Below are 57,242 nucleotides of genomic sequence, written 5' to 3'. Positions count from 1 at the left end.
CATTATTGCGTTCTTTATCTTCGGCCCGTTCCTGCGCAGTGGGCCTTCCTATCTGATCATAGACTATCTCATCGCAATGTGGATTTTAGCCGAAATCCTCGCCCGGGCTTTCGCAACTGGCTCTGTCGTAGCGTCTTTCAAGCGACCGATGACATGGATTGACTTCGTCATACTGGCCACGCTTCTATTCCCCGATGCCCTTTTCAACTTCGCATTTTTGCGCGCAATGCGGTTGTGGGCAGTTGGAGAGAGCCCTCTATTTGCATTCATTCTAAAACGACTGGGTTGCCATCATTACAGGGACGTCGTGCGTGCTTCGCTGAACTTCCTCGTTTTCCTGTTTATGGTGACGGGGTTTGTTTACACGACGTTTTTCTACCACGAGAGTGGTATCGTTGGTTTTGTCGATGCGCTTTACTTTACTGTCGCAACCATGACCACGACTGGGTTCGGCGACATCACCTTGCCCGGACCGTTGGGGAAGTTAACGTCTGTGGTCACAATGATTGTTGGCATCTCGCTGTTTGTCAGGCTGGCGCAATCGATCGTTCGGCCCTACAAAGTCACCTACCCTTGTGAGACATGTGGCCTCCAACGGCACGAAGTGGATGCGGTACACTGCAAGGCTTGCGGTCATTTGCTCAACATTCCAAACGACAATGACTGATCGTACACTCATCGTTGGGCTGGACGAATGCAAGATCACGCGACTGATAGTGGAATTGTTTTGCTATTTGATTGATGAGTGAACGTGAGTGCGGGTTGCTCGCATTGCCGATCAGGAAAGCATCGTGTTAATCGACACCCTGCGCGTTCTTTATTGAAGATGGAATTCTGATGACATCACGCTGGGGCTGGTTTTTTGCAAAAGTCGCGCGCCGCATCTGGTTCCGCGCGACATTGTTTTCCATTCTGGCCGTCGCCACCGCGTTGGTTGCCATCTTTGTCAGTCCCTATATTCCGAGTGACCTACCGACCCAAATCGGCGCTGACGCCGTTGACAATATCCTTGGCATCATTGCTTCGAGCATGCTGACGGTCACGACATTCTCTCTCAGCACAATGGTGTCCGCCTATTCGGCAGCCACCACCAATGTGACGCCGCGTGCGACAAAGCTGGTGATGGAAGACAGCACGACGCAAAATGTGCTGGCGACCTTTGTCGGTTCGTTCCTGTTCAGCCTTGTCGGCATCATTGCGCTGAGCACCGGTGCCTATGGCGATCGTGGTCGGGTCGTGCTGTTTATCGTCACGATCGCTGTTATCGTGCTGATCGTCGGGACGCTCTTGCGCTGGATCGACCATCTCTCACGTCTTGGTCGCGTCACGGAGACCACGGAGCGGGTCGAAAAGGTGACAATCGAAGCTATGCGCTCGCGACGCCAGCGCCCCTATCTTGGGGGCCATAAATTGGCCGATACCAAGGACATTCCAACCTCTGCAATCAATGTATTTATCGACAGAATCGGTTATATCCAGCACCTCGATATCGCCGCGCTGTCGCGCATTGGCAAAGATGCTAAGGCACGGATTTTCGTGCGGATGATCTCAGGACAACTGATCGATCCGACCAGCCCGATAGCATCAGTCGAGGGTATCGAAAGTGATGACCTCGAACAGACCCTTGGTGCCATCAGGACATGCTTTTCGGTCGATGATACCCGCTCTTATGACCAGGATCCGCGGTTCGGCGCGTCGGTTCTATCAGAAATCGCGTCTCGAGCCTTGTCTCCGGCGGTGAACGATCCAGGCACTGCCATTGATGTCATCAACCGCTCGCTGCGCGTTTTGGCGGTCTGGAATGAGCCGGTAGACCCTTCATCGCACGATGAAATCGAGTTTGACAACGTTTACGTTCCGCCAATCCTTCTTGACGACATTTTCGATGACCTGTTCACGCCGATTGCACGCGACGGTGCAGCCCTCGTTGAAGTCTGTCTTCGTCTTCAAAAAGCCCTTGGCATTCTTGCACGCTTTGATCAGCCCCGCTTTCGGGACAATGCCGTTCGACACTCCAAGGAAGCCCTTGCGCGTGCCGAACTGGCATTGACCCTCGAGAGCGACAGGCAGCGGGTAAGGGACGTTGCCCACAGCATCAAAATCGCGCAATAACCCCGTATCGAGCGCCCTGACGCGACGCAAAAATCGTCTGCATGGCCAGCCGGGATGCCGAAATGCCTATGGCTTCGCTCTACGCCGTCCGGATATCAAAAGCACAGTAGCCCCCAGCACACCCGACAGAATCGAGCCTAAGAGAATGCCGATCTTCACACGATCCTGAACGCCCGGATCGTCAAATGCCAAAAGGCCGATAAACAGGCTCATCGTAAAGCCGATGCCGCACAGCAGCGCCGTGCCCGCCACTTGTCCCCAGCTTGCCTGGGCGGGAAGATCTGCAGCACCAAGCTTCACCAGAAGAGCCACCGTGCCGAGGACGCCGACCAGTTTGCCAAGCAACAGGCCGGCGGCGATACCCATCGTCAGGTGCTCGGAAAAGACCGACATGGAAATACCTGAAAACGATACGCCGGCATTGGCAAAACCGAATATTGGTACGACCACGAAAGCAGCGGGCTTGTGGAGCAGGTGCTCGAGCCTGTGCAGAGGAGATTCGTCATGGGCGGCCTCCGGCGTGCCGGGTGTCAGCTTCAGTGGGATTGTCAGTGCCAGAATAACACCGGCCAATGTCGCGTGAACGCCAGAAGCAAACACGAGAACCCAAAGCACCGCACCCAGCACAAGGTAAGGCCAGAGCGCCTTGACGCCCATCCGGTTGAAGATGATCAGATTGCCGACCACGATGCCCGCGCCCGCAAGGGCCAAGATATTAAGGTCGGCTGTGTAGAAGATTGCGATGACGATGACTGCGCCAAGATCGTCGATGATCGCAAGGGCTGCCAGAAATATCTTGAGCGAGGCCGGAACCCGGCTGCCCAGAAGCGATAGAACACCAAGTGCAAAAGCGATATCAGTCGCGGTTGGAATGGCCCATCCGCGTAACGCCGCCGGATCATTCCAGTTGAAACAGACATAGAACAGCGCAGGAAACAGCATTCCACCCGCGGCGGCTGCGCCTGGAAGGATACGTCGGCTCCAGGTCGAAAGCTGGCCGTCCAGCATTTCTCGTTTGATTTCCAGCCCGACGAGCAGGAAGAAGACGGCCATCAGCGCGTCGTTGATCCAGTGTTGCAGGCTGAGTGGCCCGATGTAGATGTGAAGGAGGTCAAAGTAGGTTTTCGCCAGCGGTGAGTTGGCGGTGATGATCGCCAAAACTGCGACGACCATGAGGACGATGCCACCAGATGCCTCTTTGTCGAGGAAATGGCGCAGAGTGGATTGGATGCGACCGGGTCTTGTTTCTGAAGACATGGGGTCTCGCTCCCTTGTGAGAGGTTGATCGAAGTCTCCGTCAATTTCGGGAAGGAACCCGTAGCGCACGCAGCACGCGCCAAGACCTTTAACTTAGGGGAGGCGGCCTGTCTTTTCTATAAAAATCGGTCTTTCGTGATCATGAATTTTACCGACGAATGCGCAAATTTCTGTGTTTTAGGCACTGCTGACTTACCGTAAGACCTTAGAAGGCTGTGCATGACCTTGACACCTCGACCCTGCCATTTAGACCTCGCGACAATTCTGGAATTAGGGAGTGAGGATATGAAAACATTGGCAACCATCTCGACGTTTGTCGGCAAGACATTCGCCGCCTGGGTCATTCTTTTTGCGGTCCTCGGTTTCTTTTTCCCTGACACCTTCAAGCAGATCGCGCCCTGGATCGTAACGCTCTTGTCGATCATCATGTTCGGAATGGGTCTCACCCTGTCCGTGGATGATTTCCGCGAAGTTGTGAAGCGTCCCGTCGACGTCACCATCGGCGTGCTAGGCCAATTCCTCATCATGCCGTTGCTGGCGGTGCTGTTGACACTAATTATTCCGATGCCTCCGGAAGTCGCGGCTGGCGTTATTCTGGTGGGCTGCTGCCCGGGCGGTACCTCTTCCAATGTCATGACATATCTGTCGAAAGGCGATGTCGCCCTGTCGGTCGCCTGCACCTCGGTGACGACACTTGCAGCACCGCTGGTGACGCCGTTCCTGGTATGGATATTTGCCAGCCAGTTCCTGCCGGTCGATGGCTGGGCGATGTTCCTGAGCATCGTTAAGGTGGTGCTGGTGCCGTTAGCTCTGGGTGCTGCGCTGCAGAAGCTGCTCCCTGGCGTCGTCAAGGCCGCAGTCCCAGCACTACCGCTGGTCAGCGTCATCGGCATCGTGCTCATCGTTTCGGCAGTCGTTGGTGCATCGAAAGGCGCGATCGCCCAGTCCGGCCTGATGATCTTTGCAGTCGTCGTTTTGCACAATGGCCTTGGTTATCTGCTCGGCTATTTCGCGGCTAAGGCGACAGGCCTTTCGCTTGCAAAGCGTAAGGCGATCGCCATCGAAGTCGGGATGCAGAATTCCGGTCTGGGTGCGGCGCTCGCAACTGCTTATTTCTCGCCTCTTGCGGCGGTTCCAAGCGCCATATTCAGCGTGTGGCACAACATTTCTGGCGCGCTTTTGGCAAATTGGTTTTCGGGACGTGTTGATGGCGATGCAAAAACACTGCCGGAACAGCGGGCTTGAAATCGTCGCATGACAGCATTCGGCGTTGAAACCGATACGGCACTTTAACCAGTCGCGCCACACGCCAGACGGCGTTCACCCCGTCTGGCGTTATCTCAACTAGTGATCGGTGATGAAAGTCTTTTGTATTTGGGAAGGCCTCAGCCGTCAGGGGTAGGGGTCAGAACAGAACAAGAGCAGTTCGAAATCGTACGCTAAGCCCGAACGAAGCGTGAACAATGCCATAGCTCGGGTTTTAGGCATTCGATCTCTGTGGATTGCCATCGACATGCGCCAGTTTTGATTTCGCTGTCCGGCCCGACTCGACGACGCTCAGCGCAGATTGGTCATGGATGGAGTGAGGCAATGGCAAAGCGCAAGCTTCTCAAAGATCAAGATCGACGGAAGCTTATCGACATACCAGTCGACGAGGACAGGCTGATCCGACACTTTTCGTTGTCATTGGCGGGTCGCCTGGAGATCGAACTGCGGAGACGTAATCACAACCGCCTAGGCTTTGCCATTCAGCTATGTCTGATGCCGCTGAGTGCTCAGGCGGCCTGACCTGCGGCCTTCACCGGATGCTTACCAAGTGAGTTCCCGGAGTTGAAATTTAATTACTGGTTGTGCAGTCGGGTCCTCGCTTCTGCGCCCCACTTTCTCGTCTGTGGCCCAAGACCTATTTATTCGCCGTAGGGGCGTGATGACTCCAGGAACCCTGGTCCAGGCGCATGTTGACGGCCCAGTCATAGACATCCCAGTTTATACGACGAGTTAAACGCACTGACTCAAATCGATCGTCGCCCGTAGCTAGGGTCACCACAAGTCTCTGAATGAAGTATCCTCAGATCGCCGCCTAACGCCGTAATGCCTCCAACGGGATCTCGAGTGTAACAACCAAGCCGTCGGGTATGAACAATCTCTCGATCGTTCCCATCAACTGCGCCTCTACGGTTCTTGCAACCATCCTTGTCCCAAAGCCCTTTCTGGTCGGCGTTTCTGGCACTGGAGGTCCGCCGACCTCGCGCCACACGATTCTGAATGTGTTGCCATCACAACTGCACTGCAGATCGATGTGACCATCAACGGTCGAGAGCGCACCGTATTTCGCCGAGTTTGTGGCAAGCTCATGGACGACTAGGGAAAGCGCCGCCGCTGTTTTTTCGCCCACTGACAATGACGGACAGGAAAAAATAACCTGCTTGGCATCCCGTTTGAAGGGGGCGAGTACTGCGTCAATCAAATTGGCAACGCCGCTTGTTAACCCATCGTCGCTCGGCCTGACGTTGACTATAAAATCGCTTGCCTTGCTGAGCGCCGATATCCGTCCCGTGACGCTTCGAACATAGCCGTCGAGATCTGTTTCAGTTCTTGCCGATACGAGAAGCAGGCTTGAAATCACCGAGAAGATATTTTTGATCCGATGGGCGAGCTCGCCCTGGATGAGCGATCGTTGTTCGTCAAATCTTGCCAGTTCCTCGACCCGTTCCCGCAACGCTATCTGTTCTTCGACGAGTTTGCCGAAGTCCGCCAAAATAGCCTGATCCCTATCTGTCCAGCGGTGCGGTTGAGAATCGATTGCGCAGAGCGAGCCTAGTATGTGACCGGTGCCACTCAACAAGGGAATACCGAGATAAGCGCGGACATTCAGATCAGGAATGGCAAGATTGTCACAAACGAGGGGATCAAGCGTTGCGTCCTCGATGACGAGAGGCGAAGCGTTCGCAACAACGTGCTGGCAAAACGAGTGCGTCAATGGCGTTTCGCGCTCTGTTTTCCACGGCTCTGGAAGACCGAAGGTACTTTTGAAGAACTGTCGCTTCGTGTCGACAAGTGATACGAGCGCAACAGGCACCGACAGTGTCACGGCGACCAACCGCGTCAACCGGTCAAAACGTTCCTCCGGGCCGCTATCCATCAGTTCGGTTTGGTAGAGAGCGTCCACACGTTCTCCGGCGAGATCTGCCGGTTCTGCCGCTTTTCCTGTCGAAGGTGATGATATTTCCGGTGGGTAGGTCAAATAAGATCCTTGGACAATGCTCAAGATTTGCGCGAGCCGTTAAGACGGTATTGTGCCTACGATCTGCAAGATATAATTACGTATCTGAACCTGCGAAAACAAGTGAAGATGCCGTGTGCTCTGTATTCACCGTCGCGTGACGATACTTGCGACGCGGTCGGACTATGGATTGCTTTGACCCACACTCCGACCGCACCCTTACTCTTCCCATGAAGCTGCAAATGCCGGCGAGGCCGTGAAGCTGTTCGGCTGCTGGACGGTCGGCGGCGGATCGCAGACGCCCTCTTGCAGGTATTTCATGGCTGAGAGAAAGCCGTTCCGCGACAGCGGTTTGGGCATGACACCGTGAGCGCCGGCAAAATCGGCAGGAATGATCTTCGGATTTGCAGTAACGAACACGATGATGGTGTTAGGCCACCGTTTCCGTATGAGTTTCGAAACATCAAGGCCGCTGGTGTTTTGCGCCAATTGAATATCAACAAAAGCCAGGTGCGGTAGCAGGTCTGCCGCCAATGCCTCCGCGTCGTAAAGTGACGTCGCTTCCGCAATGACGGAATGCCCAGCGTCTTCCACCATCATTTCCAGATCCATTGCGATCAGCGGCTCATCCTCGACGATCAGGATGTTGAGGGGCGGCTTAGGTCTCTGCATGATTATTGCTCACTGGAATACGGATCGTCGCGCTCATGTCGTCAAGCGAACAATCCCAGGTCACATGTGCCTTCAGCTGCGATGCTAATCTGGTAATAAGTTTGCCACTTGTAGGAGACAATTCGTGTTGCGGGGTTTTGCTCGACAGCCGATTGCCAACGGTGATTGTGATGGTCGTCCCGTCCGAATGGCAACTGACTTTCACAGCCGATAGCGGCAGATAGCTGTCGAAGAGGTGAAGGAGTACCTCGTTTATCAAGAGCCCGGCGGAGGTTGCTTGCTCGGACGGCAAGACTGTCCGCTGAATGCTGGATTCGATAGTCAACGTGTCATAGGCACTGGCGCTCACTGCATCCTGAATTAGATTTGAAACAAATGACGATAACTCGAAATATCGAACATCATCTGCCTGATATAGGCGCCGATGAATCGCGGCCATCGCGTCAACTCGTTCCATTGTTGATCGCAAAGCTCGCCTGACAATTGGCTCTTCCGTCTCGCGGATTTGCATCCGTAGCAATGAACCGATTACAGACAGGTTGTTTTTAACCCGGTGGTCGACCTCATGGAGAAGCAGCGATTGTGCTTCCATCGATGCCTCAAGATCAGCAGTCCGAACCCTAACCTCGTGATCAACATGCTCCTTCTGGTTAGCAATTCGCCTTTGTGCTTCCACCCGTTCCGTCACGTCTAACTGGGAGGCGAAGAAGAACTGCACTGTTCCGTCTTCGCCGCGCGCTGGGCTAAGGTAAAGAGCGTTCCAAAAGGTGGTGCCATCTTTTTTATAGTTGAGCAAATCGATGGCGATATCCTCGCCTCTCCCAATTGCCTCACCCACTTTTGCGACAGCTATAGGGTCAGTGTTTGGACCTTGAAGAAACCGGCAATTTCTCCCGATGCACTCTTCGCGGCTGTAACCAGTGAGAAGCTGAAATGCTTCGTTAACGAAGACAATCGGGTTGTCTGGCTGGGCAGGATCGGTGATCGCCATCGGCATTCGGGTGGACCGAACGGCAGCAGCAAAGGGATCAGCTTTACCCCGTTCGGCATGAAGTAAATCAGTCAGATGCCAGTTATCGCGTTGGTCCATGCCTACCGCCAAAATAGTAACAACGCTGAGTAATGCACGGGCCTCCACTTTGTTCCCTCACCTCAGCGACTGTGCCGATCAGAACACTCAGAGGTCCGCCGACGCTGACGCATAACGTCAATGAAGAGGCTGGCCTCTGAGGCATCCGTAAGAAACTCGTTTTCTCCCCAGAAAAGAGCGGGAGAGCAACGATGCACCAAAAACCAAGAATTCACTGTTTTTATTGGATTCCGCTATTCTTGTCGAAGGTCCGATTCCTATCAAGGCGGTGAAGGTTGTTTTACGTGGCCTTGCGAAACTTCGGCGGTTGGCGGCACTGATAATTGATAGGCTCTGATAGTACGATCTCTACGGCTAGCCGGGGATGGGCGCGCCCTCCATAGCGAACGAGCGGCTGGAACTTTCGGTCACCCAATGTATTCTGACGGCATGAAACTAAATATCGCAATCATAACGATGTTTGGCGCCGTGTTGGCTGCGTGCAGCCCAGTAGGGCCATCAGGCAATCCGTCGGTGCCTCAGCCAGTCAAACCGGTCGAAATCGACCGATACCTAGGTCACTGGTTCGAGCTGGCGCGCTATGAGAACCAGTTTGAGCGCGATTGCGAGGCCGTGACTGCTGACTACTCACTTCGAAAAGATGGCATGGTCCGCGTGCTCAACACCTGCCTGGAAGGCGGAGTACACGGTAGGCGTAAAGAATCCGAAGGCAGGGCAAAAACTGTGCCGGATAGCGGCAACGCCAAGCTAAAAGTATCGTTCTTCGGCCCAATTTACGGGAATTACTGGATCCTGGATCGCGCCGCGGACTATTCTTGGTCGATAGTCGGCGAACCTTCGGGTCGTTATTTATGGATTCTGACGCGGGTACCAAAACCCACACAAAAGGCCCGTAACATGCTCGTCGAGAGGGCCAAGGCGCTCGGATACGATGTCGACATGCTGCGGTGGACGCAGCATTAGACGCATCATGAATAGTCGCCGCTTTCCCGTGGAAACTCCCAGCCGAACCGGCTACGAGCTCCGCACAATCGGTGACACTCCCGAAGGGCTCGATGGCATTTCGCTCTGAGGTCTGCTTGTCACCAGCAGGCTGTCAGCGTAAATTTCGCGAAATCAACTCAAGATCGCCGCGATCATGATCGCGGCGAAAGACAGGAACATGACGCATCCGACGATGATCGTGATGAGAGCTTGCGCCGAGATATAGGTTCCAGCGATACCTCCGATAACGCCCGGCCAGCCGCTTTTAGGATCTTTGCCGCTCATCGGATAACCGCAGGCAGGGCAGGCGAACGCCTTTTCAGATACCCGGCCCTCGCATTCTGGACAAACAACCAGCGCCATATCAATTCCCTCCGATTACAAATTCTACACGACGGTTTTTTTGTCGCCCAACAGGGTCGTCTGCGCCCGACGCCGTTTGGTTTGGAACCACAGGAAATCGTTCGCCCTTGCCCGCGGTGCTCATCTTCTGCGTAACGCCATTTTCTTCGAGCCACGCCTTTACCGAATTGGCCCTGCGGATGGAAAGCTTGTCGTTGTATCCATCGCTCCCCTTTGAATCGGTGTGGCCGGTAATTTCAACGCGACTGTCGTGCATTGTTATCAACACCTCCGACAGTTGCGAGAGAGTTGCTTCAGCGTCTGGTCGGATGTTGGACTTGTCGAAATCAAACAAAACATCGCTCGGCAGGCTCACCAGAATGCGGCCATTCACCTGCCTTGCTCCGAGTTTGACGAGCGTGTCCTCGGTTTTCAATCGCGTCTCGTCGTCCATATCCTTCAGGCCAAAGGATGATGTTTCAGACGAGAACGAACCTGTACTCTGCTCGGTATGCTCTTTGAACGTGGAAGCAGCGAATTCGATTTCGCGGAAACTCGATAGCTGCTCGTCCGGCGGCGTGGACGTCACGGTGATGGAATATTGCGATGCAGCGGCTGGACTTGTGAGAAAAAGCGACAGAATAATCGCCCATCTCATTGTTTCAGTTCCAAGGGCACCGTTACGCCAGGTGCGCTCGTATCATCACCGGATTTGCCAGGATTGAAGACGAGCGACACTTTTTTCACCTCCGGGGGGAAAACGCCGGGAAAGACAAGGTCACCTTCCATCGTCTTTCCATTGGAGATGCGCATCCACTTGTTATCAGCAATCTGACGCATATGCAGCCGATCCTGCTCGCCTTCGCCCCAGGACAGATAGGCATTCTCGCCATCGTTCATGTTGACGGAGAGCGTTTGATGACTGTCGAAACTTGCAAGCAAGCGTACCTTCGTTGAAGCGTCGCTGACCGTGATTGTTTTGACCTGAACAGTAAGGCCCACTGGAACACTCACTTGTCCACCTGTCACAATGTAGGTCTGATCTGCAGCTTGGGCTGCACCTGCAACAAGCACCGAAACGAAAGCCAGATTTCTGAACAAAAGGTCCTCCAGGGTAAAGTCAATTATCAAATCAAATAATGCCTGCCACTCTTAAAGGTGCTGAACAAGGCATCTCAATCTTTTATCGAAATATTTGTGGCAAAAAGTAAGCACGCTTCCAAACGCAGTTGGTCCGCTAATCTTCTGTTGGCAGGCTGTAATGTCGGTGACATGTATGTCGTCACCAAGGACGGGTTTGAAAACCTCTCCCGCCACACCCCCGCTTGAAACCCACCGCATCGCTGCCGAGGACTAATATGACCGAACACTCGCATTTCGATTTCGCAAAACTCAGCGAACGCGAACGCTACAAAATCCTGATCGGAACCGTCATTCCGCGTCCGATCGCACTGGTGACGACGGTGAACAAGGACGAGCAGCCAAACGCCGGTCCCTTTAGTTTCTTCAATGTCCTGACCCACGACCCGGCAATCGTCGCCATCGGCGTCTAGAACTATTCGGACATGCGCTTCAAGGACACCGCCCGTAATATCCGCGAGACCGGCGAATTCACTGTCCACATCTGCGATAACGCGCTGGTCGACCAGATGGAAGTCTGCGCCATCAAGTTTGGCCCCGAAGTTGACGAGATGGAGGAGGCGGGCCTTGCCACGGCACCCGGCCAGATGGTGAAAAGCCCCCGTATCCTCGCCGCCCCCGCTGCCCTGGAATGTCGCCGGCACACGACGCTTCAGGTCGGCCCGGCCCGCGAAATCATCCTCGGAGAAGTCGTCGGCGTATTCGTCCGCAGCGATGCGGTGAATGCGTCCAATCTGCACATTGACCAGCAGCTCATGGATGCCGTCGGCCGCATGGGTGGGCACACTTATACCCGCACCCGTGATCAGTTCGATATCAATACGCTGACACCACAGGAATGGGAAAGCCGGAAGGCAGATGAGAAGGTGGCGGCGGAATGAAGTCACTTAATCTTTAAAATCAGAGACGTATCTGATTTGTATGAGCTAAGATTTGTCTGGTTACGGTTCGAATCCTGTCAAGAGCTACAAGAGGTTTGCCGCTTGCCTCAGTTCAGCAGACCCGAGGTTGTTCTGAGCGCTTCCGACCAAACCGCATATCCTGCTCCATTTAGATGAACCAGATCTGGCAAATAATAACGGAACATGGGCAGTCCGTTTTCCCCGATGAGGCCGACGTTCGGGTCAAACCACGTCGTGTGTTCGCAACTGTTACACCAGTCGCGCGCCTCTTGGTTAAAGAGATCGAATTCATGGCGATAAATCCAGCGCGCTGGACTTTGCTTGATCGCCAGAACAACCACATCCGCGCGTGGTAACGCTTGAGAGATGCGATCACGCAAATCCTGCAGGTGCCGAAGGGTTGTTTCAGCCTTGAGGCCGTCGCTAGCAATATCGTTCTCACCGAAATAAAGCAGCACTTTGGCTGGCTTCAGTGGAACAAGGACTTGGTGCAGGTAGTGGCTGGCAGAAAGGTACGTGCCGCCGCCAAATCCGAGATTGACGATATCCAGCGAGCCAAGATCCTCGGCGACTGAGCTCCAGATCCGAAATGAGGAGGATCCATACAAGGCGATCGGGTTGTCTGGAAGACCGATGCGCTGAAGGCGGGCAAGAATGGCAATGATATCGTTTTCGTGTCGACTGGTGCCGATATTAGCTGGGAAGTCGTGCATGGCAGTCCTGAAACATCTGGCTTGAAAGACGAATGACGCAATCTGGGGCTCGGCGGAAAATCGAGGTTAAGATAGTGTTTGCTTAAGGATAGCCAGCGCCCCTTTCGTCAGGGTGTCATCCACAGCCACGGATGTCTTGAGACCGAATATATCTGCGGCAACCACGTAGAGATCGTTGAGCCCGTCATTACCGACGATAGCTGCGTCTTCTCCTTCAGCATACCATCCGGCTTCTCGGGCTTGCCGAAACTCCTGCCCGATGACCAGTCCCCGCACATAGGAACGCAGCTGCTCCGACGATAGGTGGCCGACAAGGCCGCCGGTTCGCGATGAAAACAGCAGCGACAGCATGGCGGCAGATTGCTTTGCCTCTCTCAAACCCCAGCGATAGGCTTCCGGATCATCGACCGGCGGCTGCGCGGAACCTCGCGCAATGAAGGAGTGATTGATGAGAAGGTTGAAAATTTCACCAGTCACGAATGTCTGAAAGCCATCGATTCGTCCCCCCTTAATGCGCGCCCACTTGCTGTGGGTGCCGGGGACGATAAGGGTGGCGTCTCCGCCAAGGCCGTGGCCAACGATCTGGGTTTCCTCACCGCGCATCACGTCCGGGAAGGGCTGGCGCGCGGGGTCGTTCAAACCGGGCAGGAAAACGAGATCGGACCCGTTCGGCAGCAAGCCTCGCACCGTGCCGGCGGCAAGTTCTGCAGGGCCTGCCGGGCACGGAACATAAGCGACCTCGACCCAGCCATTGCGGCTAGTGATCATACCGAGTGCGGCAACGGGCAAGGCCCCGTGAAGTGAGAACCAGGGTGCAAGCGCAGCCATCAGCGCCGCCTCATGCTTACCCTTATCAAGGCTTGTAATGCCGTCGGCAGTTTCAAGATGATCGAGCTCTTCGCCGCCTTCACCAGCCAGCGTCGCTCGTAGTGATGTCGTACCCCAGTCAACGATGATCGATGTCGGCAGTGCTGCCATGTCTTGACCTCCTCATTCATTTCATTTGTGGGCTTGTCATAAGTCGGAAGACTAGATAGTGTCAATTAGTGAATTCAAGGTGTCAATATATGATACTAATTTGGGAGGATAAGATGGTGGTTGACCTCAGGGGGATTTTGCCCGTTCTGCCCACGCCGTTTCTGGCTGATGGCGGCATTGACGAAGCAGGCATGAAGCGGCTTGTGGTCTTTGCGCTCGACAAGGGCGTGGATGGAATCGTCTTTCCCGGTTTCGCTAGCGAAGTGGAGACTTTGAGCGCCGCCGAGCGCGCAACCCTGCTGAAGATCGTCGTGGATGCTGCGGCTGGGCGGGTGCCGGTCGTCGCCGGCGCCAGTGCTGCCGACTGGCGTGACGTGGTCGAGCATGGACGGGCGGCATCGGCGCTTGGCATTCATCACCTGATGGTCCAGCCGCCCAAATCGGTCGGCACGGATGTACCGGCGCTGACCGAATTCCTTGGCAGGGTTGTCGAAGCACTTCCCGAAGTTGAAATCATCCTGCAGAACGCGCCTGCGCCGCGCGGCTCCGACCTCTCGCCGCAGGCGATCGTGGAGATCGTGCGTGCCTTGCCTAAGGTCACCTATGTAAAGGAAGAGACGCTCCCCGCTGGCCCCGCCATCAGCCACATCATTGCCCAAGCGCCCGCGACGCTGAAGGGCGTCATCGGCGGTGGTGGCGCGCGCTACATTCTCGACGAATATGCACGTGGTGCCACGGCGGCCATGCCGGCGCTGGAGATCGCTGAGCAACATGTGGCCATCGACCGGGCACTTGTCGCGGGGCGACGGGAGGAGGCTCGCAAGATCTATGTCCGCACCTTGCCGCTTCTGGTGTTACAGGCGGTTTATCGCATGCGGTTGACCAAATATGTGCTGGCGCGTCGTGGCGTAATCGAAGGCGTGAGTGTGCGTGCGCCGACACCCGAGCTTGATGCGGCGGCCATTGCCGATATCGACGCCAATCTGGTTGAGCTGGGCCTTGCGGCCCCGGAGGCCGCATGAACAGCCCTGTCGCAACCGTCGAGGTCTTTACGCTGACACAGCCACGTAAGGTTCCGTATCTTGGCGCACTCAGGGAAGGCGAGGTCGTCAATCCAAACGGTTATATCGTGCGCAAGGGCAATCGAACGGTCTATCCTACCTTTGACCGCAGCGTGCTAGTGCGGATGACGACCAAGGCCGGCGTTGTCGGCTGGGGCGAGACCTATGGTATCGTCGCGCCCGGTGCGGTGGCGGCAATCATCAACGATCTGCTGGCCGGGTTCGTGATCGGCCGCGACGCCTCCGATCCCTCTGCGATCTATGACGATCTTTACGACATGATGCGCGTGCGCGGTTACACCGGGGGCTTTTACGTTGATGCGCTCGCCGCACTCGATATTGCGCTCTGGGATATCGCCGGCCAGGAAGCCGGAAAATCGGTTCGCGACCTTCTCGGCGGCGGCCTGGACAGCTTCTCGGCCTATGTTTCCGGGCTGCCGGAAAAGACGTTGAGAGAGCGGGGGGAGTTGGCTAAATACTGGCAGGACCGTGGTTTCAACGCCTTCAAATTCGCAACGCCGGTGGCTGACGATGGCCCGGCGGCGGAAATCGCCAATCTTCGGCACGTCCTTGGCCCACAGGCAAAAATTGCCGCCGACATGCACTGGAACCAGACGCCGGAACGCGCGCTGGAACTGATTGCCGAGATGAAATTGTTCGATCCGTGGTTCGCTGAGGCGCCGGTCTGGACGGAGGATATTGCCGGATTGGAAAAGGTATCGAAAGGAACAGATATACCGATCGCCGTTGGCGAGGAATGGCGCACCCATTGGGACATGCGCGCCCGCGTCGAGCGCTGCCGCATCGCGATCGTGCAGCCGGAAATGGGGCACAAAGGCATCACCAATTTTATCCGCATCGGCGTTCTTGCTGCCGAGCATGGCATTGACGTCATTCCGCACGCGACAGTCGGTGCCGGCATCTTCCTTGCCGCCAGCCTGCAGGCATCATCGACATTGCCGACTTTAAACAGCCACGAGTTCCAGCACTCGATTTTCGAGCCCAACCGTCGCCTGCTTACCGGTGACATGGATTGCCGGGAAGGAAGATATTACCTGCCGGCCGGCCCGGGACTTGGCGTCAAGCCGTCGGAGGCGGCGCTCGCCCTTCTTGAACGTATCTGAATTGGTTTTTTGGAGGAGGAACCCATGACCAAAAGAATGAGAACTCTGGCGCTTGGCACAGCGACCGCATTGTTGATGACGCTGGGCGGATTTGCTCCCGCCATGGCCGATACTGTGCTGAAGTTCATCTCCTGGCAAACGGACGATGCCGGCACGGGCGAATGGTGGCGCTCTGCCATTGCTACCTTTGAAAAACAGCATCCGGGCGTGAAAATCGAATTCACCAAAGCGGAGCGTAGTTCCTATGCCGACACGATGACAACGCTTTTCGCGGCCAACCAGCCGCCGCAGATCGTGCATTTGGCGTCATTCGAATTTCAGATGTTTGCAGATAGCGGCTGGCTCGAACCTCTCGACCCGTGGCTCAAGAAAGACACCATCGACATGACCGGTTGGGCCGGCCAGCAGAAATGCGAGTGGAACGGCGAAACTGTCTGCATCATGACCAACTATTTCGGCTTCGTCATGGCCTATAACAAGAAGATTTTGGAAGAAGCGGGCGTCGCGGTTCCGAAGACCTACGACGAGTTTTTGGCCGCAGCAAAGGCGACGACCAAGGATCTCAATGGTGATGGCATCATCGACCAGTTTGGCACCGGCCATGAAACCAAAGGCGGTCCGGGGCAATATCTGACGGAAATGCTGAACTACATCCTTGATGCAGGCGCCTACTGGACCGACAAGGACGGCAACATCACCATCGATACGCCGCAGATGGCGGAAGGCTTGAGCCGGTGGAAAACCGTCATGAAAAGCGGCATCAGCCCGGTTGACATGAGCGCCAGCGACGTACGCAAGCTCTTTGCCGACGGCAAAATGGCGATGCGCTTCGATGGGCCCTGGCTGTACGGCACGACCGAAAAGGGTTCGGCCAAGAATGACATTGTTTACGCAGCACCGCCGTTTCATCCGCCGCTCGGTGGATCGTCCAACGTGCTGGCCATGCCGGCTGATATTCCCGACGACCAGAAGGCATTGGTCTGGGATTTCATCAAGCTGACGATGTCGCCGGAATTCCAGCGCAGCTATGCCACACTTGGCGGCAACACTCCGCCAAGCCCGAAGGCCGACGTCTCGGGTGTCGAAAAGACCATCCCGCATTTTCCCGTACTCATCGCCACGATGAAGGCGGCATCCGAGGCGGGTATCGACCGCGTTCCGACCGGACTTGAGCTCTTCTACAATGAGTTCAGCAAGATGGTGATGGAAGAAAGCCAGCGGATGATCATACAGGATCTCGATCCGGCAGAGGTGGCGAAGACCATGCAGGCAAAGGCGGAAGCCATCAAGGGTTAATCCCAATGTCTCGCCATGGCCCTCTTAAAGGGCCATGGCCATCATCCGCATCCGGCAGGAGGACTATCCATGACCGAATCCGTTCGGGCTGGGCGTCGCAAGTTTTTCGATCTTGCGCGTCCCAGCCGGCAACATCTTCTCGGCTATATTCTGATCGCACCCGCGGTCCTGATGGTTGCCGCCATCATCGTCTGGCCGCTCGTTTTGGCCATCGACCTGTCGTTCCAGCAGGTTAAGATTCCAAGGCTCGGTGGCGCCAGCCGACCATTCTCATTGGCCAATTACAACTGGCTGTTTTCGTCACCGGAATTCTGGCTGGCCTGCTGGGTGACGTTGAAGCTGGTTATAGTTGTCACCGTCGGCAGTGTTGCCGTTGGTCTGAGCACGGCGCTTCTCGCCAACAACCGCTTTAAGGGCCGCACCGTCGCGCGGCTGGGAATGGCGCTGCCCTGGGCTGTCCCGGAAATCATCGCGGTCGTCATTTCTGCATGGATGTTTGACACCTCCTTTGGCCTGTTCGGCTGGCTGGCGATCCAGCTCGGTTTCACTGACCAGATGATACCCTGGGTCAGCAGTTCCACGGCCGCCTTCTGGGCCGTTGCCATCACCATGGTGTGGAAGGGCTTTCCATTCGTGTCGATCATGTGTCTCGCCGGCCTGCAGTCCATTCCCGCCGATTATTACGCGGCCGCAAAGGTGGATGGCGCAAGTGTCTGGCAGCGTTTCCGCTGGATCACTATGCCGCTGTTGATGCCGGTTCTGGGCGTGACGCTGGTGCTGACGCTGCTTTGGGTGTTCCGCGACTTTTCGATCATCAAGGTTTTGACCGGCGGCGGGCCGCTGCGTTCGACCCAGACATTGTCGATCATGACCTATGACCAGGCCTTCCAGTACCACAATTTCGGCCGTGCCGCCGCCGTCGGCGTGCTGACACTGGCGATCTGCATCGTCGCGAGCCTGTTGATGCTCGGCCGGCGTTCTAAATCGATCTATTGAGGAGGCTTTGATGAAGCGAACATTTTTGCAGAGCCTTGCTCTTTACGCGACCGTCATCTTCACGCTGGTGATGATCCTCTTCCCGGTTTACTGGCTTCTTGTCACAGCACTTTCCACCACCGATGAGCTGTACCGGCTGCCGCCGACCTTCTGGCCGGAAGACGCGCAGTGGGATATTTTCGCCCGCGTCTGGGCGGCAAAACCGATCCTGCTCTGGCTCTGGAATTCGATGCTGGCGGCCATCGGTTCTGTGGCGCTGTCGATGCTGGTTTCGGTCAGCGCCGGTTATGCGCTCTCGCGCTACTCCATGAGGGGCGGCGCGACCATGGGTCTCTTCGTACTGACGGCGAAGATGCTGCCTGCGACGCTGCTGGTCATTCCACTGTTTTCCATCTTTTCCAGCTTCGGCCTGATCGGCAGCCTGTGGACGCTGGTGCTGGCGCATTCGACGATGATCATTCCGTTCGCCACGTGGATGCTAAAGGGCTATTTCGACACCATTCCCAAAGAACTGGAACAGGCCGCCATGGTGGACGGTTGCTCGCCGATCGGCGCGATGGTGCGCGTCGTGCTTCCGATCGCCACACCCGGTCTTGCAGCCACAGCCCTTTATGCCTTTGTGCTCAGCTGGGCAGATTATGCCTATGCGCGCACCTTCCTCGTCAACTCGCCGGACAATTGGACGGCCAATCTCGGCATCACCACGATGCAGGGCGAATACGTCACCTACTGGAATGACATATCCGCCGCATCGGTGTTCATCGCGCTGCCGATCATCGCAATCTACCTGTTCCTGGAACGTTATTTGGTCGGCGGCCTCACCGCTGGCGCGGAGAAATAAGCATGGCCAATATATCCATTCGCAATGTCAGCAAATCTTATGGCGCGCTCAATGTACTCAGGCCCTTTTCGCTTGAGATCGAGAACGGCGAGTTCGTGGTTCTGGTCGGGCCTTCCGGCTGCGGCAAGTCGACGATGTTGAAAATCCTTGCCGGTCTCGAACCGGCAAGCGACGGGCAGATATTCATCGGCGACAATGAGGTCACGGATCTGGCACCGGGTGACCGCGACATCGCCATGGTCTTCCAGAACTATGCGCTTTATCCGCACCTGACCGTTCGCCAGAATATCGGCTTCGGCCTAAAGATGCGCGGCACCGACAAGGCCGAGCTCGACCGCCGGGTCAACGATGCGGCGCGCATCCTAGAAGTGACACCCTATCTCGACCGCAAGCCCAAGGATCTGTCGGGCGGCCAGCGGCAGCGCGTCGCGCTGGGCCGCGCCATCGTGCGCCAGCCGCAGGCCTTCCTGATGGATGAGCCGCTTTCCAACCTCGACGCCAAGCTGCGTGTCCATATGCGCGCCGAAATCGGCGCCCTGCACAAACGTATCGGTGTCACCACCGTTTATGTAACGCATGACCAGGTGGAAGCCATGACCATGGCGGACCGGGTGGTTATCATGCAGGGTGGCGTCATCCAGCAAATCGCTGCACCGGACGAGCTCTTCAATAATCCGGCCAATCTTTTCGTTGCTGGTTTCATCGGCTCGCCGGGCATGAATTTCCTCAATGCGGAACTGCGCAACGGTACGCTGACACTGTTTGGCCAAACGGTAACGATGCCTAAAGCCCGAGCCCATGAAGGAAATTTCGTTGTCGGCCTGCGACCGGAGCATCTGACGCTGGGCGATGCGCCCGTGATGTTCAACGTCCGTCCGACGCTGGTGGAAAGTCTGGGATCGGAGAAATACGTCTATTTCGATGATGGCGGCGCAAGGGTGGCCGATGGCGAAGAGGGCAAGTCCAAGGGGCTGATCGCCCGCGTCTCCCATACCGGCAGCCTTGCTGGCGATGAGGCGCTGCGGCTCGGTTTCGATCCAGCTCAGCTCTATCTCTTTGATGCAAAGACCGGAGCACGGCTATGATCCTGGTCACCGGATCGGCAGGCCGTGTCGGCCGCGCCGTGGTTGCCGCGTTGCGCGCTGGTGGCCGCACCGTTCGTGGCCTCGATCTGAAGCCGTCAGGAACCGGTGGCGAGGAAACTGTCGGGTCGCTGGAGGATGCCCAGGCCATTTCCAAAGCCATGGTCGGCGTGAGTGCGGTCCTGCATCTGGGAGCCTTCATGTCCTGGGTACCCGCTGATCGCGACCGCATGTTCGCTGCCAATGTCGAGGGCACGCGTCGGCTTTTGGACGCGGCCTCGGCGGCTGGAGTTCGCCGGTTCGTCTTTGCATCTTCTGGTGAAGTGTATCCTGAAAACCGCCCGGAGTTCCTGCCGGTCACCGAAGACCATCCGCTTCGTCCCAATTCGCCCTATGGTTTGACGAAGCTGCTGGGCGAAGAGCTGGTAGGATTTTATCAACGGACTAGCTCCATGGAAACGGTGATCCTGAGGTTCTCACATACGCAGGATGCGGCGGAACTTCTGGATGAAGACAGTTTCTTTTCCGGTCCTCGCTTTTTCCTACGGCCGCGCATTCGCCAGCAGCAGAATTTCGGAAACACGGCTATCGCCGAACTGCTTCAGTCCAAAGACATTGATGAGCCCTCGCACATTCTGGCGCGCAATGAAAACGGCCGACCGTTCCGTATGCACATCACCGATACGCGCGACATGGTGGCAGGCATTCTGCTCGCTCTCGATCACCCCGAGGCGGCTGGAGGTACCTTCAATCTAGGTGCCGACGAACCAGTCGATTTCGCCGCACTTCTGCCGAAGATTGCAGCGCTGACCGGCCTTCCCATCGTCACGGTCGATTTTCCCGGCGATGGCGTTTATTACCATACGTCCAACGAGCGGATCAGAAACAAATTGGGGTTTGAAGCAGAATGGACGATGGACCGGATGCTGAACGACGCGGCGGCCGCAAGGCGGGGGCGGTGCGCGAAGGAGCAGAGGCGATGAAGCCTGAGACGCCTGGCGGCACGGCGGCGCTGGCCAAGGGGCTAACCCTGCTCGACATGGTTGCCGATGCGCCCGAACCGCCACGTTTTGCTGAGTTATTGCGCGCTTCCGGACTGCCGAAGCCGACCTTTGCACGCATCCTGCGCACCCTTATCGCCTACGGCCTTGTCCGGCAGGATGCGGCCCGTGGCACTTATGTTCTTGGCCAGCGTTTTCTGGAAATGTCCCACAAGGTCTGGGAGAGTTTTGATCTCCTCTCGGCGGCGACCCCAGAGCTCGAGCGGCTGGCGGCCGAGCTGGGCGAGACAGTTGCGCTGTGTCGGCTTGACGGCACGATGACGCAATATCTGGCCGAGCGTTCGCCGAATGGTCTTTCCGTGCGCGTCGAGGTAGGGCGCCGCGTCCCCCTGCATTGCACGGCACCTGGCAAGGCGCTGCTCGCCTTTCAGGACCCGGCCGTCGGTCGGGCCCTGCTGGATCGCCTGCCGCTCGACCCGCAGACAGCCAAAACCATCACGACGCTCGATGCGCTCCAGGCTGACCTTACATTGACGCGAGCGCGTGGTTATTCGATATCTTATGAGGAGCATCTGCCGGGCGTGAATTCGGTTGCGGCCCCTGTAATAGGCCGTGATAATACGCCGATGGGCGTGCTGGTCGCGCTTGGACCCTCATCACGGCTTGATACCTCCATCATTCATCCTGCCGGACGTGAACTGATTGCCGCCGCGCGTCGCATCACTGGTGCCGCCGGGGCCGTCGCTATCAGTTCCAGACCAAGGCCGCGATCGGCAACGGGCCGACCAAGCGCCGATTTGACGTGTATCCTTCCATGGGGTGCACAGCTCGGCGAGAGCCCCGTGTGGCATGACGGCGAGAACGCTCTCTACTGGGTGGACATCCTTCACCCCGCCGTTCATCGCTTTGATCCGGCGACAGGGCGTAACGAGACCTGCGAGACCGGCAAGTTGGTCAGTGCGGTCATTCCGGTTCGCGGTGGACGTCTGCTCGTCGCGTCTCAGGATGGGATCGAATGGCTTGATTTTTCGTCCGGACGCCTCACCCCCTTTGTGAGCCCGGAGGCAGGCATCGCCGATAATCGCCTTAACGATGCCAAATGTGGGCCCGACGGGGCGATATGGGTTGGATCGATGAGAATTGATGCATCCAAGCCAACAGGCGCGCTTTATCGGATCAATGCCAATGGCGCTTTCGAGCGCAAGGAGGGTGGCATCATCGTTTCCAATGGACTCGGCTGGAGCCCCGATGGGAAAACATTCTACTTCGTTGACACGGTTCCTGGTCTCATCCACGCCTATGATTGCAACACTGTCAATGGAACGCTGTCCAATCGGCGCGAGTTCGCACGCATTCCCGTCGCTGACGGTCGGCCTGATGGCCTAGCCGTGGATGTGGAGGGAGGGGTCTGGTGTGCAATCTGGGACGGCTGGTGCGTGCGCCGTTATCTTCCGGACGGCAAGCTAGACCAGGTCATCGACATGCCGGTGCCGCGCCCGTCCAGCATTGCCTTTGGCGGGCCGGATCTTTCGACGCTGTTCATCACCAGCGCCCGGACGCGCCTGCCGGCGTCCACGCTTGCCGAGGCGCCGCTCTCGGGCGGCCTGTTTTCCTGCCGTCCCGGAACCGCCGGGGCGCGGATTTCTGTGTTTGAAGGATAAACGCATGCGTCTCGAAAGTGTGTTTGGACTGACGGGCCGCACTGCGCTCGTCACAGGTTCTAGCGGCGGCATAGGTGCCGCCATCGCGCAGGGGCTAGCGGGCGCAGGGGCCCGTGTTATTCTGCATGGCGTGAAGGCTGGAGCCGCTGCAGCCGTTCAGCGCCAGATCGTCGCAAGCGGTGGCAAAGTGCAAGAACTGGCGGGCGATCTTTCAGAGCCCGGTGCCGGCCGCGATCTCATCGAGCGCGCCGAGACAATTGCCCCGGTCGATATTCTTGTCATCAATGCCAGCGCACAGATCAACGCTGTGCTGTCAGAACTGACGCCGAACGATCTGGCGTTTCAGCTGGCGGTCAATCTTGGCTCGACCGTGGATATGCTTCAAGCGGCTCTTCCGCGCATGGCGGCCCGTAAGTGGGGCAGGGTGGTTTCTATCGGCTCGGTCAATCAGTTGCGACCGAAGGGCATCGTCACCGCCTATGCCGCGACCAAGGCTGCCCAGCATAATCTGATTCAGAGCCAGGCGCGGGATTATGCGCGTGACAATGTCTTGCTCAATACGCTCGCTCCCGGCCTCATAGACACCGACCGCAACGCCCACCGTCGTGACGAGGATCCCGAGGGCTGGGACAACTACGTCCGTACGCTAAACTGGATGGGCCGTGCCGGGCAGCCGGAAGAAATGGTGGGGGCCGCCATCTTCCTTTCATCTCAGGCGTGCAGTTTCATGACAGGAGAGAACATTCTCTTGACCGGTGGATATTGAAGGGTTGCTGCGAACGCTTAGCAAGCACGAGGTTTTATTGGAATTGGGGTGCTGACGCTCCAGCCTTGATTGCCTGAATAGTAAATGCCGCAGCTCTTATCATTATCTCGGCGCGACATTGTAATTCATCGGACCAATAGCTTGAGCTGCTTTACGCGGTTCAGCGCGATTGGCAAAGTGGGGGTGCGGACGATAACTTGGACCACCAGTGAGTCAAATCCTGCCAAACAATCAGTGATCTAAGCTTGCAGAGGTTGTTTTGTGGTCGTCGACGGTTCGATTCCTTTCAAGGCGATGGCACTCCATTGCTGGCATCCACAGGTGTGAGTCCATTCAATAACGGTAACAAGTTCATAGAGCGCGCGCGGTTGCGATAGGGGCGGCGAGCAACCAGACGCCCAAAAAGGCACGCTCCTACGGTGCCAGTGTATATGCACCGCCTCCGCCTCTGAGCTTGGACGCTAAGAACTCCCCGAGCCGAGAGCCATCCGCATTGCGAACGACAATTTTGAGTCTCCCCCGTAAATCCGGACGCCTCAATAGGAAAATTGCAAGCGCGACTATTGCAGCGCGATTAGCTGCCTCAACGTCCGTTTCGCACACCACTTCACGTCGAACGCAAGTTTCGCAGTCCCATATTTCAAATGAGTAACTTTGCATTCCATCCGCCCCCAGACAGCACGATTTAAAACATATGCCTTTTCAGATGATTCGAATGCTCTGATTATTGACGTAAAGATATTATGGGTTCTACTTTTTGGATTGTTCGCCAGAACTTCCTAGTCGAGGTGCAAAATTTTACTGCAATTCCGCCACTACTACTAAAATTTATGGTTATTTCTCTGCAATCGAGCGGTACATTTCTCATCCAAACCGCGAGCAACGCGTAAACGAGCTTGCTTGATCGAGAAGTATACGCTTGTTGTACGGCGGGGGCTAGTTCTTTGGCAAATGTGAGCTTGTCTTGCACGACCATCCAGTTGGCCACGTCCCAACAGTCTGCGGGGAGCGACGCGGCGTCAACAGCCGGTCATGTAAACCCGGGACGGTATGAAGAAAGCTGAATTGCCTACAAGCGTGGGCCTATTTCAGGCCGGAACCGAGAGCCTGGGTGCTTCCTCGCTGAAAATTTCTTCTAAAGCCGCTAAAATTTGCCGTACCGGCTCGGAGCGGCTGAAATAATAAATCGTCTGGGCATCGCGGCGGGTTTGCACCACATTTGCATTGCGCAGTTTGGAAAGATGTTGAGATAACGCTGATTGGCTGAGGCCAACCTTTTCTGCTAGCTGACCCACCGGCATTTCTCCCTCAACGAGGATCCGAAGTATCGTGAGTCTCTTTGGGTTCTCCAGCGCGGATAAGAGCGTCACTGCCGAATTAATTGATTGCTCATCAAGGCGTCTGCTCACTACGTTTGTCTCCAAAGCTATTCTCATTTAGGCAAAGATTGACAGGATACGGATCTCTTGTTCCTTACCTCCGCCGACCACCAAATGGCACCTGGGGGAGAAAGTAAGCCAATCTTTGCTAATTTAGATTAGTCGGTATCCGTCAATCTTCAATGCGAACAACGCTGATGAGTGCCTCTAAGGTGCAGTGATGTCACTGAGGTGCAGGTTTATTGCGCGGTTTGACGGAGGTTAACTGATTTGCCTATTAAAAAGTGGTCCGCCGAAATTTGGAACCGTCCTTTGGGAATGCAGAACTGGTTGTCAGAGGCTCGGATTGAAGCAGGAACTTCATGTGACCGATTTATGTAGCTTAATTTGTATCTGTCCATTGAACGACCGATTTCAAACAAAATCTGAGCTTCATTGCCACGCATAAGAAGATTCGAGTATGGTTGAATCGTGTTTCATGCGTTTTTTAGCGAAGTTAACACGTGTTTGGATGTGTTAGGAATGTCGAACGGTCCGTACAAAGAACTCAAAATTTCGTCCAGGGATATCGGAGAAGTTGAGGAGTATTTGAGTGACGCTTATGCCCCGGTGTCTGCAACTCCACTCGGCTCGCACCACAAGTACGGGGTCAACGGACATCTCGCCGTGCTCGATGACGTTTTCTTCGAATGGTCGAAAACAATTGGAAGTTATCGCGTTACTCCCATCGAAATGTTCGATTCTGTTCTCTTCAATTTCGTCAGCGAAGGGACAACGGATTACCATTTCAAGGACAATAAATTAACGATCGCCGCCGATCAGGTGATTGGTTACCGGCACGCAGACAACGTTGATGTTCTGGACGGAAGTGAACATTCAACAGTTGTCATTTCTGATGACCTTCTCTGCAAGCGGATGTCCATATTGCTTGATAAGCCGGTGGTTCACACGGTTGAATTTAGCAAGGGTGCCTTGGATCAGCGAAATCTCAAAGGACTTCCAGCTCTTGTCGAGTTTTTGTACAATTCATCGGTCCAGCAACTCGCGGGATCGCTCAATGCACGTTCGTCGGCTGTTGGAAATTTGGTCATTGATAGTTTCCTTTTAAACTATCCGAACAACTATACTCAGACGCTGACGGCGCCTGTGCCCTTAGTTGCACCAAGACAGGTGCGGCGGGCGATCGATTATATCCACGCGCATCCAGCGGACAGAAGCTCTCCCGAATTCTTAGCTAGCCTGAGCGCTGTTAGCGTCCGCTCTCTGCAGTATTCTTTCTTGCTTTCGGTAGGACAGACGATCAGCGAGTATCAGCGCGCTTTGCGCCTGCAAAAAGCTCGCGACGACCTCGATCAAAGTAGCAATCTCTCCGCGAAGGCAATTGCTGAGAAATGGGGATTTGCATCGCATAGTGCCTTTACACAAAGTTTCAAAAAAGCGTTTGGCGTCACTCCATCCCAGGCCCGCAGGGGTAATTGAACGTTCCGATCTGTTCTTTTCATATGGGTTTCATCCATTGGTGAAGTTGGAGCGATAATCAACACATTGTGCTACTTTCATGATTGTTGGTTCGATCCGCTTGCGCTCACTTGGATATTAATATACTACTTCCTGTGAGCCAACGGGAGGGGCTAAGGGTGAAGTATAACTTAGGCCACATGATCGCTGACATGCGCAGGATGACGCGATGAGCGAAGCCCGCAAGAAGCGCTCGATCGCCGGTGTCACGTACCCCGCCTATGAGCGCGCAGCCGCCCCGCGCGCTGCAACTCTGATTTACGACACGCTACGCAACGACATCATTTCACTGCGTCTCAAGCCGATGGACCTTCTTAATGAGAAAGAACTGCAGGCGCAGTTCGGCGTCAGTCGCACACCAATCCGCGAGGCGATCCTGCGCCTTTCCGACGATGGGCTCGTTGACGTCTTTCCGCAAGCAGGGACCTTTGTTTCACGAATTCCACGCAGGGCACTTTATGAGGCGATCCTAGTGCGCAAGGCACTGGAGGATACGACCGTCTCTATCGCCACCGAGAAGATAACGCCGGCCGGCATTCGCTCACTGGAGCGCAATCTAGATGATCTCAGAGCCTGCGTGCATGATGGTGATTTCGAGTCCTTCCACGTTGTTGACAACGATTTTCATAAGCTGATCAGTGATATCGCCGGCTTCCCTGGTATGTGGGCGATCATCCAGCAGGTGAAGGTTCATTCCGATCGCTACCGCCTGCTGACACTGCCGCAGGAAGGGCGTCTTGCGCGCGTCATCGAGGAGCATTCGGGAGTAATCGACTGTATGAAGGCCGGAGACAAGGCCGGTGCTGCCGCCGCCATGGGCTTTCACCTCGGCAAGTTGCTCGGCGAAGTCGAGAAGGCCGTGTTCTGGGATCCGAACTATTACATCGAGGATGCAAATTCTCCGCTGGCATCCAAAAAAGAGAAGGAGAAAAATCAATGACGATCGATGTCCGTTATGCTTCCCATCCAGAGGCCGTTCGCGACTACGACACTCAAACGCTACGCCGCCATTTTCTAGTTGAGACGATTTTCTCAGGCGGCGAGATTCGGCTCACCTATTCGCATTATGACCGCATGGTCATTGGTGGCGTGACGCCGCTCGGCGAAAGCCTGACGCTTGGCGCACCGAACCAAATCGGTCAGGAGACCTTCCTGGCGGAGCGGGAACTAGGCGCGCTGAACGTCGGTGGCGCGGGCCGAATCATTGTCGATGGCAAGAGCCATGCGCTGGCGAAATATGCTTGCCTCTATGTTGGAAAGGGTGCCAAGGATGTCCTCTTCGAGAGTGACAACGCTGGCACCCCGGCAAAATTCTACCTTGTCTCTGCGCCGGCGCATCAGGCGCATCCGACGGTCCTCCTGACCCGCGACAACGCCCGCCATCTGGTCACAGGCGAGGCGGCGACCGCCAACAAGCGCTCGATCTACCAGTTCATTCACCCGGGAGTCTGCCAGTCCTGCCAGCTGACCATGGGCTTCACCATGATCGAGCAGGGTAGCGTCTGGAACACAATGCCATCGCACACCCATGACCGGCGCATGGAAGCATATCTCTATTTCGACCTGGAAGCCGATCAGCGCATCTTTCACTTCATGGGCGAGCCGCAGCAGACCCGCCACATGCTGATCGCCAACGAGCAGGCAGTCCTCTCTCCGTCCTGGTCTATCCACTCGGGTGTCGGCACCAAGAATTACAGCTTCATCTGGGCGATGGCCGGTGACAACAAGAGCTTCACCGACATGGACCACATCGCCATCGCGGATCTGAGGTAAGACGGGCTGTCCTGTTCCTAACACGGGAAGCATCGAACGACGTTCACGGTACCGTCATCCCCGTCGATGACGTCTGGCTCACATAATAAAACATTGGCACCGGAAAAACCCGGAGCGCAGGGAGGAATCATGAATTATCAGTTCGATTTCGGGGCACTGTTGCCCTACTGGCAGGACTTTCTATCCGGTGCTCTGACGACAATCGAGATCACGGTGTTTGCGGTTATCATCGGCATGGCGATCGGTGTAGCCTGCGCTATTGGCCGCCGTTCGAACTCAGCCATCCTGCGAAGCATTGTCAGCATCTATATCGAGACGGTTCGCAACACGCCGTTCATCGTCCAGATATTCTTCATCTTCTTCGGCCTGTCGTCGATCGGTTTCCGGTTGCCAATCATCGCGGCCTCAGTATTCGCGATGGTCATCAATGTCGGGGCCTATACCGCTGAGATCGTTCGCGCCGGCATGGATTCTATCCATCCGAGCCAAATCGAGGCCGCAGAAGCGCTAGGTCTTTCGAAGCTCCAGATCTACCGCGACATCATCCTTCTGCCGGCGATCGAGCGCGTCTATCCCGCACTCTCGAGCCAGTTCATTCTGATGATGCTGTCAACCTCGATCTGCTCGCAGATCTCGGCTGAGGAGTTGACGGGCATTGCTAACAACATCCAGTCGAACACCTTCCGCTCGCTGGAAACCTATTTCGTCGTGGCGCTTCTCTACATCGCGATCACCTATCTGATGCGTGCTGCCTTTTTCGGGCTTGGCCTCATCGCATTCCCGCGCCGCCGCCGGCTCGGGCTCGGCGTGTGAGGTGATGATGCTCGGCGCTTTCTCGACCAATCACCTTTTCTACCTGCTCGACGGCCTGCTCTGGACGGTCGTGCTCTCCGCGCTCGCCTTCATTCTTGGCGGCCTTGCCGGCTTTTTCGTCATGCTGGCCCGGATATCGCGCTTCCGCTGGCTACGGCGCACGGCGCTCATCTATATTCAGATCGTCCAAGGCACACCGCTGCTGATCCAGATGTTCCTGCTATATTTTGGGCTTGGCGTGTTCGGCGTCTCGGTGCCGCCGTTGGTCGCCGCCGGTCTCGGAATGATGGTCTATTCGAGCTCCTATCTCGGCGAGATCTGGCGCGGCTCGGTGGAATCCATAGCCAAGACCCAATTTGAAGCTGCCGAATGCCTTGGGCTCTCGCGATGGCAGGCACTGCGGGACGTCATCCTGCCACAGGCGCTGAAAATCGCCACGCCACCGACAGTCGGTTTCCTTGTTCAGCTCGTCAAGAACACCTCCCTCGCATCCGTCGTCGGCTTCTTGGAGCTGACGCGTGCAGCGCAGGTCATCAACAACTCCATGTTTCAGCCGTTTCTGGTCTTCGGCATTGCAGCGCTTTTCTACTTCTGCGTCTGTTTTCCGCTGTCGGTCTGGAGCCGTTCGCTCGAGAGGAAACTCAATGCCGGCCGTCGTTAAACTCACCAATGTCGTCAAGCGCTTCGGTGCCCTGGAGGTGCTGAAAGGCGTCTCGTTCGAGATCAACACCGGCGAAGTGGTTGCGCTGATCGGCCAGTCCGGTTCTGGCAAGAGCACGGCCCTTCGCTGCATCAACCGGTTGGAGACGATCCAGGACGGAACGATAGAGGTCTGCGGCCATCACGTACAAGATCCGGAGCTAGATTTGAGGGAGCTGCGCCGCGACATCGGCATGGTGTTCCAGAGCTACAATCTCTTCCCGCACATGACGGTTGCCGAAAACATTATGTTGGCACCGCGTCGTGTCAAGTCGATGCATAAGGACGAGGCGTTCCAGATCGCGAGGGAGGTTCTCGCCAAAGTTGGCTTGTCGGAGAAGATCGATAATTATCCCGAGCAGCTTTCGGGTGGCCAACAGCAGCGCGTGGCGATCGCCCGCTCGCTCGCCATGCGGCCGAAGGTGATGCTGTTCGACGAAGTGACCTCGGCGCTTGATCCGAAGCTAACGGGCGAGGTGCTGCGCGTTATGGAAGATCTTGCGCGGGGCGGCATGACGATGATCGTCGTCACTCACGAGATGGGCTTTGCCAAGCGGGCAGCCAACCGCGTCATCTACATGCATACCGGAAAAGTTTGGGAGACGGGAGGGGCTGATATCCTCTCAAATCCGCAGACGCCGGAATTAAAGGAATTCATGGCCGAAGAGCTCTGAATCCATGGAGGAGTGCCTGCGCCAAGCGCGGGATTAGGTAAACGAGAGAGGAGTCTCATATGCCGACAAGAATAATTTCGAAACTGGCACTTATCGCTGGAGCTGGCCTGCTGGCCTTTGCATCCGCCGCCAATGCCGACGTGCTTGATAATATCAAGAAGGCGGGCAAGGTGCGAATCGCAGTGGCGATGGGCACCCCCGAATATTCCTTCGTTGATGAAAACCTGAAGCCGACAGGCTCTGACGTCGAAACCGCCAAGCTGATAGCCAAAGATCTGGGCGTCGAGCTCGAACTGGTGGAAATCACAAATGCTGCGCGCGTTCCCTCGGTACAGACGGGCAAGGCTGACATGGTGGTTTCTTCGCTCGGCATCACAGAGGAACGCAAGAAGGCGATCGATTATTCGGTCCCTTACGCGACGCTCGCTCTCGTCGTTGCTGGCCCGGCCGACGTCGCGATCAAGGATTATGCAGATCTCGACGGTAAGCGCGTCGGTGTGACCCGCGCGACGACCAACGACCAGGATATCACGGCAAAGGCAAAGGGTGCCGATGTCGTCCGCTTCGAGGACGACGCGACACTGATCACTTCTGTCGTCTCGGGCCAAGTCAATATCTTGTCCAGCCAGTCGGCGGTCATCAACGGGATCAACAAGAAGATGACGAGTAATCCCTTGCAGGTGAAGTTCACTCAGAAGGAAACCAATCTTGGCATCGGGATTCCGAAGGGTGAAACCGCGCTGAAAGGCTGGCTCGACGGATGGGTCAAAACCAATTTCGACAATAAGGTGTTGCGCGACATCTATCGCAACTACCACAATGCCGAGTTGCCCGATGATCTGACATCGCGCCAGTGATGAAGTGAAGCGCTGGGGTCGAAGGGCCTCAGCGACTTTCGGGGGGTGATAAACTATCTGCATACTCGACACCGTCCGTAATGCCGGTGAGCAAGATAGCGAAGGAGCCTGCGACTATTCACGTCCATTGATTGTAAGATGCCTCCACATGTGGAAGGACCAGGATACCATACGGAACTAAGCTGGTTAGGCGCACAGAACTAGATTCGGACGGAAACTTGGACCACCCAGGAGGTAGTTCATGTATTCGCGCTCGGACGCTGGCGCAAAGGTGTTGCGGTGTTTCATGGATGGGGCAGCGCTCATGACCGAGCGGCTCATTCCGCCACGTCGGGTGGCATAGACGTAGCCGATCGGATACTTCGTGGGCAATTCCTCTCCACCGCAAAGAGCAAGGACCGCGACTTGCTTCAACCAATCGGATAGTCCGGACGGCAGGATCGACCGACCATTGAAGTCCTCGTTTCCGGAAAAGACTCTCGAACCCATGCATTTAAAGTCCAACGACCTGGATAAGCCAGCGTCTTATCGTCGTTGAGATATAGCGGTGATAAGTGCGGCAGCGCTCAAGCGCCGCCTGTTTCCGGGGCTCTTAAAACCTCGGTGCGCGAGCCATCCAACCAATGCGCAGACCTCCTGGTGGTCCAAGTTTTCGTCCGAGTCCCTTCTTTGCTCTATCGGATTAGTCCTCGACGGAAATCGAGATGCAAGGCTCTCCTCTGACTTTTTGAGGGTGGTAAAATGCAGATCAAGATTGTTACTTATCGCTCTAGCTCGTGCATCCCTTTGGCAAAGGCTGCGTTCCTACCACTACGAGCAGTAAAAACAGGATTAAGTGCCACGAGCAATCCGGCCTTCGCTCATGTAGAGGTGCCCCATGACCCTCATCCCAGATAAGGCTGTCACCTTCCGCGTCCCGATGGACCGGAACTCTTCAGACACCGGCTCGATCTTGACCGGCGCATCCATTGTCAATTCCCGCAACACGCGGCCTGTCATTGTCCGAGGCTGTGGAATACCGAGCAGCGACAGGATGGTTGGCGCGATGTCGGTGATGGCACTTGGCGTCGTGGAAACCCTTCCTCGTCCCAGTCCTGCCCCGTATCCGGCCAGAACCGCAGACAGTTCGCCCCGATGTAGACCGCCGTGGGTGCCGCCGCCCGGGCGCAGATTATAGTCTCCAGCATCGTAATACACCGAACCCATATCGCCGGCCACGTCATCGTCCACCGTATTCCCGAGATGGACGAACAGATCGGGAGCACGGGCACCGCCGGCACCGAGTAGCTCCAAAGCCAAGCTTCCCTCGACACGACCGTGGTTGCTCGCAGGCGCTACCGCGCAGCTGAAGGCTCCACCGAACCATGCCTGCTCCGTCATGAAGCTCGCCACCTCTTGCAACAAGATGGGATCGTCTTTCCTCAGGTAGATGCCGGCGGCACGCCCTGGTCGCACCAGCATGTCTGTCGCCGGGTCTGCGAATGAAGCAGCCGCCTTGAACCCGGCTGCACATAAAGAATCCGCGACGGAAACCAGACCGCCGATCGTGACGTGACCATGGTCGGAGACCACCAAAAGCGCAATGCTGTCGCGTTCGGGCTGCGCCTCGCGCCAAGCCATAAGTGCGCCGACGACTTCATCGCAATGCTGCATCTTCTCGCGCAGCTGATCGGATCCCAGTCCGTAGAGATGCGCCGCGCTATCCACTTCAGTGCACCACAGGATGCTGACTGCCGGTTTGCTGTAAGGCCATACTTCCTGCTCGAAGACCTTCAGAGCAGCCTTCGGGCCATCTGCGGACACACCCCCTGCTGGAATCTTCAGCGAGCGGTGGACACGCGCTGCAAACGCATGCGGATGGGCCGTCTGAGGATGGCGGACATTAAACCCGACTTGATCGCGCTTGGCACCTCTCCAGTTCAGGGCGGGCAAGACGCCGGGCCCGCTCGACGCGATGACCGCGAAGGGTCTGCCAACGCGGTGGAGCGTTTCCGACAGTGAAATCGCTTCAACCAGCTTTCCTTCAAGCCGCTCATCGGCCGCGTACCAATCATGCGTCGTCTCGGTGAATATTTGCTCAGGGAACCCGTCACGTACATAGAACTGATTTCCGGCGATCCCGTTGGTCTCAGCGGGAGAACCTGTTGCTAGGGCGGTTAGCGCACCGCGGGTCTCGCTCGGAAACACCGTCTTATGATGGGTGCTCCACGTGCCGGCCCGCGCCAAGCCGACAAGGTTGGGCATCGTTATGTCATCGACCAGATCCGGTCGCAGTCCGTCGATCCCCAAGACCACGACGTGGCGTACCTCATTGGGCATTGTTGTAATCCTTAACGGTTGTGGGATAGATCACTCGAACGCCAGCCTCGTTGAAGGCTTCGTCAAAAACGCGCGGGGGGGGCTCATCTGTGACGATCGTCCCGATTTCGGAAAGTGGTGCCGAGATATAGGAGCCGGGTGCTCCGAACTTGCTGTGGTCCGCGACGACAATACGGCGGTGGCTGCGCTGGAAGAGCAAGCGCTTCATGTACTGCAGGTATTTTCCCGACTCAACCAAACCATGCACTGGATGGATGCCATATGCGGCGATGATCACGGTATCGAAAACACATTCAGAAATCGCGTCCAGCACCTGTTGGCCAGTAAGCGCCCCATCGGCGTAGTCGTATTCTCCGCCCGTCAACGTGACACGATGTTTCACACCGCCATGCAAGGCCTCCGCGATAGCAGGCATGTTGGTCATAACCGACATCGGACTGCCCTCGTCCAAGGCTTTGGCGACGGATAGGGTCGTACTGCCGTGCGTCATGAAGATCCACCCGTCTCGTCCGACCAGCTTTGCCGCTAATTCCCCGATTGAGGCCTTTTGGTTACTCAGGCTGTTGACGCGCATCGAGATAGGCGCGGCCCGCGCCGTCGGTATTGCGCCCCCATGGACGCGGGTGAGAAGCCCGTTCTTTTCCAAGCTCGCGAGATCACGGCGAATGGTCTCCATAGAAACCGAGTACCGCTCGGCCATCGCAGCGATACTGACACCATCTTCTGCTTCCAGAAGGTCTGCAATGGCTTTAATGCGACTTGCTGCCGGTATTCTCGCCACGGGCCCTCCCATTCCCAAACAATCTGAGTGTAAGTATCGCTGGGTATTCATAGTGTGATGTTTTGTGGATTAATCGAGACTAAGCTGCCTGTCAATCCACTACGGCAGCATTGACTTTAAACATGTGTCGCACTGCTGAAATCAATAGTATTTTTGATGCGAGACGTTGTATCCAGCAAAAGCTAATGGGTTGTTCAAGCGTTTGTTCCGACCGGTCAATGACTTGCACGATCTCGGAATATCAATTAAAACCAAATTTAGCCTCGTAATGTCACATTTCCGTTAACAGCCGTGCCTATACCGATTTGCGATCGACGCCTTGCTGGTGGAGTAACGCGCCGCGTTTCAAGAAAGGAATTTAAATGAACTGGAAGAGACTGGCATATTATGGAGTAGCGTCCCTGACCGGACTGCCTTCCATCGCACAAGCGGCAGGCATGGATGAACTCGTCGCGGCGGCAAAGGCCGAAGGTCAGCTTACCGTGATCGCAGTGTCCCATGATTGGTGCGGCTACGGCGCACTGATCCAAGGCTTCAAGGACAAGTACGGCCTCACCGTGAACGAACTCAATCCGAACGCTGGTTCGGGTGAAGAGTTGGCAACGATCAAGGCCAATATGGACAATAAAGGTCCGCAAGCCCCAGATGTTATCGACATTGGCCTCGTCTTTGGCCCCACCGCAAAACAGGATGACCTCCTGCAACCTTACAAAGTGCAGACCTGGGACGAAATTCCAGACGTTGTCAAAGACCCTGACGGCTATTGGTACGGCGACTACTATGGAGTGCTGGCCTTCATCATCAACAAGGACATCGTTACAAAATCTCCTGGCGACTGGTCCGATCTTCTCGATCCCGCCTATCGGAAAAGCGTATCGATCCCCGCCGATCCCCGCACGGCCAACAATGCGATCCTGAGCATCTACGCTGCCGGTCTGGCAACCGGTGCCCAGCCCGGGGCGGAAGCCGCTAGAGCCGGTCTGGCGTTCTATCGTAAGTTGAAGGACGCTGGCAATCTTGTTGCCGGCTTTGGGACGGCGTCGTCGATCGCCAAAGGCGAAACTCCGATCACGACGCGATGGGACTTCAACGGCATCACCTATAACCAGAACTTTAAGGGTAACCCGCCCCTCGACACAATCGTGCCGAAAGGCGTAACAGTCGCCGGCGTCTATGCGCAAGCCATCAGCAAATATGCGCCGCACCCGAACGCAGCCAAACTCTGGATGGAGTATTTGTATTCTGACGAGGGGCAAAGCGGCTTCCTCAAGGGTCTATGCCACCCGATCCGCTTTGACGCGATGCGCGAATCGGGCAAAATCACCGATGAGATGATGGCGAAGCTGCCACAAACTGGATCAAACTTGGTCTTCCCGGAGCTGGGGCATCTTGTGGAGGCAAGCGACGTGATCGCTAAGGAATGGACCGCGACAGTTGGTGCAGGAAGCAAGTAACTTGGACCAGACGTCGAATAAGATCACCTCCGGTGCGGGACACTCCCGCTCCGGAAAGCCGTCAGAGCGACGACGAATACCACGTATACCCCGTCCAGATTGGCCAGCGCTGGTCGGCACGCTGCCTTTCTTGGTGTTTGCGGCGGTTATGATTATCATGCCGACTGTAGCATTGCTCGCCAATGCATTTGTCGATCGGCAGGGCCGTATCACACTGGCCAACTTCGCAGACCTCGCGACCTCCGAAATCGCAAACGCTTTCCTGACTTCGATCGAAATTTCGGCGGCGACAGCTGTGCTCGGGGCGCTCCTTGGCCTGAGCCTCGCCTTGATCGTGGGCCGCGGTATCGGCAACCGGAAGGCTAGAACGATCATCATGACTTTTTGCGGCGTTGCGTCGAATTTCTCGGGGGTTCCGCTGGCCTTCGCGTTTATCGCCACCTTTGGCAGACTGGGTTTGGTGACTGTAGTACTGAGACAGGTATTTGGCATCAACCTCTACGCGTCCGGCTTTGACCTTGCCAGCTTTTCTGGATTGGTGCTCACTTACCTGTTTTTTCAAGTCCCCATTGCCCTCACCATCATGATGCCCGCCGTCGACAGGCTCCCTCGGGAGTGCAGGGAAGCGGCCGAGATGCTCGGTGCCACAGCCTGGCAGTATTGGCTGTACATCGGCCTGCCGGTGCTGTGGCCGACGCTGCTCGGAACGCTTGCTCTTCTGTTCGCCAACGCCTTTGGTGCCATTGCGACCGCGTACGCATTGACAGGCTACGCGGTGAACATTGTTCCGATCCTGCTCTACGCGCAAATTCGCGGCGACGTGCTGCACAACGAACAGCTGGGGGCCGCCCTCGCGCTGTGCATGGTCTTGGTGGTTGCACTTGCTATCACGGCCTATCTTGTCTTGCGCGCACGTGCGGAAAGGTGGATGCGATGAAGACCGTCCTACGTCTTCTACTTTGGGCGGCGATCGCTGTAGCCGGAATCTATTTCCTGCTGCCGCTGATCAGCACTGCTGAATTCTCGTTAAGCATCCGGCGAGACGGCTACTCGCTGGACGCCTACCGCTCCGTCTTTTCCGATCCAGAATTCTTTGCGACCTTGGGGTACTCGGCAGTAATCGCCATATGCACCATCAGCTTCGGTGTCGTCCTGGTTGTTCCCATGGCCTACTTCGTCCGTTTACGATTGCCCTGGTTGAAGCCGGTGATTGAGCTCGTCGTGATGCTCCCACTGGTCGTACCGCCGATCGTACTTGTCTTCGGCTACCTGAGGCTCTTCTCGTCGTCGTCGGTCCTGCCGTTGACGAGTACGGAAATGGGTTCAAATGTACTTCTCGTTTGCGGTTACATGACCCTGTCGCTGCCCTACTTCTATCGCGCGGTCGATAGCGGGCTGCAAGCGATCGATGCGCGGACGCTGACGGATGCAGCCACGATCTTGGGGGCCAGTCCGATCACCGTGATCCGGCTGGTCATCCTGCCCAACATCCTTGTTTCGGTGCTGTCGGGAGCGTTCCTGACCTTTGCCGTCGTCATCAGCGAATTCGTGATGGCGAGCCTCCTTACACGCCCGGCCTTCGGGACATACATCCAAAAAGTCGGTGTCGCACAAGCCTATGAGCCTGCCGCACTCGTCATTCTGTCATTCGCCATCACGTGGGGCGCGATGGGCATGATCCAGTTACTGGCACGCTTTGCACCTCAGAGGCACGAACGATAAAAAAAGGGGGATCAGTCATATCAATGATACCAGTTCTCGGTTGGTTCGCGGAGCTCATTATCGGTGACCCGGCTGACTAACACGATCAGCGAAGCGAAACCGGTTCGTTCAATGCCCCGACAGGGTTGCTCGCAAGACAACGCCGCCTGCGAAGACTTCTTGGCCGGTTGAAAACCGAACTCTTCTATCCACGCGACTGGAAGCCCATCACGATCGCTCAGTCCCGTCGAATATCGTGAGAGCCTCGGCCTTAAATCATGAAGCAGTCCAACTTTTTATCCGCACTCCCTTATCTGCCTGACCGGCTCAGTTCTGTGTCGAAATCAACAGATATATCGAGTTCCAGTGAAAAATCACGGTTGCTACCAACTATGCCATGTTGCTGGAGAAACATACGGCCGTTCGCAAAGGCCGCATCCATGATGACAAGGTCACGGTCATGCGCTCTAATCTGCGCTGGTGCTCCGACGGTCTGGGGTCCACCTGCTGGAATGGCGTGGTCATTCGTCTCGCCTTCATGATCGACGCCTGCGACCGCGAGATGATGCTGGAGGCAGTTGAGAAACGCCTCTGCACAACTCGAGCCGCGCAAGCCATCGAGCATCTCTCTGACGATCAACGAATGGAGGAATTAGACTGTTCGCTTTAGGCGTGTACTACGAAACGAATTCGGCGCAGGCGTCATTGAGGATCAAACAGGAAGCCCAGGCATCCTACTCGATCCGCTCGACCACAACATCGCGCGTCAGAACCCCGCCGATTTCTGGCTCGGCTTGCATCCGTCAGAGCCGACTTCAAGCAGGCACGCCAGCGACCGGGTTTTGACCCGGCTGCGATTAGGGGTATCAGTATTGATTCCACCGACTCGAGCCCCATTGCGGTTAGTGCCGATAACCAACCGCTAGCGCTCGACTCTCGCTGGCATGACGATCATGCAGCACATTGCTGCGCCGAAAAGATACTACAGCTTATATCGACCGAAACGGCCACCGATGTCGAGCGATCTGTCCAGTGCGTAAGTGCAGACGGGCGTTGATTGACAACTTCAGCATTGGGTAGCGCACCCCGCCCTATTGCAGCGACGGTGTGCAGGACAACCACCAGGTTCGTCATTCAGCGAGTCAGTTTCTCGTGACAGGCAAAAACCATCGAGATGATTTGATTGCCCTCATCGTCTGATGCAATTATTGCAGAATATAAAAGTTGATTCCAGTGAGGTCTGAATGAAGCGTCCGACAATATCAGATGTTGCCAAAGCCGCTGGTGTCAGCGTCGCGACAGTTGATCGCGTCTTAAATGGTCGCTTGCCTGTTCGCGAAGAGACATCAAAGAAAGTGTTCGCTGCCGCGGAGCGTCTGAGCTTTCACGCGACCAACATAATTAGGCAAAGGATGCTCGCTGATCTACCGGTGTATTCCTTCGGTATCATATTGCGCAAAGAAAGGCAGGAGTTCTATCAATCTTTTGCCTCTGAACTTCAACTCGCCGCCGCAGCGGTCAAGGATCGCCACATCCAACTCACGATACAGTATCTTAAAACGGGTGAGCCGACGGAGTTGTCGGAGATGATGTTGGGCATGTCGGGAAAAATATCTGCTATCGCAGCAACCGGTCCTGATCATCACGATGTGACCGCCGCCGTTTCAGCTTTGAAGTCGAAAGGCATCCCTACTTTCTCTCTCCTGACGGACCTAGCTCAAGGCGTTCGGGAAGCCTATTTAGGTACGAACAACATGAAAGTCGGCCGCAGTGCAGCATGGATGATATCGAAACTTTCGCCGAACCCCGGCAAAGTTCTACTGTTTCTAGGAGGTCACCGTTTTCACGGGCATTCTCTAAGAGAAATGGGTTTTCGGGCTTACATGCGTGAATTTGCCCCGGAATTTCAGGTGTTGGACGCACTTATCAATCTAGAGACGCGACAACTCACCTACGAGATGATGATGGATACGCTTTCACGTCATCCTGATCTCGTCGGAGTTTATTGCATTGGCGGCGGTATGGAAGGTGTCATTGAAGCACTCAATCAAAGTCCGCGGTCCGACCAGATAGCGTGTTTGGTCAATGAGCTGACCCCGCAATCAAGGCAGGCCTTGCTTGAGCGCAGGATTTCCGGTGTTTTCCAAACTCCGCTGCGCGAATTATGCGGTGATTTGATCTCCACTATGATCCACACAATCGAACACGGTATGGCGGAAAGTCCAGGACAGAGGTTTTTTCCCGCTCATTTGTGGGTTCCTGAAAGCCTATGATAGTTTGATAGATAATATCAGGCATTATTGGTCTATTTCTATCATGGCTGAAAGGTAAAGCCGTTACGGAACGGTTGACCATATCCGCTCTCTCAGACAATTGTGCCTTGTGACGGTGGAGACAGGAGGCCGTCGCCCAGAACTCAATAAGTAATGCATCGCTCTCGTTCCCGATTTTCATCTGGTCCACCGGTTGAGAGGAGGATGAGTGCTGCCTTTCTGAAGAGCCATGGTGACCGTTGGTATTTTTGAGGAGGAACTTAAATTGAAAAAACATCTCATGCTCGTGGCATTTGCAACACTGCTGGCGACATCTGCTTCTGCGCAAACAATCGGCGTCTCCATGGCGCTTTTCGACGATAACTTTCTCACCGTGCTGCGAAATGGCATGACGGATTACGCAAAGACAAAGCAGGGTGTTACCCTTCAGGTCGAAGATGCGCAAAACGATGTTGGCAAACAGCTCAGCCAGGTCCAGAATTTTGTAGCCTCCGGTGTAGACGCAATCATCGTCAACCCCGTCGACACGGATGGAACCGCTGCGATTTCGCAGGCCGCCGCCGCCGCTGGAATTCCACTGGTCTACGTCAACCGTCAGCCAGCCAACGTCGACCAGCTTCCCGAAAAGCAGGCATTCGTCGCTTCCGACGAAAAGGAATCTGGAACACTTCAAACCAAGGAAGTCTGCCGCATTCTCAAGGAAGCCGGCAAGAAAGAAGCCAAAGCCGTCGTGATGATGGGTGAACTGTCCAACCAGGCAGCGCGCATGAGAACCCAGGACATCAAGGACGTGATTGCGACGCCGGATTGCAACTTCATCAAGATCGTCGAAGAACAGACAGCTAACTGGTCGCGCACCCAAGGTGCCGATCTTATGACCAACTGGCTATCCGCTGGCGTTCAGTTCGATGCGGTCATCGCCAACAACGACGAGATGGCAATTGGCGCTATCCAGTCGCTGAAAGCAGCGGGCAAGGATATGAAGTCCGTCGTCGTGGCAGGCATTGACGCGACACAGGATGCCCTCGCTTCCGTGGCTGCAGGCGATCTTGATGTGACCGTCTTCCAGAACGCTGCCGGGCAGGGCAAGGGCGCAGTGGATGCTGCGCTTAAGCTTGCAGGCGGCGAGACGATCGAGAAGAAGGGCTATGTGCCTTTTGAACTCGTCACTCCGGCAAACCTCAAGACCTACCAGGCCAAGAACTAAAATAACTCTGCGTAGCGGAGGGAAGGCTGTGCCTTCTCTTCCTTGCCAGAGCGACGGAGGATAAGCCATGGTCAGTCCCACAACAGCGGCGGCTATCAAGCAAGTGCTCGATGCCACCGAAGCCAACGGTCTGCTTTCGATCGAAGGAATTCGCAAAGAGTTTCCAGGAGTAGTTGCACTCGATAACGTCAAGCTGCGTGTTAGACCCGGAACGGTGCATGCACTCATGGGCGAAAACGGTGCAGGCAAATCGACGCTCATGAAAATCATTGCTGGAATATACCAGCCTGACGCAGGTGAAATCCGCATTCGAGGCGTCCCGACAGTGTTGCAGTCGCCTCTCGATGCGCTCGAGCAGGGGATCGCGATGATCCACCAGGAACTTCAGTTGATGAACTGGATGACCGTGGCGGAAAACATCTGGATAAGGCGAGAGCCCAAAAACCGCTTCGGTCTCATTGACCATTCAAAAATGGTAAAGATGACGGAGGAGCTTTTCACTCGCCTGAACATCTCGCTCGATCCGCGTTCGCAAGTGTCGGAGTTGACGGTGGCTCAAAAGCAGATGGTCGAGATTGCTCGCGCCGTCAGCTACGAGTCGTCTGTCCTCATCATGGATGAACCGACCTCGGCCTTGACCGATCGCGAAGTACAGCATCTCTTTTCCATCATCCGCAGCTTGCGCGAGCGCGGTATTGGTATCGTTTACATCACACACAAAATGAATGAACTCTTCGAGATTGCCGATGAGTTTACGGTCTTCCGGGATGGAAAATACGTCGGCACGCATTTTTCGAAGGATGTTAACCGCGACGATATCATTCGCATGATGGTTGGCCGAGACATTACCGATATGTTCCCCAAGATCGATTGCCCTATTGGCGATGTGATCCTTGAAGTGAAGAACCTTACGATCCCTGGCGTTTTCCACGATATTTCCTTCACGCTGAGACGAGGCGAAATACTGGGTCTGGCGGGATTGGTGGGTTCCAAGCGATCGAACGTCGCCGAAGCCATTTTCGGTGTCACGCCCGCAAAAACGGGTGAAATCCTGATTGAAGGCAAGCCGGTCAGCATCGGCAGTCCCAGCGCTGCGATGGCACAGGGACTTGCTTTCCTGACAGAGGATCGCAAGGAAACGGGTTGTTTTCTTATCCTGAATTGCCTTGAAAACATCCAGTCCGCTTTGATCACGCGTTCCCATGTGAAGGCGGGATTTGTCGACCAGTCGACGGTCACCAAGTTAGCCGAGGATATGGCGGCAACGCTTCGAGTAAAAACCCCAAACCTCTATGAGGCGGTCGAGAACCTTTCAGGCGGCAACCAGCAGAAGTTGCTGATTGCACGATGGCTGCTGACAAAGCCGCGCATCCTCATTCTCGACGAGCCGACGCGCGGCATCGATGTGGGAGCGAAAGCGGAAATACATCGACTGATCACCGGTTTGGCGGCTGAGGGGGTCGCCGTGCTTATGATCTCGTCGGAACTTCCGGAGGTCTTGGGAATGAGTGACCGGATCGTCGTCATGCATGAAGGTCGTGTTGCTGGTGTTCTCGATCGCGCCGAAGCAACTCAAGTCAAGATAATGGACCTAGCTGCGCGCTAATCGTGCACCGTGGGAGGAATATTGCATTATGAATACGACGACACAGATCAGTACCCAAGACGCGCCAGCACGGCGTCGCTTACCGTCCGAGTTGACAATCCTTCTTGTCCTTGTCGGCATCTCGTTGACGTTCGAACTTCTTGGCTGGATTCTGCAGGGACAGAGCTTTCTGGGGAACACGCAGCGTCTGTCGATTATGATTTTGCAGGTCTCGGTTATCGGGATCATTGCAATCGGGGTAACGCAAGTCATCATTTCAGACGGCATTGATCTAAGCTCCGGTTCCATCGTCGGCGCAACAGCGATGATCTCCATGAGTTTGGCGCAGGTCGGTACGTATGAAAGAGCGCTTTATCCAGGCCTGACCGACCTCCCGGTCGTCGTGCCGGTTGCTGCCGGTTTGCTTGTCGGCCTTATTTGCGGTGCGATCAATGGCCTGCTGATCGCCTATACCAAAATTCCTGCGTTTATTGCGACACTGGGCATGATGGTGACGGCGCGGGGCTTTGCCAAGTGGTACACCAAGGGCCAGCCCATCAGCTTTCCGACCGATAGCTTTGCGGCGATCGGCAAGGGTCTCGCGCCCGTGCTGATTTTTCTGGCAGTGGCAGCGGTCATGCACGTTGTCTTGCGCTACACGCGGTATGGTAAATTTACCTATGCGATCGGAGCCAATTCGCACGCCGCGCGCGTATCCGGTATTAACGTCGAGCGTCATACGGTGAAAGTCTATGCTGTCGCTGGTCTGTTGTCCGGTCTGGCCGGGATCGTCGTGGCTTCACGCGGTCTTACTGCCCAGGCAGGCATGGGCATCAGCTACGAACTCGATGCAATCGCAATGGCCGTCATCGGGGGTGTGTCGCTGTCGGGCGGACGGGGATCGGTCGTGGGAACATTGATCGGGATGGTCATCTTCGGTGTCATCATCTCCGGTTTTACATTCCTGCGCCTCGATGCCTACTACCAGGAAATGCTCAAGGGCGTGATCATTGTCGCAGCCGTCGTGGCTGACATGTACAGGCAACGCAAGCGGGTGAAATCCTGAATCTGTAACTTGCACCAATCCACGTTGCTGTGATGCCGCGTGGGAATCGAAGACCAGATATGTGAGTAAATTCAATGAAAAAGCTTTTCATGACGGCAGCGCTTTGCCTGGTCGGTCTGCCTGCCATGGCCGAGACCCGTGTCGCGGTTAGCATGACTTCGTTCGATAATCCGTTCCTTACGATCCTGTTGAACGGCATCCGCTCTGAAGCAGCGCAAACCGGGAGCATCGATCTGGTAGCGGAAGATGCACAGTTGGACCCTGCAAAGCAGCTAAGCCAAGTGCAGAATTTCATTGCAAACGGGGTCGACGCGATCATCGTCAACGCCGTTGACGGTGACTCGACAGCGGCGATTACGCGGGCGGCGGCTGACGCCAAGATTCCGCTCGTCTATGTGAACCACCCGCCGGCCGAACTTGATTCCGGTCTGCCCGCGGGCGCTGCCTTTGTCGGATCCAATGAGACTGATTCCGGCACCATGCAGGCACAGGCCGCCTGTAAGTTGATGGGCGGCAAGGGCCGGGCCGTTATCCTGATGGGACCACTCGAAAATCATGCGGCTCTGGTTCGTACCAAGGATGTAGAGGACGTTTTTGCCGCTCCCCACTGCAAGATCGAAGTCGCCGAAAAGCAGACCGCCAACTGGAACAGAACGCAGGCGCAGGATCTGGTTTCTTCCTGGCTCACGGCTGGCGTGAAATTCGACGCGGTGATTGCCAACAATGACGAGATGGCCATTGGCGCGGTTCAGGCCTTGAAGACTGCAGGTGTAGATATGAAGGACGTCGTCATAGCCGGTATCGATGCGACGCCAGATGGCCTGGCGGCGATGAAGGCAGGCGATATCGACATTACCGTCTACCAGAATGCCACAAAACAGGGCGAGGTGGCAGTTCAGGCTGCCGCCAAAATGGCGTCCGGAGAAAATGTCGAGAAGACGCTCTGGGTGCCATTCGAACTCGTCACGCCCGACAACATGTCGACCTACAAGTAATGCGGCAGGGTTCAGACCTATCGTCTATCTACGGGAGTTTGCAATGAAACATACACTTGACCCACACATGTTCCGGCACCTGTCGCTTGAAGACACCTGCCGGAAGGTCGCAGATCTTGGATATGATTACGTCGAGCTGTCACCGCGTCCCGATTTTCTGTCCTGGTGGACGAGACCAAAGGTCTATCCGTCGCGCATTGCCTCCTTCAAAAAGGCTTTGAAAGACCATGGCGTCGGTCTCGCAACGCTCCAGCCGATGTACCGTTGGGCCAGCCCCTATCAGGATGAATGGGACAACGCGATCGACAACTGGAAGCGTGTCATCGAAATCGCGGTTGAGATGGATTGCCCGATGCTCGTTTCGGAGTTCGGACGCGGCGGTTCGCCTGAGCGCAGCCTGAACGATCGTTCCGGTTTGCACCGGCCGGAAACCTGCGAAGCACAGTTCTTCCGCGCCATGGACGTCCTCGTGCCGCTTCTCGAAAAGGAGGGGCTGATCCTTTCGCTCGAGGCACATCCTGAGGACTGGATAGAACAGATCGCGCCTGCCATCGATATCATCAAGACGATCGATTCGCCGTCCGTGAAAGCGTCGTTCATCGCGCCACATACGTTCTTCTACGGGCCAGACATGGTCGCCAATCTGCGCGCCACCGAAGGTCATCTGGTGCATGTGAGGTTGGCTGACACTTACGACCACAACAAGTCGTCTGAGCTCCGCTACATCGTCAATCCGCCAGGCTCGAAGGTACGTGTCCATCAGCACACCGATTTTGGCCAGGGTGAGATCGACTTCGACACGTTGTTCGCGACTCTCGCGGACATGAAATTCGACGGCGTTCTCTCAAACTGCGTTTTCGCATGGGAAGACCGCGTCGATGAAAGCGCGCGCTTTATGCTTGGTGAAACTCGGCGCTACGTCGCCAAATATTGGAATGAGGCTTGAAATGACTGTCAGAATCGGTGTCATCGGCACGGGTGCCATCGGGCGCGACCACGCTCGCCGCATCAATAACGTCCTTAGCGGCGCAAACATCGTTGCTCTCAGCGACGTCAACAAAGCCTCGGCCGAGGCGGTCAAGAACGACGTAGCCCCAGACGCAACGGTCTTCGAAACAGGGGAGGCTCTCATCGCTTCGCCTGATGTCGACGCGGTTCTCGTCACCTCGTGGGGCGCGACGCACGAACAGTATGTTCTTGCCGCGATTGAAGCTGGCAAGCCATGCTTTTGCGAAAAGCCCTTAGCGACGACCGCCGAGGGTGCAAAACGTATCGTCGATGCGGAAGTTGCTCATGGAAAACGGCTTGTGCAGGTTGGCTTCATGCGCCGCTATGATGCGGGATATGTTGCCCTCAAGCATGCAGTCGAGACCCAGATCGGTGCACCGATCATGGTTCACGCTGCGCACCGTAATCCCGCCGTGCCGGAGCAATACGTCACGCCGATGGCCATCCATGACACGATGATCCACGAAATCGACGTGCTGCGCTGGTTGCTTGATGATGACTACGTCTCGGCAAGAGTGCTTTTTCCGAGGTCTTCCGCGCGTAGCCACGCCAAACTGCGCGACCCGCAAATTGTGATCCTGGAAACCGCTAAGGGAACGATCATCGACGTCGAGATTTTCGTGAACTGCCATTATGGCTATGACATCCAGTGCCAAGTCGTCGGCGAAGACGGTATTGCGAACCTTCCCGATCCGATGGCGATCCCGCTGCGTCTCGGTGCCAAGAAGCAGAGCGAAATTCTAACCGACTGGAAAGATCGCTTCATCGCCAGCTATGACGTGGAACTGCAAGATTTCATCAAGGCTGCTGCCAAGGGTACGGCGTCCGGACCAAACTCCTGGGACGGTTATGTCGCGGCCATCACATCCGATGCCTGCGTAACGGCACAGGAGTCCGAAGGCGCGGCGATTGCCATCAACCTTCCCGCTCGTCCAGCTCTTTATAACTGAGGTCCGCCATGCGTTTCGCCATCAACCACATCACAGCGCCAAAGCTCTCGCTTGTGGACTTCTTCGCGGCAGCCCGTAATCTCGGGCTGACCGAGGTCGAGATCCGCAACGATCTTCCCGATATCGTCAACACAATACCGGCTGCCGAAGTCAAGGCTGCGGCGCAGAAGGCAGGGGTGGACATCATTTCCATCAATGCTCTCTATCCCTTCAACGTCTGGTCCGGCGAACTGCCGAACAAGGCGACCGCCCTTGCGGACTACGCGGCTGCGAGCGGTGCAAAAGCGTTGGTCATGTGCCCCTTGAACGATGGCACCAAGATCTCGTTCGATGATCTCGTTGCCGCGCTAAAGGCCATGAAGCCCATCCTGCAGGAGCGCGGCCTGATCGGTCTCGTTGAGCCTCTCGGCTTCCCGATCTCCTCGCTTCGGACCAAGAAGGAGGCACTGCGTGCCATCGATGCTGCGGACGGCGGCGATGTCTACAAGCTGATGCACGATACGTTTCACCATCATCTGGCTGGCGAATCCGAGTTTTTCCCCGACCGTACTGGTCTGGTTCATATTTCGGGTGTCGTGGACTCGGATGTCTACGTCAACGATATGCTCGATGCGCATCGCGTCCTTGTAGATTCGAAAGACCGATTGGAAAATATTGCTCAGATAAGGGCGATGAACGCTGGTGGTTACCAAGGCCCCTATAGCTTCGAGCCGTTTGCCGATGAGGTCCACGACCTTTCCGATCCCGAAGCGTCCGTTCGCGAGAGCATGGATTACGTGTCGTCCAGGCTTTGATCCAACACCAAACCGTGCCTGCGCAAGACGTGCAGGCACTGAAACACTCACGAACTGCCGCGATGCCGGAGAATGCTATGAACAAGTCACTGGATGTCATTACGATCGGACGATCCTCCGTTGACCTTTACGGGGCTCAAATCGGCGGCCGTTTGGAGGACATGGGATCTTTCAACAAATATATCGGCGGATCTCCGACGAATATGGCTGCAGGCACCGCCCGCCTTGGTCTGCGTTCTGCTTTAATTACACGCGTCGGCGACGAGCATATGGGGCGCTTTATCCGCGAGGAACTCGCGCGCGAAGGCGTCGATGTGACGGGTGTGAAGACTGACCCTGAGCGACTGACGGCGCTGGTTCTTCTCGGTATTCGTGACGAAGAGAAATTCCCTCTTATTTTCTACCGCGAAAATTGTGCCGATATGGCGCTTTGCGAAGACGATATTGACGAGACGCTGATAGCCCGTTCGCTATCGGTTGTCGCGACTGGCACACATCTCAGCCACCCGCGCACCGAAAAGGCTGTGCGGAAGGCTCTGGAGCTGGCGCGCAAGCACGGCGCACGGACCGCGCTCGATATCGACTACCGACCGAACCTCTGGGGTCTGGCGGGCCACGGCGATGGCGAAAGCCGTTTTGTTGAAAGCGGCTCGGTCACGGCCAAGCTACAGGCGACGCTTCACCTGTTTGACCTCATTGTTGGCACCGAAGAAGAGTTTCACATCGCAGGCGGCTCGACAGACACGATCGAGGCTCTGCGCGCAGTACGCAATGTTTCGAAAGCAACGCTCGTTTGCAAACGCGGTGCTGACGGAGCCGTCGCGTTTAGTGGCGCTATTCCCGATACGCTGGACGAAGGCGAAAGCGGTCCGGGTTATCCCATCGAAGTTTTTAACGTGCTGGGCGCGGGCGACGGTTTCATGTCTGGCCTTATCAAGGGCTGGCTGGAAAACGCACCATGGCCACGGGCGCTGCAATACGCCAATGCTTGCGGCGCATTTGCGGTCAGCCGCCATGGCTGCACGCCAGCCTATCCCTCGCTGGAGGAACTCGATTTCTTCCTGAAGCGCGGCGTCAAAAACAAGGCGCTGCGTCACGATGCAGAACTAGAGCAGATCCACTGGGCAACGAACCGTCATAATGACTGGTCGACGATGCGGGTCTTCGCATTCGATCACCGTGTCCAACTGGAAGTCATGGAGGGTGCCACGCCGCAGAAAATCGGCCGTTTCAAGGAATTGTGCCTTCAGGCTGCGCTCAAGGTTCAGAACGGACAGCCCGGCTACGGCATTTTGTGCGACAACCGGCTGGGACGCCGTGCTTTGCATGCAGCATCTGGCACCGGCCTGTGGATCGGTCGGCCCGTCGAATGGCCAGGCTCCCGTCCGCTGACGCTTGAGCCCGAAATTGGTCCTGACTTCGGGGGATTGGATGAATGGCCGCTGGAAAATGTCGTCAAGGTTCTGTGCTTCTGCCATCCTGACGATTCGCCTGAAATGTTTGACGCCCATGAGGAAACCATCAAGAGACTCTTTGCTGCTGCAAGGCGCAACCGTCTTGAGTTCCTGCTGGAAATCATCCCGTCGAAGGTTGGCGCTGTCGATGACGACACCAACGCCACGCTGATCCGTTGGTTCTATGACATCGGCATCTACCCGGATTGGTGGAAGCTGGAACCGATGGCAAGCAAAGCGGCATGGGAAAATGCATGCAACGCAATCACTGACAATGATCCCAACACGCGAGGTATCGTCGTTCTGGGGCTAGAGGCACCAGAAGCCGATCTGGCCGCCAGTTTCACAGTCGCTGCTGGTTTTCCCCTTGTAAAGGGCTTTGCGGTGGGGCGCACTATCTTCGCTCAGGCCGCCCGCGACTGGCTGGCCGGAACGATTTCCGACGAAGAGGCAATCAAAGACATGCAGGGCCGTTACCAGCGGCTGTGCACCGTATGGCAAGAAGCGCGCATAGCGAGCCAAGACAATGACGCGGCGTTACTGTCGCAGGGAAGGGTATGATATGACGGAGACCATTCGCCTCACCGCAGCGCAAGCCATGTTCCGCTGGCTTTCCGTGCAGATGACCGAAGATGGGGAGCGTTTCATCGAGGGTGTATGGGCCATTTTCGGCCATGGCAACGTTGCCGGCATCGGAGAAGCGCTTCATGGCATTGGTGATGCGCTGCCGACATGGCGCGGACAAAACGAGCAGACGATGGCGCATGCGGCAATCGCCTATGCCAAGACGAAACGACGCCAGAAGGCTATGGCGGTCACGTCGTCCATCGGACCCGGCTCGACCAACCTATTGACCGCCGCAGCCTTGGCCCATGTCAATCGCTTGCCGGTTCTCTTCATTCCCGGAGACGTTTTCGCCAATCGCAGGCCGGATCCGGTTCTTCAGCAGATCGAGGATTTCGACGACGGTACCATGAGCGTGACTGATTGCTTTAAGCCCGTCAGCCGCTATTTCGATCGGATTACGCGCGCCGAACATCTTCTGACCGCGCTGCCTCGGGCCATGCAGGTGATGACGGACCCGGCCAATTGCGGCCCGGTGACGCTCGCTTTTTGCCAGGACGTACAGGCCGAAGCCTACGATTATCCGCAATCGTTCTTCGAGCCTAAGGTATGGCGCATTCGCCGGCCGGAGCCTGACCCGCGTGAAGTGGATGATGTCGTCGCGGCACTCAAGGCGTCCACCAATCCTGTGATTGTTGCAGGCGGTGGCGTGCTTTATTCCAGCGCTGAAGGCGATCTGCTCGCATTTGCGAAAAAGCATAATATTCCCGTTGTGGAAACGCAGGCAGGCAAAGGTGCTATAGACTGGCAGGAAACGCTGAACTTCGGCTCACCGGGCGTCACCGGTACGGATTGCGGCAACCAGATTGCGGCAAAGGCTGATCTCGTACTCGGCGTCGGCACCCGCTTTCAGGACTTTACCACCGGCAGTTGGGCCATTTTCGGCAATCCGATCCGCAAGCTCGTTTCGATCAATCTCACCGGCTATGACGCCGCCAAGCATGGCGCTGTTCCATTGGTTTGCGATGCCAAGGTCGCATTGTCGCGGATTTCCGCCGCACTTGGTTCGCACCGCTTTGCCGACCCGGACTTTGCATCACGGGAGGCCTGGTTCAAGGCATCCGACACCGTCACTGCCGCCCCTGTTACGCTGGCAGCCAATTTTCTGCCATCTGACGCTCAGGTGATAGGGGCCGTGCAAAGAGTTGCCGGACCGCAGACGGTCGCCATGTGCGCGGCAGGAACGATGCCCGGCGCGTTGCAGGTTCTCTGGCGCGCCGCCACTGGCGGATATCATATGGAATATGGCTATTCCTGCATGGGCTACGAGGTTGCAGGTGCGTTTGGCATCAAGCTTGCCACACCCGAAAAAGAGGTGGTTTGCTTCGTTGGTGATGGGTCCTACATGATGGCGAACTCGGAAATCGCGACAGCAGCTATGATGCACGTTCCTTTCACGATCGTGCTGACGGACAATCGTGGCTATGGCTGCATCAACCGCCTTCAGCAGGAATGCGGCGGTGCCGAGTTCAACAACATGTACAAGGACAGCAACATCGAAGCCCAGCCGGACATCGATTTTGTGGCACATGCGGCTTCGATGGGTGCCTATGCGATCAAGGCGCGCGATATCCGCCAGCTTGAAGCAGAGATCGTCCTGGCACGGGACCGCTCCATCCCATCGGTGATCGTCATCGATACAGAGGCGGAAACAGGAGCCGGGATCGGTGGTGCCTGGTGGGACGTGGCCGTGCCGGAAGTCGGCAATACCGAAAAGCTTAAACTGGCGCGAAAGCACTACGAGGCGAATGCCGCTCGACAGCGCATCAACTGATACCCTTCGACTGCCCGAAAGGATTGACCATGATACTCTACGGAACAAACCCCATTGCCTGGTCCAATGATGACGATCAGACGATCGGCGCGCATCTATCACTCGATGATTGCCTGTCGGATTGCCGCAAAATCGGTTTCGATGGCATAGAGAAAGGCCACAAGATGCCAAACGAAGGCACAGCGTTGAAGGCCAAGCTTGGCGAATTCGGCCTGCGTTTTGTCGGCGGTTGGCATTCCACCAACCTTCTCGTCAATGATATCGAGACCGAGAAGGCCGCGTTGCAGACGTTCATCGACATGACGAAGGCTGCTGGCGGCGATCATATCAATGCCTGCGAATGCTCCAACACCGTTCACGGAAGCGAGGGCACGCCTGTCAACGACCGGCCGATCATGACCGAGGAACAGTGGACGCGCTTTTCGGAAGGCTACGAGGTGCTCTCGAAGTTCGCTTTCGATCAGGGCGTCAAGATGGGCTACCACCATCACATGGGAACGATTATCGAAAGTGCTGACGATATCGACCGTTTCATGCGTATGGCCGGGCCTTACACCCGCCTTCTGCTGGACACGGGCCACTGCACATTTGGCGGCGCAAACCCTGAAAACGTCGCTGCGAAATACATGGACCGCGTGACGCATATCCATGCCAAGAATATTCGGCCAGACATTATGAAGCGTGTGCGCGCGGAGAACCTGTCGTTCCTCGACGGCGTGCGTCTGGGCGTATTCACCGTCCCGGGCGACCGGGAAGGCTGCGTGGATTTCGCGCCGGTACTCAAGATTGCGGCCGAGCATCGCTATTCCGGATGGCTTGTGATCGAGGCCGAGCAGGACAGTGCAGTGCGCGAGCCGTTCTACTATCAAAATATGGGTCTGAAAGCGCTGAAGTCTGGCGCGCGCGACGCCGGGCTTGACACTGCAACCGCCAAAACAACCGCATAGGAAGTCGTCATGAGCATTCTCAAGCGCAGTCCCTTTGGCACGCACGGCAAGGTTCACGAAATCACGCCGCAATCCGCCGGCTGGCGTTATGTCGGCTTCAGCCTCTACCGCTTGCGTGAAGGCGAGGCCATTGGCGAGGCGACAGGGAACTCGGAAGTCATCATCGTCATGGTCGAGGGTAAAGCCCGCTTCAATGCCGCTGGCAAGGACTGGGGCGAACTGGGCGAGCGAATGAACGTCTTCGAGAAAACCCCTCCGCATTGCCTGTATGTGCCCAACGGTGAGAAGTGGGAAGCTTCTGCGACGACCGATTGCACCATCGGTGTGTGCCTTGCTCCAGGTATCAGTGGGCATGAGGCAAGACGTATCGGCCCGGACGGTATTACGCTGACTCCACGAGGTATCGGTGCCAATCAGCGGTTCATCAATAATATCGCTATGGAGAACGAGGATTATTGCGACAGCTTGCTGGTCACGGAGGTGTTCACACCCGCAGGCAATTGGTCTTCCTATCCAAGCCACCGTCACGACGAGGACGATTTCCCCCGGATCACCTATCTGGAGGAAACCTATTATCACCGCATCAATCCCGAGCAGGGTTTTGCCTTGCAACGGGTCTACACCGATGATGGCTCGCTCGACGAGACGATTGCCGTGAAGAACCAAGATGTGGTGCTGGTTCCGCGCGGTCATCACCCGTGCGGTGCACCGCATGGGTTCGAGCTTTATTACCTCAACGTCATGGCAGGTCCGTTGCGCAAATGGCGTTTCGTGGCGGATCCAGCCGTCCAGTGGATCATGGACCGCGATGCTCGCTAAATGAAAGACCAGGGTGACAATATGGCCGTCCTGGCTCAAATGGGAGACTATCTATGCCGCTGATCAAAGTAAATTTGAGGGAAGGTCGATCGAAAGCCGAGCTGAGATCGTTGCTCGACACGATACACGAGGTCATGGTGGCTGCTTTCAATGTTCCAGAGCGGGATCGATATCAGATCGTCTATGAACATAAGTCTTCACATATGCATGCTCTGGACACGGGTCTCGGTTTCGAGCGAACGGATAAATTTGTGCTCATCGAGGTCGTCTCGCGCCCTAGGAAGCAAAGCGAGAAGTTGGCTTTTTATCGAAACCTTGCGGCGGGTTTGGAGTCGGAGTGTTCAATAGCAACATCTGATATCATGGTGTCGTTCGTGGAAAACACGGACGACGATTGGTCTTTTGGGGGAGGGGTCGCCCAGTTCGTTACGGGTGAGCTTTGAACCGGAGGCTCAACGTGAGCGAGTGAATAGTGCCCACCGATAAAATGGACAACCAACAGTCAGATCCTCCAGTCGATTTCGCCAGCCTGCACGCTTTGATTCAGGCGAAACACGCAGCATTTCCCAAACGCCTGTCCCAAGTGGCACGCTATCTGATCGATAATCCGGACGAAACTGCCCTCGGCTCAGTCGGTTCTATAGCCGAAGCTGCGCAAGTGACCCCGTCGACCGTGATGCGGTTCGCGCAGCTTCTCGGCTATGACGGCTTCACTGCGCTGCAGGAAATATTCCGACGAAACATTCGGGCAAAACTATCCTTAAACCACGACGCGACAGGCTGGAAATCTCTTGAGAAGGAAAGGTCATCGCCAAGTCACCCGCTTAGTCAGACAATTGATGCCTGCTGCACCGCTCTGTCTGGGCTCACCAACATGGTTACAACGATAGAGATCGACGGCGCTGTCGAAATCCTTTCACGGTCCCGCTGCGTGTTTATCCAGGGATCACGTTCGACCTTTCCGATGACGGTTGCGCTTCAGCAAGCACTGACGCGAAAAGGTATTCGATGCACGTTATCGATGGACCTCACTGGCGGAGATGACGTTCTCGCGCTAGCAACGAATGACGATGCCGTAATCTTCATCTCACGATCCGCTGATCCCGAACGTGTGTTTCATGCTTTACCTCTGGCGGCAAAGGGCGTTCCGATCATCGCCATCGTGGATTCCAGTCTCAGCCCATATACGGATGTCGCATCGATCAGCTTCAAGCTTGGTAGGCCGGATGATACGAATTTCCTAATGCCGACACTGGCGATCGCACTCACCGAGGTATTGGTAAAACTGTTGAAGCAGAGGCGCGCATGAATGCCGCCTTGATGACAGCATACACGCGTTCATTCGACCAACCCTGCTTGTGCAAACGAAATATTGATCGCGGTGCGGATGCAATCAAGCGTCTCCATCGTAGCAAGCGTCTCCTTTAGCGGCCGACAGGGGCTTTCCAATCGTCCTTCGCAAATCGCCCAGGCGACGTCTGCAGCCTCATAGAACAGCCCCTCGAAATGCGCGCCTCTCGGTTCTTCGTAGCGAAGCCGGACCGACCCATCCAGTGACCAGACCTCGAATGCGCCAGGCAGATGGAATTCCGTCTCGAAACGGATCGACCCCTTCGTTCCGACGATGGCGGCATTTGTGGAGGTGAAACCGTAGAGCGTTGTCGACATGGTGCCAAGCGCTCCGCTGGCGTTGGCGAGAACGACAGATAGCTGGCCATTCACGCCCGCAGGATCGGTTTCACCGAGACCGACAACCTTATCCGGCACGCCAAGAAGTTTTGCCAGGAGGGAAACCGGATAAGTGCCTAGATCGAGCAACGGGCCACCGGCAAGACTGGCGTCGAAAATTCGGTGATCGCGTGGCAGATATTCGCCATATTCCGTGTAGACAGACCGTACTTCACCTATACTGCCCGCATCCAGAACCTGCTGGAGCACATCGAATTTCGGCAGAAAATAGGTCCACAGCGCTTCCGCGAGAAAGACACCCTTGCGGCGGGCCGCCGTCACCATGGACTGCGCTTGCGCGAGGTTGAGTGCCATCGGCTTTTCGACAAGCACATGTTTGCCCGCTTCGATGGCGAGCAATGCGTGATCGCAATGCATGTTGTGCGGCGATGCGACATAGATGATGTCGATGTCGTCTGCTGTTACAAGCGCTTCATAGCTATCGTAGACGCCCGAAATATCCCAACGTGCAGCAAAGGCGTGTGCCGATGCTCGCGATCTAGACCCCACGGCAGCGATGTCCTGCCGTGTGTACGCCTTGACGGATTCCACGAACTTGTCAGCAATCCAGCCTGAACCCAGTATGCCCCACCGCAGGGGCGGAGCTTCCATGACGGGGCGGATTCGCGCGGCGGGCAGGGTTTGGGGAAACGACATCAGTTTTTATCCTTCCATGATGGGCGAATGCCCGTCGCTTAACGGGCGATCGTCTGCCATGTCTTTGTTTCCAGAGACAGTTCCATGGCATCGATGATGCGCTCGTTGGCAAGGCCGAATTCGAAATTTGGGAAGCAGTCGTCGTCGTTGACGATGCCTTCGATCAGATCTCGCACCTCAATCACCTTGACGTCGAAGTAACCAAGGCCACCACCCGCGAAATCGAAGCCGAAGAAAGCGGAGAACTGCGAGACCTGGCTTCCGGCATAGATCGTCTTGAAGCCACGGTCCGGCTTGGGATCGTTGAAGCGCGAGATTTTCAGTTCGTTGAAACGCTCTCCGTCCATCAGGATGGTGCCTTCCGTGCCAGACACCTCCCAGTAAATGCCGAAGACCTTTCCGGCGGCAACGCGTGATGCTTCGATTGTTCCGCCAGCGCCGTTTGCGAAGCGAACAAGCGTCTGTATTTGGTCCTCGTTTTCGACCACCGCACGCGGAGCTTCACTGCCAGCCTTTGCACCATAACCCGATCCGCCCTGTGGAACGGGCCGTGTTGGGAAAAACGTCTGCGTTTGAGCGATGACGCTTTCAAAATCGCCCATCAAATATTGTGCGACGGAGATCACATGGCTGCCGAGATCGCCAAGAGCGCCGGAGCCTGCGTCTTTGCGTGTGCAACGCCAGGAAAACGGCAGCTCAGGATCGGAGAAGAAGCCCTGGTCGAACCAACCACGAAAGCGCATCGGCGTGCCGATGTCACCCTTGTCGATCAACTGCTTGGCCAGCATAGCGGCAGGCGTCTTGATGTTGTTGAAGGCCACCATGGTCTTGACGCCCTTGCTTCTGGCGGCGGCGGCCATTTCCTCCGCCTCCTCCAGCGTCACAGACAGGGGCTTTTCGCAATAGACGTGTTTACCGGCGGCGATTGCTGCCATTGCCATTTCATGGTGCATGGAGTTCGGCGAGGTAATGTCGACAACGTCGATTTCAGGGTCTTCGACCAGCTTGCGCCAGTCTCCCGTGCTTCTCTCGAAGCCAAATCGAGCGGCTGCATCGGCGGCAAGCTCGTCCGTCGCATCCGCCAGAAGGCATAGGCGGGGAACGGCAGGCAGATCGCGATACAGCATCCCCGCACGGCGATAGGCATCCGAGTGTGCCTGACCCATGAAGCCGGATCCGATCAGGCCAATATTGAGAGTTTTCTTATTCATGATTTTCATCCTGATGAACGGGGGTATTGGCAAAAGTGTCAAGGACATGGTTGAAGGCAGCGGTGACGGCGGGGAGTGGCGGGGTAAGTGCCGGATCCTGTTCCGCTTCGACGACCAGCCAGCCACGATAGCCGCTTTGCCGAACGAAGGTGGCCAGTGGGGCAAAATCGATGATCCCGTCGCCCGGCACAGTGAACATGCCTTTCCGCACGCCGGCATTAAAACTCAGATCTCCGCTGCGGACTTCGGCCATCACTGGCCCACGCACATCTTTCAGGTGAATATGAGCGATGCGGTGGTCAAACCGTTCAATCAGACGGGTGTAGTCGAACCCTGCGGCAGTGGCGTGGCCAGTGTCGAGAAGAAGTCCGACGGACGCGCCCGAATTGTCAAACAGGGAGGAAATCTCGTCAAATGTTTCGGCCACCATCATCAGGTGATGGTGATAGGCCAGCGCCAGACCATATTCCCCCCTCAGTCGCATACCGAAATCTGTCAGCCGCGCTCCATAGGCGGCAAAATCTTCCTTCGGCATCAGACGTCGCGCGGACATCTGTGCATCCAGCGGGGCACCGGGCGTCATCATGGCCACTTCGCCATAGACCATGACCGACGAGCCCATGTGGCGCAGCAACTTGGCGTGATCTGCCACGGCGGCCATCTCTGCATCGACATCGTATTCCGCCAGGCTTCCAGAGTGCCAGCCTGAGGCCAAAGCCAGTCCGCGGTCACTCAGAAGAGGTGCCAATGTCTTGAAGTCGCGGGGTAACTTACGCCCGAGTTCGACGCCCTGATAACCGACACTTGCTGCATCATCCAGGCAGGTTTCGAGCGATATGTTAGCGCCCAGATCTTCCAGCACGTCGTTGGCCCAGGAAAGCGGACTTACCGCGAGACGAACGCCGCTCGGCAGGTTCGATAGTTTTTCGTTCATGATAAAC

The 57,242-nt window shown here is 56.2% G+C and carries 53 protein-coding genes and 4 pseudogenes (1 of these 57 running past the window's edge); 41 read left to right on the top strand and 16 right to left on the bottom strand.

Annotated features, from left to right (window positions below; translation table 11 throughout):
* On the top strand, positions 1–667 hold the 3' portion of the coding sequence (locus ABUK73_RS20785; RefSeq protein ID WP_353578932.1) for a potassium channel family protein. Its footprint begins 74 nt before the window's first position; the window shows 667 of its 741 coding nt (coding positions 75–741); the start codon falls outside the window, past its left edge; the stop codon is at positions 665–667.
* A 170-nt stretch (positions 668–837) separates the two neighbouring features.
* Positions 838–2,112: a DUF2254 domain-containing protein gene (locus tag ABUK73_RS20780; protein WP_353578931.1), complete on the top strand. Its 1,275-nt coding sequence runs from the start codon at positions 838–840 to the stop codon at positions 2,110–2,112.
* A gap of 66 nt (positions 2,113–2,178) precedes the next feature.
* Here the strand turns inward: ABUK73_RS20780 and nhaA are convergent, their stop codons facing one another.
* Entirely contained in the window at positions 2,179–3,369 is a 1,191-nt protein-coding gene (gene nhaA / locus ABUK73_RS20775; RefSeq protein ID WP_353578930.1) for a Na+/H+ antiporter NhaA, read from the bottom strand.
* A gap of 285 nt (positions 3,370–3,654) precedes the next feature.
* On the opposite strand from nhaA, the gene ABUK73_RS20770 reads away from it, so the two are divergent.
* Positions 3,655–4,614 (top strand): bile acid:sodium symporter family protein, encoded by a 960-nt coding sequence (locus ABUK73_RS20770; RefSeq protein WP_353578929.1) that lies wholly within the window; start codon positions 3,655–3,657, stop codon positions 4,612–4,614.
* 345 nt (positions 4,615–4,959) lie between these two features.
* Positions 4,960–5,133, top strand: a pseudogene (locus ABUK73_RS20765) (DUF4158 domain-containing protein); the annotation flags it as partial.
* Between the two features lie 316 nt (positions 5,134–5,449).
* Here the strand turns inward: ABUK73_RS20765 and ABUK73_RS20760 are convergent.
* The 3 genes from ABUK73_RS20760 to ABUK73_RS20750 all read right to left on the bottom strand — a co-directional run bounded on the left by ABUK73_RS20760 (position 5,450) and on the right by ABUK73_RS20750 (position 8,354).
* Positions 5,450–6,613: a GAF domain-containing protein gene (locus tag ABUK73_RS20760; protein WP_353578928.1), complete on the bottom strand. Its 1,164-nt coding sequence runs from the start codon at positions 6,611–6,613 to the stop codon at positions 5,450–5,452.
* A 198-nt stretch (positions 6,614–6,811) separates the two neighbouring features.
* The gene (locus ABUK73_RS20755; protein ID WP_353578927.1) at positions 6,812–7,264 is read right to left on the bottom strand and encodes a response regulator; all 453 of its coding nucleotides are present in this window, start codon (positions 7,262–7,264) and stop codon (positions 6,812–6,814) included.
* Positions 7,251–8,354, bottom strand: a complete 1,104-nt coding sequence (locus tag ABUK73_RS20750) for a histidine kinase dimerization/phosphoacceptor domain -containing protein (protein ID WP_353578926.1) — start codon at positions 8,352–8,354, stop codon at positions 7,251–7,253. The genes ABUK73_RS20755 and ABUK73_RS20750 overlap by 14 nt, the downstream gene beginning before the upstream one ends.
* Before the next feature lie 414 nt (positions 8,355–8,768).
* On the opposite strand from ABUK73_RS20750, the gene ABUK73_RS20745 reads away from it, so the two are divergent.
* Positions 8,769–9,317 carry a lipocalin family protein gene (locus tag ABUK73_RS20745; protein WP_233125014.1) on the top strand — a complete coding sequence of 183 codons (549 nt, stop codon included), beginning with the start codon at positions 8,769–8,771 and terminating at the stop codon, positions 9,315–9,317.
* Between the two features lie 153 nt (positions 9,318–9,470).
* Here the strand turns inward: ABUK73_RS20745 and ABUK73_RS20740 are convergent, their stop codons facing one another.
* Genes ABUK73_RS20740 through ABUK73_RS20730 form a run of 3 tightly spaced genes read right to left on the bottom strand, consistent with a single transcriptional unit; the run spans position 9,471 to position 10,781 of the window.
* A complete protein-coding gene (locus tag ABUK73_RS20740; RefSeq protein WP_062450644.1) occupies positions 9,471–9,701 on the bottom strand; it encodes a hypothetical protein in 231 nt (76 codons plus the stop codon).
* A gap of 1 nt (position 9,702) precedes the next feature.
* Positions 9,703–10,338 (bottom strand): OmpA family protein, encoded by a 636-nt coding sequence (locus ABUK73_RS20735; protein ID WP_062450645.1) that lies wholly within the window; start codon positions 10,336–10,338, stop codon positions 9,703–9,705.
* Positions 10,335–10,781 carry a hypothetical protein gene (locus ABUK73_RS20730; RefSeq protein ID WP_062450646.1) on the bottom strand — a complete coding sequence of 149 codons (447 nt, stop codon included), beginning with the start codon at positions 10,779–10,781 and terminating at the stop codon, positions 10,335–10,337. Before ABUK73_RS20730 ends, ABUK73_RS20735 begins: the two co-directional genes overlap by 4 nt.
* A gap of 257 nt (positions 10,782–11,038) precedes the next feature.
* Between ABUK73_RS20730 and ABUK73_RS20725 the strand changes: the two are divergent.
* Positions 11,039–11,701 (top strand): annotated as a pseudogene (locus ABUK73_RS20725) (flavin reductase family protein).
* 107 nt (positions 11,702–11,808) lie between these two features.
* Here ABUK73_RS20725 and ABUK73_RS20720 read toward each other — a convergent pair.
* Positions 11,809–12,435, bottom strand: coding sequence for a GDSL-type esterase/lipase family protein (locus tag ABUK73_RS20720; RefSeq protein WP_062451851.1), 627 nt, complete (start codon positions 12,433–12,435; stop codon positions 11,809–11,811).
* A gap of 66 nt (positions 12,436–12,501) precedes the next feature.
* Positions 12,502–13,413, bottom strand: coding sequence for a 2-dehydro-3-deoxygalactonokinase (locus tag ABUK73_RS20715; RefSeq protein WP_062451852.1), 912 nt, complete (start codon positions 13,411–13,413; stop codon positions 12,502–12,504).
* 113 nt (positions 13,414–13,526) lie between these two features.
* Here ABUK73_RS20715 and ABUK73_RS20710 point away from each other — a divergent pair, with 113 nt between their 5' ends.
* From ABUK73_RS20710 to ABUK73_RS20670, 9 genes are all read left to right on the top strand, one after another.
* Positions 13,527–14,435 (top strand): dihydrodipicolinate synthase family protein, encoded by a 909-nt coding sequence (locus ABUK73_RS20710; RefSeq protein WP_062451853.1) that lies wholly within the window; start codon positions 13,527–13,529, stop codon positions 14,433–14,435.
* The gene (locus tag ABUK73_RS20705; protein WP_062451854.1) at positions 14,432–15,598 is read left to right on the top strand and encodes a mandelate racemase/muconate lactonizing enzyme family protein; all 1,167 of its coding nucleotides are present in this window, start codon (positions 14,432–14,434) and stop codon (positions 15,596–15,598) included. The genes ABUK73_RS20710 and ABUK73_RS20705 overlap by 4 nt, the downstream gene beginning before the upstream one ends.
* A 24-nt stretch (positions 15,599–15,622) precedes the next feature.
* Positions 15,623–16,894, top strand: a complete 1,272-nt coding sequence (locus ABUK73_RS20700; protein WP_062451855.1) for an ABC transporter substrate-binding protein — start codon at positions 15,623–15,625, stop codon at positions 16,892–16,894.
* A gap of 69 nt (positions 16,895–16,963) precedes the next feature.
* Complete coding sequence (locus ABUK73_RS20695; RefSeq protein WP_353578925.1) at positions 16,964–17,890, top strand: carbohydrate ABC transporter permease; 927 nt, start codon at positions 16,964–16,966, stop codon at positions 17,888–17,890.
* Between the two features lie 10 nt (positions 17,891–17,900).
* Complete coding sequence (locus ABUK73_RS20690) at positions 17,901–18,731, top strand: carbohydrate ABC transporter permease (RefSeq protein WP_062451857.1); 831 nt, start codon at positions 17,901–17,903, stop codon at positions 18,729–18,731.
* Between the two features lie 2 nt (positions 18,732–18,733).
* Positions 18,734–19,816 (top strand): ABC transporter ATP-binding protein, encoded by a 1,083-nt coding sequence (locus ABUK73_RS20685; RefSeq protein ID WP_353578924.1) that lies wholly within the window; start codon positions 18,734–18,736, stop codon positions 19,814–19,816.
* Positions 19,813–20,796 (top strand): NAD-dependent epimerase/dehydratase family protein, encoded by a 984-nt coding sequence (locus tag ABUK73_RS20680; RefSeq protein ID WP_062451859.1) that lies wholly within the window; start codon positions 19,813–19,815, stop codon positions 20,794–20,796. The genes ABUK73_RS20685 and ABUK73_RS20680 overlap by 4 nt, the downstream gene beginning before the upstream one ends.
* Positions 20,793–22,475, top strand: a complete 1,683-nt coding sequence (locus ABUK73_RS20675; protein WP_062451860.1) for an SMP-30/gluconolactonase/LRE family protein — start codon at positions 20,793–20,795, stop codon at positions 22,473–22,475. Before ABUK73_RS20680 ends, ABUK73_RS20675 begins: the two co-directional genes overlap by 4 nt.
* Before the next feature lie 4 nt (positions 22,476–22,479).
* Entirely contained in the window at positions 22,480–23,241 is a 762-nt protein-coding gene (locus tag ABUK73_RS20670) for an SDR family NAD(P)-dependent oxidoreductase (protein ID WP_353578923.1), read from the top strand.
* Between the two features lie 1,088 nt (positions 23,242–24,329).
* Here ABUK73_RS20670 and ABUK73_RS20665 read toward each other — a convergent pair.
* Positions 24,330–24,650 carry an ArsR/SmtB family transcription factor gene (locus ABUK73_RS20665; protein WP_454892401.1) on the bottom strand — a complete coding sequence of 107 codons (321 nt, stop codon included), beginning with the start codon at positions 24,648–24,650 and terminating at the stop codon, positions 24,330–24,332.
* Between the two features lie 492 nt (positions 24,651–25,142).
* On the opposite strand from ABUK73_RS20665, the gene ABUK73_RS20660 reads away from it, so the two are divergent.
* The 7 genes from ABUK73_RS20660 to ABUK73_RS20630 all read left to right on the top strand — a co-directional run bounded on the left by ABUK73_RS20660 (position 25,143) and on the right by ABUK73_RS20630 (position 30,954).
* Positions 25,143–26,099 carry an AraC family transcriptional regulator gene (locus ABUK73_RS20660; RefSeq protein ID WP_353578922.1) on the top strand — a complete coding sequence of 319 codons (957 nt, stop codon included), beginning with the start codon at positions 25,143–25,145 and terminating at the stop codon, positions 26,097–26,099.
* Positions 26,100–26,307: 208 nt separating this feature from the next.
* Complete coding sequence (locus ABUK73_RS20655; RefSeq protein WP_077106954.1) at positions 26,308–27,078, top strand: GntR family transcriptional regulator; 771 nt, start codon at positions 26,308–26,310, stop codon at positions 27,076–27,078.
* On the top strand, positions 27,075–27,911 hold the full coding sequence (kduI, locus tag ABUK73_RS20650; RefSeq protein WP_077106953.1) for a 5-dehydro-4-deoxy-D-glucuronate isomerase: 837 nt from the start codon (positions 27,075–27,077) through the stop codon (positions 27,909–27,911). The genes ABUK73_RS20655 and kduI overlap by 4 nt, the downstream gene beginning before the upstream one ends.
* Before the next feature lie 129 nt (positions 27,912–28,040).
* Positions 28,041–28,724, top strand: coding sequence for an amino acid ABC transporter permease (locus ABUK73_RS20645; protein ID WP_077106952.1), 684 nt, complete (start codon positions 28,041–28,043; stop codon positions 28,722–28,724).
* 7 nt (positions 28,725–28,731) lie between these two features.
* Entirely contained in the window at positions 28,732–29,385 is a 654-nt protein-coding gene (locus ABUK73_RS20640) for an amino acid ABC transporter permease (protein ID WP_062451825.1), read from the top strand.
* Positions 29,369–30,097, top strand: a complete 729-nt coding sequence (locus tag ABUK73_RS20635) for an amino acid ABC transporter ATP-binding protein (protein ID WP_077121740.1) — start codon at positions 29,369–29,371, stop codon at positions 30,095–30,097. The genes ABUK73_RS20640 and ABUK73_RS20635 overlap by 17 nt, the downstream gene beginning before the upstream one ends.
* A gap of 59 nt (positions 30,098–30,156) precedes the next feature.
* Complete coding sequence (locus ABUK73_RS20630) at positions 30,157–30,954, top strand: transporter substrate-binding domain-containing protein (protein ID WP_353578921.1); 798 nt, start codon at positions 30,157–30,159, stop codon at positions 30,952–30,954.
* Between the two features lie 186 nt (positions 30,955–31,140).
* On the opposite strand, the gene ABUK73_RS20625 is transcribed toward ABUK73_RS20630, so the two are convergent.
* From ABUK73_RS20625 to ABUK73_RS20615, 3 genes are all read right to left on the bottom strand, one after another.
* The gene (locus ABUK73_RS20625; protein ID WP_353578920.1) at positions 31,141–31,326 is read right to left on the bottom strand and encodes a hypothetical protein; all 186 of its coding nucleotides are present in this window, start codon (positions 31,324–31,326) and stop codon (positions 31,141–31,143) included.
* A gap of 459 nt (positions 31,327–31,785) precedes the next feature.
* Positions 31,786–33,273 carry an alkaline phosphatase family protein gene (locus ABUK73_RS20620; RefSeq protein ID WP_353578919.1) on the bottom strand — a complete coding sequence of 496 codons (1,488 nt, stop codon included), beginning with the start codon at positions 33,271–33,273 and terminating at the stop codon, positions 31,786–31,788.
* The gene (locus tag ABUK73_RS20615) at positions 33,263–34,054 is read right to left on the bottom strand and encodes a DeoR/GlpR family DNA-binding transcription regulator (RefSeq protein ID WP_353578918.1); all 792 of its coding nucleotides are present in this window, start codon (positions 34,052–34,054) and stop codon (positions 33,263–33,265) included. Before ABUK73_RS20615 ends, ABUK73_RS20620 begins: the two co-directional genes overlap by 11 nt.
* 362 nt (positions 34,055–34,416) lie before the next feature.
* On the opposite strand from ABUK73_RS20615, the gene ABUK73_RS20610 reads away from it, so the two are divergent.
* From ABUK73_RS20610 to ABUK73_RS20520, 19 genes and pseudogenes are all read left to right on the top strand, one after another.
* Positions 34,417–35,508 (top strand): ABC transporter substrate-binding protein, encoded by a 1,092-nt coding sequence (locus ABUK73_RS20610; protein WP_353578917.1) that lies wholly within the window; start codon positions 34,417–34,419, stop codon positions 35,506–35,508.
* Positions 35,509–35,656: 148 nt separating this feature from the next.
* Complete coding sequence (locus tag ABUK73_RS20605) at positions 35,657–36,445, top strand: ABC transporter permease (protein WP_143239431.1); 789 nt, start codon at positions 35,657–35,659, stop codon at positions 36,443–36,445.
* The gene (locus ABUK73_RS20600) at positions 36,442–37,230 is read left to right on the top strand and encodes an ABC transporter permease (protein ID WP_077121732.1); all 789 of its coding nucleotides are present in this window, start codon (positions 36,442–36,444) and stop codon (positions 37,228–37,230) included. The genes ABUK73_RS20605 and ABUK73_RS20600 overlap by 4 nt, the downstream gene beginning before the upstream one ends.
* A pseudogene (locus ABUK73_RS20595) lies at positions 37,223–37,491 on the top strand (IS3 family transposase); the annotation flags it as partial. The gene ABUK73_RS20600 and the pseudogene ABUK73_RS20595, both read left to right, overlap by 8 nt.
* A 106-nt stretch (positions 37,492–37,597) precedes the next feature.
* Positions 37,598–37,846: pseudogene (locus ABUK73_RS20590) on the top strand (IS3-like element IS426 family transposase); the annotation flags it as partial.
* Positions 37,847–38,453: 607 nt separating this feature from the next.
* The gene (locus ABUK73_RS20585) at positions 38,454–39,482 is read left to right on the top strand and encodes a substrate-binding domain-containing protein (RefSeq protein ID WP_077106977.1); all 1,029 of its coding nucleotides are present in this window, start codon (positions 38,454–38,456) and stop codon (positions 39,480–39,482) included.
* 280 nt (positions 39,483–39,762) lie between these two features.
* Positions 39,763–40,689 carry a sugar ABC transporter substrate-binding protein gene (locus ABUK73_RS20580; protein WP_416409523.1) on the top strand — a complete coding sequence of 309 codons (927 nt, stop codon included), beginning with the start codon at positions 39,763–39,765 and terminating at the stop codon, positions 40,687–40,689.
* A 67-nt stretch (positions 40,690–40,756) separates the two neighbouring features.
* A complete protein-coding gene (locus ABUK73_RS20575) occupies positions 40,757–42,295 on the top strand; it encodes a sugar ABC transporter ATP-binding protein (protein WP_353578916.1) in 1,539 nt (512 codons plus the stop codon).
* Positions 42,296–42,323: 28 nt separating this feature from the next.
* Positions 42,324–43,340 carry an ABC transporter permease gene (locus ABUK73_RS20570; RefSeq protein ID WP_042619136.1) on the top strand — a complete coding sequence of 339 codons (1,017 nt, stop codon included), beginning with the start codon at positions 42,324–42,326 and terminating at the stop codon, positions 43,338–43,340.
* 74 nt (positions 43,341–43,414) lie between these two features.
* Positions 43,415–44,335: a substrate-binding domain-containing protein gene (locus ABUK73_RS20565; protein WP_353578915.1), complete on the top strand. Its 921-nt coding sequence runs from the start codon at positions 43,415–43,417 to the stop codon at positions 44,333–44,335.
* Between the two features lie 43 nt (positions 44,336–44,378).
* Positions 44,379–45,281, top strand: coding sequence for a sugar phosphate isomerase/epimerase family protein (locus tag ABUK73_RS20560; protein WP_111838611.1), 903 nt, complete (start codon positions 44,379–44,381; stop codon positions 45,279–45,281).
* Between the two features lies 1 nt (position 45,282).
* Positions 45,283–46,293 (top strand): Gfo/Idh/MocA family protein, encoded by a 1,011-nt coding sequence (locus ABUK73_RS20555; protein ID WP_042619139.1) that lies wholly within the window; start codon positions 45,283–45,285, stop codon positions 46,291–46,293.
* Positions 46,294–46,301: 8 nt separating this feature from the next.
* Positions 46,302–47,087 carry a TIM barrel protein gene (locus ABUK73_RS20550; RefSeq protein ID WP_353578914.1) on the top strand — a complete coding sequence of 262 codons (786 nt, stop codon included), beginning with the start codon at positions 46,302–46,304 and terminating at the stop codon, positions 47,085–47,087.
* Between the two features lie 77 nt (positions 47,088–47,164).
* Positions 47,165–49,102, top strand: a complete 1,938-nt coding sequence (locus ABUK73_RS20545; RefSeq protein ID WP_353578913.1) for a bifunctional 5-dehydro-2-deoxygluconokinase/5-dehydro-2-deoxyphosphogluconate aldolase — start codon at positions 47,165–47,167, stop codon at positions 49,100–49,102.
* Position 49,103: 1 nt separating this feature from the next.
* A complete protein-coding gene (iolD, locus tag ABUK73_RS20540) occupies positions 49,104–50,939 on the top strand; it encodes a 3D-(3,5/4)-trihydroxycyclohexane-1,2-dione acylhydrolase (decyclizing) (RefSeq protein WP_353578912.1) in 1,836 nt (611 codons plus the stop codon).
* Positions 50,940–50,968: 29 nt separating this feature from the next.
* Entirely contained in the window at positions 50,969–51,886 is a 918-nt protein-coding gene (iolE, locus tag ABUK73_RS20535) for a myo-inosose-2 dehydratase (protein WP_353578911.1), read from the top strand.
* A gap of 9 nt (positions 51,887–51,895) precedes the next feature.
* A complete protein-coding gene (gene iolB / locus ABUK73_RS20530; RefSeq protein WP_353578910.1) occupies positions 51,896–52,705 on the top strand; it encodes a 5-deoxy-glucuronate isomerase in 810 nt (269 codons plus the stop codon).
* Between the two features lie 53 nt (positions 52,706–52,758).
* Complete coding sequence (locus ABUK73_RS20525; protein WP_353578909.1) at positions 52,759–53,148, top strand: tautomerase family protein; 390 nt, start codon at positions 52,759–52,761, stop codon at positions 53,146–53,148.
* Between the two features lie 29 nt (positions 53,149–53,177).
* Complete coding sequence (locus ABUK73_RS20520; protein ID WP_353578908.1) at positions 53,178–54,014, top strand: MurR/RpiR family transcriptional regulator; 837 nt, start codon at positions 53,178–53,180, stop codon at positions 54,012–54,014.
* Between the two features lie 29 nt (positions 54,015–54,043).
* Here ABUK73_RS20520 and ABUK73_RS20515 read toward each other — a convergent pair whose 3' ends face one another.
* Genes ABUK73_RS20515 through iolE (ABUK73_RS20505) form a run of 3 tightly spaced genes read right to left on the bottom strand, consistent with a single transcriptional unit; the run spans position 54,044 to position 57,235 of the window.
* Positions 54,044–55,090, bottom strand: coding sequence for a Gfo/Idh/MocA family protein (locus ABUK73_RS20515; RefSeq protein ID WP_353578907.1), 1,047 nt, complete (start codon positions 55,088–55,090; stop codon positions 54,044–54,046).
* Between the two features lie 38 nt (positions 55,091–55,128).
* Positions 55,129–56,301: a Gfo/Idh/MocA family protein gene (locus ABUK73_RS20510; protein ID WP_353578906.1), complete on the bottom strand. Its 1,173-nt coding sequence runs from the start codon at positions 56,299–56,301 to the stop codon at positions 55,129–55,131.
* A complete protein-coding gene (gene iolE / locus ABUK73_RS20505; protein WP_353578905.1) occupies positions 56,294–57,235 on the bottom strand; it encodes a myo-inosose-2 dehydratase in 942 nt (313 codons plus the stop codon). The genes ABUK73_RS20510 and iolE (ABUK73_RS20505) overlap by 8 nt, the downstream gene beginning before the upstream one ends.
* Between the last annotated feature and the right edge of the window lie 7 nt (positions 57,236–57,242).

Source organism: Agrobacterium vacciniicorymbosi, assembly GCF_040427045.1.
Lineage (GTDB): Bacteria > Pseudomonadota > Alphaproteobacteria > Rhizobiales > Rhizobiaceae > Agrobacterium.
The sequence above is the reverse complement of the archived record's forward strand: the minus strand, read 5'-3'. Positions and strand labels throughout refer to the sequence as shown.

What these genes read in the sequence shown, in the direction of transcription:
- ABUK73_RS20745 (WP_233125014.1), top strand. Translation starts at nt 8,769, where the DNA reads ATGTATTCTGACGGCATGAAACTAAATATCGCAATCATAACGATGTTT.
- iolE (WP_353578911.1), top strand. Translation starts at nt 50,969, where the DNA reads ATGATACTCTACGGAACAAACCCCATTGCCTGGTCCAATGATGACGAT.
- iolD (WP_353578912.1), top strand. Translation starts at nt 49,104, where the DNA reads ATGACGGAGACCATTCGCCTCACCGCAGCGCAAGCCATGTTCCGCTGG.
- ABUK73_RS20695 (WP_353578925.1), top strand. Translation starts at nt 16,964, where the DNA reads ATGACCGAATCCGTTCGGGCTGGGCGTCGCAAGTTTTTCGATCTTGCG.
- ABUK73_RS20585 (WP_077106977.1), top strand. Translation starts at nt 38,454, where the DNA reads ATGAAGCGTCCGACAATATCAGATGTTGCCAAAGCCGCTGGTGTCAGC.
- ABUK73_RS20630 (WP_353578921.1), top strand. Translation starts at nt 30,157, where the DNA reads ATGCCGACAAGAATAATTTCGAAACTGGCACTTATCGCTGGAGCTGGC.
- ABUK73_RS20600 (WP_077121732.1), top strand. Translation starts at nt 36,442, where the DNA reads ATGAAGACCGTCCTACGTCTTCTACTTTGGGCGGCGATCGCTGTAGCC.
- ABUK73_RS20755 (WP_353578927.1), bottom strand. Translation starts at nt 7,264, where the DNA reads ATGCAGAGACCTAAGCCGCCCCTCAACATCCTGATCGTCGAGGATGAG.
- ABUK73_RS20610 (WP_353578917.1), top strand. Translation starts at nt 34,417, where the DNA reads ATGAACTGGAAGAGACTGGCATATTATGGAGTAGCGTCCCTGACCGGA.
- iolE (WP_353578905.1), bottom strand. Translation starts at nt 57,235, where the DNA reads ATGAACGAAAAACTATCGAACCTGCCGAGCGGCGTTCGTCTCGCGGTA.
- ABUK73_RS20720 (WP_062451851.1), bottom strand. Translation starts at nt 12,435, where the DNA reads ATGCACGACTTCCCAGCTAATATCGGCACCAGTCGACACGAAAACGAT.
- ABUK73_RS20545 (WP_353578913.1), top strand. Translation starts at nt 47,165, where the DNA reads ATGAACAAGTCACTGGATGTCATTACGATCGGACGATCCTCCGTTGAC.
- ABUK73_RS20715 (WP_062451852.1), bottom strand. Translation starts at nt 13,413, where the DNA reads ATGGCAGCACTGCCGACATCGATCATCGTTGACTGGGGTACGACATCA.
- ABUK73_RS20705 (WP_062451854.1), top strand. Translation starts at nt 14,432, where the DNA reads ATGAACAGCCCTGTCGCAACCGTCGAGGTCTTTACGCTGACACAGCCA.
- ABUK73_RS20570 (WP_042619136.1), top strand. Translation starts at nt 42,324, where the DNA reads ATGAATACGACGACACAGATCAGTACCCAAGACGCGCCAGCACGGCGT.
- ABUK73_RS20680 (WP_062451859.1), top strand. Translation starts at nt 19,813, where the DNA reads ATGATCCTGGTCACCGGATCGGCAGGCCGTGTCGGCCGCGCCGTGGTT.
- ABUK73_RS20735 (WP_062450645.1), bottom strand. Translation starts at nt 10,338, where the DNA reads ATGAGATGGGCGATTATTCTGTCGCTTTTTCTCACAAGTCCAGCCGCT.
- ABUK73_RS20550 (WP_353578914.1), top strand. Translation starts at nt 46,302, where the DNA reads ATGCGTTTCGCCATCAACCACATCACAGCGCCAAAGCTCTCGCTTGTG.
- ABUK73_RS20620 (WP_353578919.1), bottom strand. Translation starts at nt 33,273, where the DNA reads ATGCCCAATGAGGTACGCCACGTCGTGGTCTTGGGGATCGACGGACTG.
- ABUK73_RS20685 (WP_353578924.1), top strand. Translation starts at nt 18,734, where the DNA reads ATGGCCAATATATCCATTCGCAATGTCAGCAAATCTTATGGCGCGCTC.
- iolB (WP_353578910.1), top strand. Translation starts at nt 51,896, where the DNA reads ATGAGCATTCTCAAGCGCAGTCCCTTTGGCACGCACGGCAAGGTTCAC.
- ABUK73_RS20605 (WP_143239431.1), top strand. Translation starts at nt 35,657, where the DNA reads ATGATTATCATGCCGACTGTAGCATTGCTCGCCAATGCATTTGTCGAT.
- ABUK73_RS20660 (WP_353578922.1), top strand. Translation starts at nt 25,143, where the DNA reads ATGTCGAACGGTCCGTACAAAGAACTCAAAATTTCGTCCAGGGATATC.
- ABUK73_RS20780 (WP_353578931.1), top strand. Translation starts at nt 838, where the DNA reads ATGACATCACGCTGGGGCTGGTTTTTTGCAAAAGTCGCGCGCCGCATC.
- ABUK73_RS20770 (WP_353578929.1), top strand. Translation starts at nt 3,655, where the DNA reads ATGAAAACATTGGCAACCATCTCGACGTTTGTCGGCAAGACATTCGCC.
- ABUK73_RS20670 (WP_353578923.1), top strand. Translation starts at nt 22,480, where the DNA reads ATGCGTCTCGAAAGTGTGTTTGGACTGACGGGCCGCACTGCGCTCGTC.
- ABUK73_RS20565 (WP_353578915.1), top strand. Translation starts at nt 43,415, where the DNA reads ATGAAAAAGCTTTTCATGACGGCAGCGCTTTGCCTGGTCGGTCTGCCT.
- ABUK73_RS20750 (WP_353578926.1), bottom strand. Translation starts at nt 8,354, where the DNA reads ATGGACCAACGCGATAACTGGCATCTGACTGATTTACTTCATGCCGAA.
- nhaA (WP_353578930.1), bottom strand. Translation starts at nt 3,369, where the DNA reads ATGTCTTCAGAAACAAGACCCGGTCGCATCCAATCCACTCTGCGCCAT.
- ABUK73_RS20640 (WP_062451825.1), top strand. Translation starts at nt 28,732, where the DNA reads ATGCTCGGCGCTTTCTCGACCAATCACCTTTTCTACCTGCTCGACGGC.
- ABUK73_RS20580 (WP_416409523.1), top strand. Translation starts at nt 39,763, where the DNA reads ATGCTCGTGGCATTTGCAACACTGCTGGCGACATCTGCTTCTGCGCAA.
- ABUK73_RS20525 (WP_353578909.1), top strand. Translation starts at nt 52,759, where the DNA reads ATGCCGCTGATCAAAGTAAATTTGAGGGAAGGTCGATCGAAAGCCGAG.
- kduI (WP_077106953.1), top strand. Translation starts at nt 27,075, where the DNA reads ATGACGATCGATGTCCGTTATGCTTCCCATCCAGAGGCCGTTCGCGAC.
- ABUK73_RS20560 (WP_111838611.1), top strand. Translation starts at nt 44,379, where the DNA reads ATGAAACATACACTTGACCCACACATGTTCCGGCACCTGTCGCTTGAA.
- ABUK73_RS20675 (WP_062451860.1), top strand. Translation starts at nt 20,793, where the DNA reads ATGAAGCCTGAGACGCCTGGCGGCACGGCGGCGCTGGCCAAGGGGCTA.
- ABUK73_RS20515 (WP_353578907.1), bottom strand. Translation starts at nt 55,090, where the DNA reads ATGTCGTTTCCCCAAACCCTGCCCGCCGCGCGAATCCGCCCCGTCATG.
- ABUK73_RS20700 (WP_062451855.1), top strand. Translation starts at nt 15,623, where the DNA reads ATGACCAAAAGAATGAGAACTCTGGCGCTTGGCACAGCGACCGCATTG.
- ABUK73_RS20645 (WP_077106952.1), top strand. Translation starts at nt 28,041, where the DNA reads ATGAATTATCAGTTCGATTTCGGGGCACTGTTGCCCTACTGGCAGGAC.
- ABUK73_RS20510 (WP_353578906.1), bottom strand. Translation starts at nt 56,301, where the DNA reads ATGAATAAGAAAACTCTCAATATTGGCCTGATCGGATCCGGCTTCATG.
- ABUK73_RS20740 (WP_062450644.1), bottom strand. Translation starts at nt 9,701, where the DNA reads ATGGCGCTGGTTGTTTGTCCAGAATGCGAGGGCCGGGTATCTGAAAAG.
- ABUK73_RS20655 (WP_077106954.1), top strand. Translation starts at nt 26,308, where the DNA reads ATGAGCGAAGCCCGCAAGAAGCGCTCGATCGCCGGTGTCACGTACCCC.
- ABUK73_RS20635 (WP_077121740.1), top strand. Translation starts at nt 29,369, where the DNA reads ATGCCGGCCGTCGTTAAACTCACCAATGTCGTCAAGCGCTTCGGTGCC.
- ABUK73_RS20555 (WP_042619139.1), top strand. Translation starts at nt 45,283, where the DNA reads ATGACTGTCAGAATCGGTGTCATCGGCACGGGTGCCATCGGGCGCGAC.
- ABUK73_RS20710 (WP_062451853.1), top strand. Translation starts at nt 13,527, where the DNA reads ATGGTGGTTGACCTCAGGGGGATTTTGCCCGTTCTGCCCACGCCGTTT.
- ABUK73_RS20575 (WP_353578916.1), top strand. Translation starts at nt 40,757, where the DNA reads ATGGTCAGTCCCACAACAGCGGCGGCTATCAAGCAAGTGCTCGATGCC.
- ABUK73_RS20690 (WP_062451857.1), top strand. Translation starts at nt 17,901, where the DNA reads ATGAAGCGAACATTTTTGCAGAGCCTTGCTCTTTACGCGACCGTCATC.